The sequence below is a fragment of the Limnohabitans radicicola genome (assembly GCF_014837235.1).
Lineage (GTDB): Bacteria > Pseudomonadota > Gammaproteobacteria > Burkholderiales > Burkholderiaceae_C > Limnohabitans_A > Limnohabitans_A radicicola.
On the sequence record NZ_JACYFT010000001.1, the window covers coordinates 1,521,473 to 1,577,984 of the forward strand.

Below are 56,512 nucleotides of genomic sequence, written 5' to 3' on the forward strand. Positions count from 1 at the left end.
TTTGATCCTATCCACGCAGATTCATTTGTTGTGGCCATGCAACGACAGCATCGCATGGCCAAGCGAAAGCACATTTCCTGGGCCGAAATACAAGGTGAAAAACTGATCGCGGTGGCGCGCACCAGTGGCAATCGGCAGCTGATCGATGAGGTGCTGATTCAGGCAGGTCTGCAAGCTGACTATGCATTCGAAGTCAGTCACATCGGCACGCTGCTTGGGATGGTGGAGGCGGGCTTGGGATTGGCAGTGGTGCCAAGAATGGCACTGCCTTTGGGGCATGCCACCATGGTGGGTATCCCTTTGAAAAATCCAGTGATTTCACGCCATCTTGGGTTGCTCACAAGGCAGGGCGCTGCCATGCGTCCTGCCGCAGCCATTTTTCACGAATACCTCTCGGAAGACATCCAGCGGCGTGCGCCTGACGCCACCCTGATAGCCTGAATTGGGCGCAGGCCAGCTGGGCTGCCGTCGGCAGCGCTGGCCTGGTGGGTGCAACTTCAGTCGGCCGTGATCTTGCGCTCGCGGATCACGCGTCCCCAGGTCGCCGATTCCTTGGCCATGTATTTGGCAAATTCCTCACGTGTGCCGGGCTGGGGTGTCAGGCCGTGGCTGTTGAGTTGCTCGACCACATCCGGGCTTTTGAGTACCTTGACCAGCTCGGTGTTCCAGCGGTCCAGGATGGGCTGAGGCACTTTGGAGGAAGCCACAAACGCATACCAGTTGGTGGCAGAAAAGCCAGGAAAACCGGATTCGGCAATCGTCGGGATCTTGGGCAGTGCCGGCAGGCGCATGGAGCCGGTGCTCGCCAGTGGGATCAGCTTGCCGCTTTCGATGTGTGGCAGCGAGGTGGAAAGGGTCGAGTAATAAGCTGCGACGCGACCGCCAATCAGGTCCTGCATGGCCGGTGCGCCGCCCTTGTAGGGCACATGCACGGTGTCGATGTTGGCCATGTCGTTGAGCAGTTCCCCCGCCAGGTGCGATGCAGAACCCGCGCCGGTAGAGGCGAAGTCGATCTTGCCCGGGTTCTTTCTGGCATAAGCCACAAACTCGTTGAAGGTTTTGATGCCGGTGTGTGCCCCCACCACCAGCACATTCGGGAAGTTCACGCCCATGGTGATGGGTGAGAGGTCTTTGACGGGGTCGTAGGGCAGCTTCATCATGTGCGGCGCAATGGTGAGCGGGCCGACCGAGCCGAACAAAATCACGCTGCCGTCAGCAGGGCCTTGGGCTGCAAACTGGTGAGCGATGTTGCCGCCAGCCCCTGGTTTGTTGTCGATCACGACCGATGCGCCGATGTTCTCCCCCAGCTTCTTGGCAATGATGCGCGCACCCGTGTCGGCTGCGCCGCCTGCTGCAAAGCCGACCACCATGGTGATGGTCTTTTTGGGTGGAAAGGTTTGCGCCGAAGCGTTCAGGCCGATGCAGGCCAGCGCCATGCAGGCCATGGCCTGGAGTGTGTTGCGTTTTGTCATGGGGTTCTCCTCAAAGTTCAGTCACTGCCCAAGCCGATGGGGTTGGGCTGGCGTTTTTCGACGGCGTGGCGCAGCAAGGACGCTGTGCGGAAAATGCCGTGGGCAAATTTGTTGTAGGGCAAGGTGGCAAACAAGGCCATCACGGCGCCCAGGTGCACGGCCAACCAGGTGGGCATGGATGCATGGCTGCGCGCCAGCCACAGGCCCAGGCCACTGACGCTGATCAAAAAGAGCAGCGCGATGAAGCCCAGGTCCATCGGTTTTTGCGCGGCATCGCCTTGCTCGGGGTGGCGCTGCAGCTTGAGCTTGAACAGACCCGCTGTGCCCATGGTCAAGCTGATGCCGCCCACCACGCCCAGCAGCTTGGGCAGGCTGGGCAGGTCATAGGGTGCAGGCAGGTTCAGTGCGTAGTGGTAGAGCGTGGCCACGCTGGTGGCTGCAAAGCACAGCATGAAGCCGTAGAAGGTCAAGTGGTGCGCGCGTCGACGTGCCAGCGTGAATTCATCGTCGGCGTTGTTGCAGCCTTCGCCGTGACCGCCGTCGAGGTACTTCAGTCGCAGCACGTCGTGCGTGGCTTCGGCTGCTGCTGGCGCGGTGAGCGCTGTCCCACTGGTGGCCGGGGTGATGTCTTGCCAGAAGCGGCGCACGCCCAAGGCCAGCGCCAGGACCGCGAACAGGAACACCGGGGCAAACATACTCACCAGCAGGTTGTGCGGGAAGATGCTGTAGAAGTTGCCCGTTGAGCTCGCCTGCCCCTGCTGCGCGAGCCACAGGAACAGCGCCAGGCCCACAGCCAACGCCAGGCTGAGCGTGAGCCCGTTGCGCTGGTACAGCTGGCCCAAGGGGGCTGGCCAGGCGTACTGCGCGTAGGTTTGGCCTCGCACCTGCGCCATGACTTTGGGGATGTTCACCGCAAAGTCGTGGGGTGGTGCGTACTGGCAGGCGTGCAGGCAGGCGCCGCAGTTGTGGCACAGGTTGGCCATGAAGTGGATGTCGGCCTGCGCAAACGACAGCCGGCGCGTCATGGCCGGGAAGACTGCACAGAAGCCTTCGCAGTAGCGGCAGGCGTTGCAGATCTGCAGCTGGCGTGCAGTTTCGCTCTCGGCTTCAGTCGGCGCCCACTGCCCGTTGGCGAGGGCTTTGGCCTCTTGTGTGAGTTGTTGCAGTGAGGTCATTGCGCACCCCCGGACAGGGCGGCCCGAGCGGCTTGTGTGCCCGCGATCCGGCCAAAGGCGGTGCCGATCGACATGCCCACGCCTGCGGTGTAGCCTTTGCCGAGCACATTGCCCGCCATCATCTCGCCCGCCACAAACAGGTTGTCGCTGGGCACGCCGCCAAAACGCACGGCGGCGGTTTCGTCGGTTTCCAGACCCAGGTAGGTGAAGGTCACGCCGGGGCGCACGGCATAAGCATAAAACGGTGCGGTGTCGATGGTCCGCGCCCAATGGGTCTTGGCCGGGCTCACACCCTCGGTGTGGCAGTCGTCCAGGGTCGTGTGGTCAAAAGTGCCCGGGCGGCAAGCCGCGTTGTAGTCGTTCAGGGTTTGCATGAAGGTGTCCACATCCAGGCCGATTTTCTGGGCCAGCTCCGGCAGGGTCTGTGCCTGCACACCCTCGAACACGGGGGGCATGAAACGGCCAATCGCTTTGCTGTCGATGATCGAGTAAGCCGTTTGGCCGGGTTGCTGGGCCACCAGGCGACCCCAGATCGCGTAGCGTTTGGGCCAGAAGTCTTCGCCTTCGTCGTAAAAACGCCGGGCCTCGGTGTTGACCACCACGCCCAGCGAGACGCAGTCGATGCGGGTGCAGATACCGCCGTCATAGAGCGGTGCCCGGGCGTCGATCGCCACCATGTGGGCTTGCGTGGCGTCGCCGATCGGGTCAGCGCCCTGGGCCAGCATGTGCTTGAGTAGCACGCCCTGGTTGAAACGGGTGCCGCGGATCAAAAAGTTGTCAGCAGGCCACTCGCCGCGCTCGTTCTGGCCCCAGGCTTGGCGCAGCCACTCGCGGTTGGACTCGAAGCCCCCGGCGGCCAGCACACAGGTTTTGGCGGTGATGCGCTCGTTGCCGACCCAGGCGGCCACAAAGCGGCCGTTCTCGATTTCCAGCCGCTCCACAGGCGCGTTGTAACGGATTTGCACGCCGAGTTTTTCGGCGCTGCGGTAGTAGGCGTTGACCAGGGCCTTGCCCCCGCCCATGAAGAAGGCGTTGGTGCGCGCCACATGCAGCGCGCCCGACAGCGGCGGCTGGAAATGCACGCCATGTTTTCGCATCCAGTCGCGGCAGGTGCTGGAGGCGCGGATGGTCAGGCGGGCCAGTTTTTCGTTGGTGATGCCGCCCGTGACCTTGAGCAGGTCTTGCCAGAACTCTTCTTCGGGGTAGGCGTCCACCAGCACATCTTGCGGTGCGTCGTGCATGCAGCGCAGGTTGCGGGTGTGGCCCGAATTGCCACCGCGCCATTCGCGTGGGGCGGCTTCAAGCAGCGTCACGCTGGCACCTGCTTCGGCGGCCATCAGGGCCGCACACAAGGCGGCATTGCCGCCGCCAATCACCAGCACGTCCGTGCCCATCTCACATCCTTGTTTGTCAATTGACCGCGCAGTGTCGGTGAAACTTCAAATTTTGTGAAATGAAATATTTGGACGTTTTATTGCGATTGATGCATTAATCTTGGCGATGTCGCTTGCCAAAGTGCCGCAAGCTCAGCTGGAAAAAGCCTTCGGCTGCGGCCGACAGGCTGGTCTGCTTGCGGCGCAGCAGGGTCACCCGCCGCTTGACCACTGGGCCGATCAGGGGGATCTTGACCACGTTCGGCCGGTCGCCGTTTTCAAATGTGGAGGAAGGCAGCACAGCGCAACCCACGCCCGCGGCCACCAGGTTGATGGCGGTGGCGTGGTGCTGCACTTCGTAGTGGCCATGCAGGCGGATGCCGCGCTGGGCCAGCTGGTAGTCGAGGAACATGCGCGTGGCCATGAAGCTGCTGACCACGATCAGTTCGATGCCTTGCAGATCGGTCCAGCTCACCGTTCGCCTGTCCTGCAGGGCATGGGGCGTGGGGCAAAGCAGGGTCAGCGGGTCTTCAAAAAGCGCAACCTCTTCCAGTTCGGGGTGCGGCTCGCCATTGATGGCGATGCCCAGCTCGGCCTGCCCGTCCAGCACGGCGGCACGCACATCGTGCGAAGACGCGTCGAGCAGGCGCAGCGTGTTGCCGGGGCATTGCTGGGCATAAGCGCGGATGAGTTCAGGCAGGACGTGGGTGGTGAGCGAAGGCACACAGGCCAGGGTGAAGTGACCACCGCCGGTTTGCGCCTTGTCGCGCACACGGGTCAGCGTGCGGGTGGCGTCCAGCACCAGGTGCCGGGCCTGCGGCAAAAACTCGCGCCCTGTGGCTGTGAGTTCCACCTTGCGGGTGGTGCGGTCCAGCAGCCGTGTGTCCAACAGGCCTTCGAGCTTTTGGATGCGCCGCGTGAGCGCTGTTTGCGTCAGGTGCAGCTGCTGCGCGGCTTTGACGAAGCTGCCCAGCTCTGCCACGCAGACAAAGGCTTGCAGTCCGTCGAAGTCGATTTTCAAGCGCGGCTCCTGCGCTCAGGGCAGTGCGGAGGCGGACGAGATCACACCGCCGCCCAGGCACACCTCGCCGTCGTACAGCACAGCGCTCTGGCCCGGTGTGACGGCCCATTGCGCTTCTGGAAACTGCAGGCCGAAACCGGGCGCAGTGCTGCCGTCAGCGCCTGCCAGCAGCTGGCAGAGGGCGTCGGCCTGGCGGTAGCGGGTCTTGGCCGCGTAGTGGCCGGGTGTGGGTGGCACGCCCGCGCACCAGCTGGCGTCATCGGCCTGCAGGCTTTCGGACAGCAACCAGGGATGGTCATGCCCCTGCACCACCCACAAGGTGTTGTTCTCGATGTCCTTGCGCGCCACGAACCAGGGGGTGTGCTCACCCGCGCCTCGCAATCCGCGGGCGCGGAGTGCTTCCATCTCTGCCCCCTTGGCCTTGACCCCGCCAATGCCCAGGCCCTGGCGTTGCCCGAGCGTGTAAAAACTCAAGCCCACATGCTGGCCGATGGTGCGGCCTGTGGGGTCCTTGATCGGGCCGGGCTCCTTGCTGATGTAGCGGTTGAGGAACTCGCGGAAAGGCCGCTCGCCAATGAAGCAGATGCCGGTGGAGTCTTTCTTTTTGGCGTTGGGCAGACCGATTTCTTCGGCGATGCGGCGCACCTCGGTTTTGTGCAGCTCACCCACGGGGAACAGTGTTTTGGCCAGTTGAGCCTGGTTCAGGCGGTGCAAAAAGTAGCTCTGGTCCTTGGACGGGTCCAGGCCCTTGAGCAGCTCGTGGCGGCCGGTCGTTTCGTTCAGGCGCACACGGGCGTAATGTCCGGTGGCAATTTTCTCGGCACCCAGGCGCATGGCGTGGTCCAGAAAGGACTTGAACTTGATCTCGGCATTGCACAGGATGTCGGGGTTGGGGGTGCGCCCGGCTTGGTACTCGCGCACGAACTCCGAAAACACGCGGTCCTTGTAGTCGGCGGCGAAGTTGACGTGTTCGATCTCGATGCCGATGACGTCCGCCACGGCGGCTGCATCGACAAAATCGATGTTGGACGAGCAGTATTCGCTGTCGTCGTCATCTTCCCAATTCTTCATGAAGATGCCAATCACCTCATGGCCCTGTTGCTTGAGCAGGTGAGCGGTGACAGCGGAATCGACGCCGCCGGACAGGCCGACGACCACACGGGGTTTGGAAGACATGACGCGATTATCCCGCCAGTTGGAAAGTGCGAAAATCGAGACGCTCCCATCAACCGATATGTCTACGCCTCAATCCATGCGCCAAATCCTCAGGATGATCCTGAGCGACGCTGCGCGCGGGCTGTTTTTGGTCACCCACAGCAGTCTGGCCATGGTCGGCGTGACTGCGGCCGCCTGTGTGCTGGCTTTGTGGCTGCAGCCCCAATGGCTGAAGGCCACGGAGAACTGGGTTTTGGGCTGGCTGCGAGAGCAGCAGGTGCTGGTGTCCTGGCTGCCGGAGAACCGGCTGGACCGGGCCACAGCGATCGATTTGGGTGAGTTGCCGCCCAAGCAGGCGGCGGTGGCGGAATGGCTGGCGCGCAAATACCGTGTGGCGCCCGAGCCGGTGGCGGCGCTGGTGCTGGAGGCGCATGCCCTTTCCCGGTCTTCGAAATTGCCAGCCAACTTGATTCTGGCCGTCATGGCGGTCGAGTCGAGTTTTCACCCCTATATTCAGAGCCATGCTGGTGCCCAGGGCCTGATGCAGGTGATGACCGGCATCCACGCCAAACGCTATGAAGCCTATGGCGGCAACATGGCCGCCTTTGACCCTCGCACCAACATGCGCGTAGGTGTGGCGGTGCTGGTTGACGGCATCAAGCTCAAGGGAGGGTCAATTGAAGAAGGCTTGCGCTTTTACCTGGGGGGCGATGCCGTCTCTGACGATGGTGGGTATGTGGCCAAAGTGCTGGCCGAACAGGCCCGCCTGGACCAGGTGGCTGCTGGCGTGAAGGTGCCGGTGCAGTGATGGGAGCGGCATGAGTTTCGTTTCGCCAGAGTTTGGCCTGTTGTGTGTGCTGTTCTTTCCTTTGTATTGGGCACTGGCAGGGCAAACGAGCCAGCAAAAATCGCTGCTGATCGTTTCAGGTTACGCGCTTTACGCATCCTGGGTGCCCGAGTTCGCCTTGCTGCTGGCGGTCTACAGCACCGTGGTGTGGTGGCTGGGCGCGATGATGCAGTTCGAGTTCCGCCAGCGACGTGTGGTGCGCTGGCCCATGGTGCTGGGGCTGTGGCTGTGTGGCTCCTTTTTGGTGCTGCTCAAGTACTACGAGTTCGTGCGTGCCACCTGTCAAACCTTGCTGATGAAGCTGGGCATGGCCTCGGTCCTGCCTGCCGTGGATGTGGTGGCCCCGGTGGGGGTGTCGTTTTTCACTTTCCAGGCGGTCACTTATCTGGTCTGGGTGGGACGAGCGCCGCACAAAGCCCGCTCATGGAGCGATGTGATGCTGTTCCTGAGCTTCTGGCCCACCTTGTTTGCAGGCCCGATCCTGCGGGCTGAATCTTTTTTTGCCCAGGAAGACTCGGATCAGCCCGGTCAGCCGCGCCAGGTCAGCCGCGCGCTGTACTGGATCGGTCTGGGGTTGTTTCAGAAAATGGTGCTGGCTTCGTGGCTGGCCGAGAAAGTGGTGGACCCGGTCTTCAAGTGGCCCGAGCAGTTTGCCGGCGGGTCGGTGGCGGCGGCCATGTTGGGTTACAGCCTGCAAATTTTTCTGGATTTCGGCGGCTACACCCTCATTGTGTCCGGTCTGGCCCTGCTGCTGGGCTACACCTTGCCAGTCAACTTTCGCCAGCCCTACCTGGCGCTCAATGTGCAGGACTTCTGGACCCGTTGGCATGTGTCTCTGTCGAGCTTTATCCGCGACTACATCTACATCCCGCTGGGCGGCAACCGCGACGGCTGGGCGCGCACCCAGGTCAATGTGGTGCTGGGCATGCTCATCAGCGGGTTGTGGCACGGCGCGAGCTGGACGTTCGTGGTCTGGGGTTTGCTTCATGGCCTGGCTGTGGTGGCCTACAACCTGGGCAAGGCCTTGGGGCTCGATGCCTGGCCTCGCTGGCTGGCGATACCCTGCACTTTCCTGTTTGTGACCTTGGCCTGGGTGTTCTTCCGTGCGGAGTCGCTCGATCAAGCTTTGCTGGTGTTGTCGCGCCTCCTGGACGACATGCCTCAAGAGGGATTGGCGGCGGTGCCCTGGTGGCCCTTGGGCTTGCTGTGCACCGTTTTCTGGGGCCTGAGCTTCTGGGCCGAGCTTGTGGAGCAGTGGGTCGTGGCCACGCTGGACCGTGTGGGTCTGTGGGTGACCATGGCCACCATGGTGGTCTGGATGTTTGTGGTGATCGCGCTGGGCCCTGAGGGCGTGCCGGGCTTCATTTATTACCGTTTCTGATATGACTGCCCCCAGCATTTCCTGGCGTTTGACCGTGGGCCTTTGGCTCGGTGGAGCGTTGCTGTCCTGGTTGTGGTTGACCTCGTTCGACCGCTATTTGACGGCGCGTTACCACTGGAGTCTGGAGGCCGAACTCGAGTCGGTCCTGCCTGCCGGATGGGCGACACCGATCCTGAGCGCATCGCAGCGCTTGCGCGCGTGGACCGCTGTTGAGCGTGACGAGGAAGAAGCTGGGCAGCCTGATTCGCCTGTGGTGGCAGCGCCGCAGCGAAAGGGGGCGGTTACGGGCACGCCATGGCGCCCACCAGCCCCGCCAGGGATCGTGCCTTTGCAGGCGGCGGTCGGGTCAGGCTGGCCCACCTTGCGCCAGCAGCGGCTTAACCCGGGCCCACAACGGATCCTGTTTGCAGGCGACTCGATGATGCAGGGCGTGGCCCCGCTGGTCTCGCGCGAGTTGAGCAGGCGTTACCCCGACTGGTTCATGCTCGATCTGAGCCGCCAGAGCACCGGTTTGACCGTGCGACGCTATTTTGATTGGCCCACCCGCATCATCGAAGAAATGGATGCCAAAAAGCTCAGTCTGGTGGTGATCTTTCTGGGGCCCAACGATCCCTGGGACCTGGTGGTGGATGGGCGCCGCCATGTCTTTCCTTCGCCCGAATGGGCGCAGCAGTACGCCTTGCGCGTGGACGAGATCCTGTCGGCCGCCAAAGCGCGCGACGTGAAGGTGATCTGGCTCGGCCTGCCCGCCATGCGCGAAGGCCGTGTGCAGCAGGGTGCGGTGGTGCAAAACCAGATTTTCTACCACCGGGCCAAGGCCTGGGGTACGGACTACCTGGCGACCGAGCCCTTGATTGGCGCGTTGTCCGAGCCTTTCCAGAAGTTCATGCCCGACGATGCCGGGCAACCCGTGAACCTGCGGGCCGGGGACGGCATCCATTTCACGCCCGCAGGCTTGCACAGGATCAAGCAGGCCTTGCTGCAGCACCTTGAAGGGGAGATCCGGCCATGAAGATGCCTCTGTTGGTGTGGGGTGGTTTTTGCCTGGCCCTCATGGGCGCAGATGCGCTGGCGCAGGCTGCGCCTGGCCTGTCGGTGACGCGGCTGGCGGTGCAGGCCCGTGCCGGCGTGCCTGACTTGCAGTGCAGCCCGGCCCCGGCCAGGCCTGTGGCACCTGCGCCGGTTGATCCCGACCCTCAGGAGCCACCGGACGCCCAGGAAGTGGAGGCGCAATTGAGCGTTCTCCAACCAGAGCGTGAGGCTGAGCCTGCGGGCGCAGCCCGTGGTGCCTGGCCGCAGGCGAGACCCGGTCAGCCTCTGCGTGTGGCGATCTGGGGCGACAGCCATTTGGCCGCCGGATTTTTCACCTCGGAACTGGTTCGGTTGCTGCCCTGGTCTGCCGACCAGGTGGCCACGCAGTTCATCGGCGCCCACATGAACCGACCCGGTGTGCGCATGCCCTGGCTGCGCAAAGGCTGCATCGGCCCGAACTGGAAGCACGAGCCCGCTTATGCCGATGCGGGCGCTGCTGCAGCCCCCGGCCCGGCACTGGTGAGCCTGAGCAGCAGCCGCGAGGGCGCCAGCCTGGCCTGGGATGTGCGCAACGTCAGTGGCCAGGCAGACAAGCCGCAGCTGCGTCTGCTCTACCAGCAAACAAGCGATCCGGTGCAGATTGCCATCGCGGTGGACGACGGTCCGGAGCAAGTGCTGGCGTTGCAAGGTGCGCCCGGTCCGGCCGCGCTGGAGCTGGTTGCCGATGCCCCGATGTCGGTGGTGCGCCTGCGCCTGTTGGCGGGGGCCTTGCGCTGGCAAGGGATGCAGTGGCCTGTGCCCGAATCCACCCGATTGCAGCTGGATGTGTTCGGTTACCCCGGTGCCACGGTGGCTGCCTGGCAGCGTGCGCGACCGGATGCATTGGCATCTTGGTGGCGCGATGTGGGCTACGACCTCGTGATGCTGGAGTTCGGCACCAACGAGGGCAATGTTCAGCCTTTTGACGCGCAAGCCTATGCCCAGACCCTGCGCGCATCGGTCACGGCCTGGCGGGCCCAGTTTCCGCAGGCCGCCTGTGTGCTGATCGGGCCGGGGGACCGTGGCATTTTGGTGCGGCGATCACAGAAAGCCAAGCCTGCGGGGCGCAGCGCCAAAGGCCAACAAATCAAACCGCGCAAGGCTGCGAAGCCCAGCAAGGGCCAAGCGGCTGCTGCGGCCAAAACTGGCACCGATCTGCTGCGCTTCACGCGGGTGCATCTGGAGATCGCCCGATTGCAAAGTCAGGTGGCCGCCGAACAAGGGTGTCGGTTCTGGAGCATGCTCGACGCCATGGGCGGTGCCGGTGGGGCTTACCGCTGGGTGGGGCAAAACCCGCCCCTGATGGCCCGTGACCTGATCCACTTCACGGTGCCAGGCTACCAGCGTCTGGCGCAGCGCTTCGCGCAGGACATGGGCTGGCAGGTCGAGCGCCTGTGGCCCGACGTCCGCTGAGTTTCACAAACGGCTGAAGAACACCGCACTCATCGCCAGTCCCGCGGCGATGACCAGGCGCCGCACCCACAGCACAGGCAGGCGCTGCGCCAGTCGCGCGCCCAGCCAGCCGCCCAGGGTGGCCCAGGCCATCATCCAGAGCGCTTGCGGCCAGACGATCGCGCCTGCTGCGGCAAAAGCGATCACCGACAGCAGTGACAGCACCAGCGAGTTGAGGTTTTTCAAGGCGTTGACCGTGGACAGGCGCGATTCACCCGCCAGCGTGTAGAGGGCCATCAGCAAAATGCCCAGGCCACCATTGAAATAGCCGCCGTAAATTGCCACCAGCAGCAGCCCGGGCTGCCGCATGCCAGGGTGACCCTGGCCATGTCCCAGGGCCGAAATGCGTGGCCCCAGCGCAAACAGCCCAGTGGCCAAGAGCAGCAACCAGGGCACGATGCCCGAGAACACCCGTGCAGGCGTCATCAGCAAGAGGGCTGCGCCCACGAGCCCACCCAGCGCGGCCGTCAGCATTTCGCGCCGCAGCAGGGCCGGCGGCAGCTCGCGCAGCTGGGCCTTGAAGCCCAAGGTGCTGCCCAGGTAACCGGGGCTGACGGCCATGGCACTGGTGGCGTTGGCCGCCAGCGGTGGCACGCCCGCGAACACGAGTGCCGGGAAGGTGAGGAAGCTGCCCCCGCCCGCGATGGCGTTGAGCACACCTGCGCCGAGCGCCGCTGCGCCCGTGAGTGCCCAGGTGGCCGAGGTGTCGGCGATCATGCTGACCGCGGGGTGGGCAAAGGCGGCAGCGTCGCCACGGCGGCATCGGTGTAGATCAGGCCCAGCGGGTAGCGTTGTCCGGCCAGGTGGTCTTCGATGCAGCGCAGCACCAGCGGGCTGCGGTGGCGGTCGGCACTGGCGCGCACCTCTTCAGGCGTCATCCAGACGGTGCGCACGATGCCGTCGTCCAGGGACCGTTCGGGCTGGAAGTCGCCCAGATCGCCACAGAAGGCCAGCCGCAAGTAGGTGATGTCTTCGCCCGTGGCGGGCCTCTGGAAGCGCGACAGGTACACCCCGACCAGGGCGGTGGGGGTGAAGGGGTGGGCGGTTTCCTCAAGTGCTTCGCGTGCGCAGCCGTCGGCGGGCGACTCAAAGGGGTCCAGGTGCCCGGCAGGGTTGTTCAGGCGCAGGCCCTCCTGGGTGTGTTCTTCGACCAGCAGGTAGCGGCCATCGCGCTCGATGATGGCGGCCACGGTGACATTGGGTTTCCAGCGTGTGTCCATGGGGAGATTATCGGCATTGGCGCTGCCCATTTGTGATGGGTGCGTGACCTGATGGGTGGGGTGTGGAATGCCGGGCTGGGCTCATGGTTAACCCGTAGATCGTTCCGGTGCAGGCAGGGCTTGCCCTGTCTGGGATGACGCTGACATCGGTTAAGCTGAAACATTCCGTTCAGTGGACACAGCGAGGAGACATTCATGCAGACAGGCGAATCCGCATCCGCGCCGCAGCGCATTGGCGTGCCGCGAGAAATATTCCCCGGCGAAAAAAGGGTGGCCACGGTGCCCGATGTGGTGTCCAAGCTGGTCAAACTTGGTTTTGCCGTGGTGGTGGAACGGGGCGCTGGCGAGCTGGCCGATCTGTCCGATGACGCTTATGTCGAAGCTGGAGCGACCATCGCACCGAGCGCGGCCGAGCTGTGGAGCGCCAGCGATATTGTTTTCAAAGTGCGTGCCCCCACCGCCGACGAAGTGGCGTTGATGCACGAAGGCCAGACCTTGATTGGCTTTTTGTGGCCTGCCCAAAATCCCGATTTGATGCAACAGCTGGCGGCCAAGAAGGTCACCGCACTGTCGATTGACGCGCTGCCCCGCACATTGAGCCGCGCCCAGAAGATGGATGCGCTGACCTCGATGGCGGGCGTGAGCGGTTACCGCGCTGTGGTGGAAGCGGCCAATGCTTTTGGCCGTTTCTTCAACGGACAGATCACGGCCGCAGGCAAGGTGCCTCCGGCCAAGGTGTTCATTGCTGGTGCTGGCGTGGCGGGGCTCGCCGCAATTGGTGCTGCTGCCAGCCTGGGTGCCATCGTGCGTGCCAACGACACGCGCGCCGAAGTGGCCGATCAGGTGGTGTCGCTGGGCGGTGAATTTGTCAAAGTGGACTATGAGGAAGAAGGCTCGGGCGGCGGCGGTTATGCCAAGGTCATGAGCGAAGGCTTCCAGGCCGCGCAGCGCGAGATGTACGCGCAGCAGGCCAAGGAGTGCGACATCATCATCACCACCGCGCTCATTCCCGGCAAACCCGCGCCCCGGCTGATCACCGCCGAGATGGTGCAAAGCATGAAGCCCGGCAGCGTGATCGTGGACATGGCCGCCGAACAAGGCGGCAACTGCGAACTGACCGAGCCCGGCAAGGCCGTGGTCAAGCATGGCGTGACCATCGTCGGCTACACCGATCTGGCTTCACGCATGGCGCGCCAGTCGTCCACCCTGTATGGCACCAACCTGTTCCGTTTGACGGAAGAGCTGTGCAAGACCAAGGACGGCATCATCAACGTCAACATGCAAGACGATGCCATCCGGGGCCTGACGGTCATCAAGGACGGTGAAATCACCTGGCCCGCCCCGGCCTTGCCCGCCGCTGCGCCCAAACCTGCAGCCAAGCCCGTGGCTGCGGTCGAGAAGAAAAGCGGTCATGGCCACGGCAGCAGCGGTCCCATGCCGCTCAAAACCCTGTTGGGTGTCTTTGGCGCGGGGGCTTTGGCCTTCTGGGCCATTGGTGCGTATGCCCCTGCGGCCTTCCTGGGCCACTTCACCGTGTTCGTGCTGGCCTGCTTCATCGGCTACATGGTGGTGTGGAACGTGACGCCTGCGCTGCACACGCCGCTGATGAGTGTGACCAATGCGATCTCCAGCATCATTGTCATTGGTGCCCTGGTGCAGATCCTGCCGCCCGAGGCGGGCGCGAATGGGCGACCTGATCAGCTGATTCAGTGGCTGGCTTTTGCCGGCATTGTGCTGACGGCCGTCAACATGTTTGGTGGCTTTGCAGTCACCCGCCGCATGCTGGACATGTTCCGCAAGTGAACTGAGACCATAAAAACAAGGAATGACGAACATGCCCCAAAGTCTCATCTCCCCTAGCCTGGCCACGGTCGCCTACATCGGCGCAGCCATCCTCTTCATCCTCAGTCTGGGTGGTTTGTCCAACCCGGAAACTTCGCGCCGCGGCAACCTCTACGGGGTTGTCGGCATGGCGCTGGCGGTGATCGCCACCATCGTTGGCCCGCGTGTGGCGACTGCGGGCATCCCGTGGATCATCGGTGCGCTGGCCATTGGTGGCAGTGCAGGCCTGTACGCCGCCAAAACCGTCAAGATGACCCAAATGCCCGAACTGGTGGCGTTGATGCACAGCCTGGTGGGCCTGGCGGCATGTCTTGTGGGTTTTGCCAGTTATGTAGACACCTCGATCCAGTTCACGGGGGCCGAAAAAGTCATCCACGAAGTGGAGATTTACGTCGGCATTTTGATCGGTGCGGTCACTTTCTCCGGCTCGCTCGTTGCCTTTGGCAAGCTCAACGGCAAGATCGGCGGCAAGCCACTCTTGCTGCCCGCACGCCATTGGCTGAATCTGCTCGGCCTTTTGGTCGTGGTCTGGTTTGGCCGTGAGTTTGTGAACGCACACGATGTGCAAACCGGCATGACACCACTGATCGTGATGACCGTGATCGCGCTGCTGTTCGGCATCCACATGGTCATGGCCATTGGCGGCGCCGACATGCCGGTGGTGGTGTCCATGCTCAACAGCTATTCCGGCTGGGCCGCTGCGGCCACCGGTTTCATGCTCAGCAACGACCTGCTGATCGTGACCGGTGCCTTGGTGGGCTCGTCGGGGGCCATCTTGTCCTACATCATGTGCAATGCGATGAACCGCAACTTCATCAGCGTGATTGCGGGCGGTTTTGGGGGTGGGGCACCTGCCGCGCCCAAGGCAGACGGTGCTGCCGCCGAGCCCCAAGGCGAGGTGGTGCCTGTGAGTGCGGCCGAGACCGCCGAGCTGCTGCGTGAGGCCAAGAGCGTGATCATCGTGCCGGGTTATGGCATGGCCGTGGCCCAGGCGCAGCACACGGTCAACGAGATCACCAAAACCCTGCGCGAGCGGGGCGTGACGGTGCGCTTTGGCATCCACCCGGTGGCCGGGCGCATGCCGGGCCACATGAACGTGCTGCTGGCCGAAGCCAAGGTGCCCTATGACATCGTGCTGGAGATGGACGAGATCAACGACGATTTCCCGGACACCGATGTGGCCATGGTGATCGGTGCCAACGACATCGTGAACCCTGCCGCGCAAGACGACCCGAGCAGCCCGATTGCGGGCATGCCGGTGCTCGAAGTCTGGAAAGCCCGCACCAGCATTGTGATGAAACGCTCCATGGCCAGCGGTTACGCAGGTGTGGACAACCCGCTGTTCTACAAGGACAACAACCGCATGTTGTTCGGAGACGCCAAGAAGATGCTGGATGAAGTGCTGGTGGCACTCAAAGCCTGACCGCTACAGCATCCATCGCCCGTTGGCCATGCGCACTGGACGCGAGTCCGGGGCGTTTTTCTTGGGGCTTGCGTGAACAGGGCGCCGTTCTGTGAGGCCATGCCCTGCGGCACAAACAGGTGACAGGCGATGCCGTCAACCTCGGGAAATCCTGCATTTTTTTGCGTCAGTTATCAGTCAGTTATGCGGTAGACTGATCCGCATGGAAAACCATGCAATGACCCCCGATCGCGTTTGGCTCAACAGCTATCCTGCAGGCGTTCCTGCAGACATTGATCCCGGCCAGTACAGTTCCCTGGTGGGTTTGATGGAAGAGAGTTTTGCCCGTTACGCTGACCGCACGGCCTACAGCTTCATGGGCAAGGACATCACCTACCGCCGCACTGACGAAGAAAGCCAGGCGTTGGCGGCTTACCTGCAGTCATTGGGCTTGAGCAAGGGCGACCGCGTCGCCGTGATGATGCCCAATGTGCCCCAATACCCGGTGGCTGTCGCGGCCATCCTGCGCGCTGGCTATGTGGTGGTCAATGTCAATCCGCTCTACACCGCCCGCGAGCTGGAGCACCAGCTCAAGGACTCTGGAGCCCGTGCCATCGTCATCATCGAAAATTTCGCGGCCACCCTCGAAAAGTGCATCGCTCAAACACCCGTGCAGCATGTGGTGCTGGCCACCATGGGTGACCGTCTGGGTTGGCTCAAAGGCACGCTGGTCAATTACGTGGTGCGCAAGGTCAAGAAGCTGGTGCCGGAGTTCCAGCTGCCCGATGCGGTCTCGTTCAACCAGGCCTTGAGCCGGGGCCGCCATTTGCCACTGCGCCGCCCTGAAATCACCCCCGACGACATCGCCGTGCTGCAGTACACCGGCGGCACCACGGGCGTCTCCAAGGGTGCGGTGCTGCTGCACCGCAATGTGGTGGCCAACGTGCTGCAGTCCGAGGCGTGGAACGAGCCTGTGATGAAACGCGTGCCTGCGGGCGAGCAGCCTACCTCGGTTTGCGCGCTGCCGCTGTACCACATCTTCGCGTTCACGGTGAACATGATGCTGAGCATGCGCACGGGCGGCAAGACCATTTTGATTCCCAATCCTCGCGACCTGCCTGCGGTGCTGAAAGAATTGTCCAAGCACACCTTCCACAGCTTTCCGGCGGTGAACACCCTGTTCAATGGGTTGGCCAATCACCCTGATTTCAACACTGTCAATTGGTCCAACCTCAAGGTGTCCGTGGGCGGCGGCATGGCCGTCACGCCGAACGTGGCCAAGTTGTGGCTTGAAAAAACAGGTTGCCCCATCTGCGAAGGCTATGGTTTGTCGGAAACCAGCCCGTCGGCCAGCTGCAACCCCACCACCAGCACCGAATTCACCGGCACCATCGGTGTGCCGATTCCCGGCACCTGGATGAAGCTGCTCGACGACGATGGCCACGAAGTGACCACGCCTGGCCAGCACGGCGAGATCGCCATCAAGGGCCCGCAGGTCATGGCCGGTTACTGGCAGCGACCGGACGAAACCGCCAAGGTCATGACGGCCGATGGGTATTTCAAGTCGGGCGATGTGGGTGTGATGGACGAGCGAGGCTTTTTCAAGATCGTGGACCGCAAGAAGGACATGATTCTGGTCAGTGGCTTCAACGTCTACCCCAATGAGGTGGAGGAAGTGGCTTCGGCCTGCCCCGGCGTGCTCGAGTGCGCGGCCATCGGTGTGCCGGATGAAAAGACCGGTGAGGCCGTCAAGTTGGTGGTGGTCAAAAAAGATCCGGCGCTGACTGCCGAGCAGATTCAAGCCTACTGCCGTGAGAACATGACGGCCTACAAGCAGCCGCGCGTGGTGGAGTTCCGCGATGAATTGCCCAAGACCCCAGTAGGCAAAATCCTTCGACGTGAGCTGCGCAACCCGACGTGAACGTGGTCTGGTTGTACGCATGGTTTCAGGCGGCCCTTGCGGGCCGCTTTCTTCTGGAAAACATGGCCCCCATGTTCGTCACTTCGTGTACTCACTGCCCCCCGAGGGGGCTGTGCCCTCCTTGGGGCGGCCCGGCGGGGGCCACGACATGACCCCCATCGGCATCATGAGTGCCATGCACGAAGAGCTGGCTGCTGTGCTGCAAGCACTGCCCGATGAACAACGCGTGCAGGTGGCCGGGCGGGATTTCTGGCAAGGGCATTGGCATGGCCGCCCGGTGGTGGCGGTGCTTTCGCGCATTGGCAAGGTGGCGGCTGCCACCACGGCCACGGCCCTCATCGAGCGCTTTGGTGTCGGCCAGATCGTTTTCACGGGTGTGGCGGGCGGTCTGGGGTCAGGCGTGAAGGTGGGCGATGTGGTGTTGGCCCGCAGCTTGGTGCAGCACGACATGGACGCTTCGCCGCTGTTTCCACGGCATGAGGTGCCTTTGTATGGCCGCAGCCGCTTTGATACCGATCCCGGTTTGTCCGATGCGTTGCAGCGGGCGTCTCAAGAGGTGTTGGTCGATGTGGCCCCGCATGTCGGTTTTGAAGCCATTGCCGAGTTTGGCTTGCAGTCGCCTCGTCTGCATGAAGGTCTGATCGCCAGCGGCGACCGTTTTGTCTCCACCACCGCCGAATGCCGCAGCCTGCAGCAAACTTTGCCCGAGGCGCTGGCGGTCGAGATGGAGGGGGCAGCGGTGGCGCAGGTCTGTGCCGATTACGGCGTGCCTTTTGCGGCTCTGCGCACTATTTCTGACCGCGCCGACGACGACGCCCATGCCGATTTCAGCCGTTTCATTCGCCAGGTGGCCAGCCGCTACAGCGTGGCGATGTTGTCACAATGGCTGAAAACCCCTTGACGCCCGCATCTGTCGGGCTCGGGCTGTGGCGGGTGACGATGTTGCGCTTGCGTCTGAGGAACCCGCCGCAGCCCGAGTCCGACAGATAACCACCAACAGCCGGGCTTAAGCCTCAGCCTTATTTCAACCAGCCACGCCGACGGAAGTACCACATGGGCACCACGGCGCTGGCGGCCATCAGCACAATCGCCATCGGGTAGCCCCAAGTCTGGTTCAGCTCGGGCATGTACTGGAAGTTCATGCCGTAGATGCTGGCGATCAGCGTGGGCGGCAGCAAGGCCACACTGGCCACCGAAAAGATCTTGATGATCTTGTTCTGGTTGATGTTGATGAAACCAACAGTGGCGTCCATCAGGAAGTTGATCTTGTCGAACAGGAAGGCCGTGTGCGAATCGAGCGAGTCGATGTCGCGCAGGATCTGACGGGCTTCCTCGAACTGCTCGGCGTTCAGCATTTTCGAGCGCATCATGAAGCTCACGGCGCGGCGCGTGTCCATGACGTTGCGGCGGATACGGCCGTTCAGGTCTTCCTGGCGCGCAATGGCACCCAGCACTTCGCCGGCCATGGCGTCGGTCACATCACCCGACAGCACTTTTTTGCCAGCTGTTTCCAGTTTGTCGTAAATGCCCTCGAGCGTGTCGGCCGAATACTCGGCGTCGGCATCAAACAGCTTGAGCAACACTTCCTTGGCGTCTTCAATCAGGCCCGGTGCGCGGCGCGCGCGCATGCGCAAGAGTCGAAAGACCGGCACGTCTTCGTCGTGGATGGAAAACAGCACGCCCTGGCTTTTCAGGTCGGCGTTGTGCTGGTTCAGGATGAAGGCGCAACGCACGGTGCGAGGCTCTTCTTCGTCGGCGATCAAAAAGTCGGAGCGGATGTGCAACTCGCCATTGTCTTCTTCGTAGAAACGGGCGGATTCCTCGATGTCCTCGTCCATCGCGTCTTCCGGGATGGACAGGCCGAAGTACTGTTTGATCCAGCGTTTTTCTTCCAGTGTGGGCGACTCCAGGTCCACCCAGATCGGCTGAAAGCGTGACAGCTCTTCCAGGGATTCGATTTCTTCCTGGAACAGGCGGCCGTTGGCGAGGGTGAAGATGTTGAGCATGGCGTTCTCCGTAAGGCCAGATGCCAAAGGTTCAAAAGAGGGCGGCGTTGGGGTGTTGCGGCGGCTTTCGAACGACTGGCGGCATGCTCAAGGCGTCCGAAAGCTACCGACTCGGGTAGCTTTCCACGGTGGGATCTCCAATAAAAGAAGAATGGATTATCGCACCCGAAAGGGGCGATTCAAAGGCCGCCAAGTGACGGCCGTGTGACCTTGGTCTGAATGCCCAGGCCGGGCAAGGTGCTTATGAGTCAACCATCGAAAGATAGCACCCCGCCAACAGATTGCCAAGAGGATTTCCGGGCTTCTAGGGGGTTACCTTGAGGGGCCTTGCTTTTGCTGATCGGCAGGCGCATAGTGAATCCAACGGGCCTTGAAAAGGCCTGTTGGGCCCCGCCAAAAGGGCTTTCATCCCAAGCAACAGGAGGCTATGTCTATGAACCTGACGATCAGCGGTCACCACCTTGAAGTTACACCCGCCCTGCGCACGTATGTGACCGGCAAACTAGATCGCATCACCCGACATTTCGACCAGGTGGTCGATGTCAAAGTGCTGTTGACTGTGGAAAAGCAAAAGGAAAAGGAAAAAAGACAGCGCGCCGAGTGCAATATCCATGTGAAAGGCAATGACCTGTTTGCCGAGAGCGCCCATGAGGACCTGTATGCCGCCGTGGACGAATTGATGGACAAACTCGACCGCCAGGTGGTCAAACACAAGACCCGCATCACCGACCACCACCACGACGCGCCCAAGCGCATGATGTGAAAAACCCCACATTTGAAACCAGGGCTGCCAACGCGCAGCCCTTTTTGTTTGCATGAAAATTCAATAATGAATACCTAAGAATTGATTTATTAAATATTTCTATGGGGGAGCTGGCAAGAGGTGCATAATCCGCCTCGACCATGAATCGACTCTCGTCCATCCTGCCCGTCGCCCAAGTTCTTGTCGGGGTTGAGGCCACCAGCAAGAAGCGTGCTTTTGAAGAAGCCGGGCTTTTGTTCGAGAACCTGCACGGCTTGTCCCGCGCACTGGTCACCGACAGCCTGTTTGCCCGCGAACGTCTGGGCTCCACCGGCCTTGGTCATGGCGTGGCCATCCCGCATGGCCGCATCAAAGGCCTGAAAGCACCCATGGCCGCAGTTTTCCAGCTGGCGCAGCCTATTGGGTTTGATGCCCCGGACGAATTGCCGGTGAATTTGCTGATTTTCCTTTTGGTGCCCGAAGCGGCCACCCAAAAGCACCTCGAAATCCTGTCAGAAATCGCCGAGCTGCTGTCTGACAGCGCTTTGCGCGAAAACATCAAGTCCAGCGCTTCACAGCAAGTGCTGCACCAGCTGATCGCCCAGTGGCGTTCGGCCCAGGCCGCCTGAACCGTTCGCCGGACTTTGCGCCATGAAGCCCACCGTGGTCAGTGCCGATGTCCTGTTTGAAGACCACCGAGCCCAGCTCAAATGGCAGTGGGTGGCGGGTCTGGGGGCTTCGGAGCGCCGTTTTGACGAGGTGGCTGTGCGTGAAGCCACGTCGGGCGCCGATTTGGTCGGTTACCTGAACTACATCCACCCCTACCGGGTCCAGATCCTGGGGCCCCGCGAGGTGGCCTACCTCACCAACTCGACCCCGGAAGACTGCGCACGGCGCATTGCGCGCATCGTGACGCTGGAGCCCCCGGTGCTGGTGCTGTCCGATGGGCAGACAGCGCCCGATGCCCTGTTGTCCATGTGCGAGCGTGCCCAGATCCCGATGTTCTCCACCCAGGAGTCATCGGCGTTTGTGATCGACGTGCTGCGTGCTTACCTCTCCAAGCACTTTGCCGACCGCACCACCATGCATGGAGTGTTCATGGACATTCTGGGCCTGGGCGTGCTGATCACCGGCGAGTCGGGTTTGGGCAAGAGTGAGCTGGGGCTGGAGCTGATTTCTCGCGGCAACGGCTTGGTGGCTGACGACGCCGTTGACCTGTACCGCATCAATCAGACCACCATCGAGGGGCGTTGCCCCGACTTGCTGCAAAACCTGCTGGAAGTGCGCGGCATTGGTCTGCTGGACATCCGCGCCATCTTTGGCGAGACGGCAGTGCGCCGCAAGATGCGACTCAAGCTGATCGTGCATTTGGTGCGCCGCGAAACCCTGGAGCGAGATTACGAACGCTTGCCCACCGAGCCGCTGACCCAGGTGGTTCTGGGAGTGCCTGTGCGCAAGGCGGTCATCCAGGTGGTGGCTGGGCGCAACATCGCCGTGCTGGTGGAGGCTGCCGTGCGCAACACCATTTTGCAGATGCGCGGCATCGACACGTACCAGGATTTCATCGATCGCCAGCGCCGGGCGATGGAATAAGCCCGCTCAACGCTGGCGGTGCGGGCAGGGGTTTTGCGTGCAGTGGGCGTACAGGCTCAGCGCATGGTCCGCGATCACAAAACCTTTGGCCTGCGCCACCGCTTGCTGCCGCTGCTCGATTTCGGGGTCATAGAACTCCTCCACCCGCCCGCAGTCCAGGCACACCATGTGGTCGTGGTGTTGCCCTTCGTTGAGTTCATAGACGGCCTTGCCGCTTTCAAAATGGTTGCGGCTCAGGATGCCCGCCTGCTCGAATTGGGTCAGCACCCGGTAGACAGTGGCCAGGCCAATGTCGGCATTGTCATTGAGCAGCTGCCGGAACACGTCCTCCGCAGTCATGTGCCGCTGCCCCCCGCGCTGGAAAACGTCCAGAATTTTCATGCGCGGCACGGTGGCCTTGAGCCCGTTGCTTTTGAGTTCTTCGATCTGGATCATGGGTTTCGGGTTTCCTGAAAGGGGCCGCTGAATTTGAATCCTGCCGCTACAATGACCGGATCATATCGGTGTGCCTCCAAACATGACAGCTATACGGACTTTTCGCTTCTTTGGCGCTTGTGTGGCCATCGTTAGCCTGACGGCGGGCCTGGTGGGCTGCGGCGGCTTCCAAAACCCCTGGAGTCAGGACACCTTCAAGCCTTATGTGCCCGAGGTGGTGCAAGGCAACTTTGTGTCCAAAGAGCAGCGCCAGGCGCTGCGCATCGGCATGCCGCGCTCGCAAGTGCGCGATGTGCTCGGTACCCCGCTGGTGTCCAGCCTGTTCCATGCCGACCGTTGGGACTACGCTTTCAGCATCAAGCGCCAGGGTGTGCCTGAACAGAAATTTCACCTGACGGTCACATTCAAAAACGAAGCCCTGGCTGACATCGAAGGCGATGAGCTGCCCAGCGAGGCCGAATTCGTGCAGCGTCTGTCCAGCGGCCGCAAACCGGCCAGGGTGCCCACCCTGCAGGCCAGCGAAGAGCAGCTGAGCAAATTCCCGCCTGCTCGCCCAGTGGCTCAGCCACAAACCGCTCCGGCGCTGCCTGCCAGTTACCCGCCCCTCGAAGCCCCCGCCCGCTGATCTGGTGGGCGGCGGGGTTTTCTGACCTTTTTCCTTTTTCCAAATGACCGCAATTCCTGATTTGCCCATTGCCGTGGCCGGTGCCACGGGTCGCATGGGCCACATGCTGATCGAGGCCATCCTGGCCGCCGACGACACCCGCCTGGCTGGTGCGCTCGACATCGCCGGCAGCCCGGCGCTCGGGCAAGATGCCTCGGCTTGGCTCGGACAGACCTCGGGCGTGGCGGTGTCGTCGGATCTGCATGCAGGCCTCAAAAACGCCCGTTTCCTGATCGACTTCACCCGCCCCGAAGGCACACTGGCACACCTGAAGGTTTGCCGCGAGCTGGGCGTCAAGGCCGTGATCGGCACCACCGGCTTCTCCGATGCCCAAAAGGCCGAGATCGCCGACATCGCCAAGGACATCGCCATCGTCATGGCGCCCAACATGAGCGTGGGTGTGAACGTGACGTTGAAGCTGTTGCAGATGGCGGCGCAGGCCCTCTCTACCGGCTACGACATCGAAATCATCGAAGCCCACCATCGTCATAAAGTCGATGCGCCTTCGGGCACCGCCCTCAAGATGGGCGAAGTGATCGCCGAAGCCATTGGCCGCGACCTCAAAGAGTGCGCTGTCTACGAGCGCTACGGCCACACAGGTGAGCGCGACCCGTCCACCATCGGGTTTTCCACCATCCGGGGCGGCGACATTGTGGGCGACCACACGGTCTTGTTTGCCGGGATCGGCGAACGTATTGAAGTGACCCACAAATCCTCCAGCCGTGCGACCTATGCCCAGGGCAGCCTGCGCGCCGTGCGTTTCTTGGCCAAGCAACAGCGTGGCTTGTTCGACATGTTCGACGTGCTCGGCCTGCGCTGATCCTTTGTCAGAGTGCCGCTGGCCATGAACCTGAACGACTTCCTCACCCACAGCGATGCCGTCACCTTGACTTTGGCCGCGCTGCTGCTGGCTTTGTCGGTGGCCAGTTGGGTGGTGATGGTCTGGAAGTGGCGCCTGCTCTCACGCGCCAGTCTCGATGTGCGCCGCAGCATCGCCGCGTTCTGGCAGGCCCCGGCTTTTGATGTGGCCCGCCAACGGGTGGGCCAGTTTGACCGCGACGCCTGCGTGGCGCCCTTGCTCGACGCCACGCTCTTGCCCGTGGGCGGCACACTCGCCAGCGCTGCGGACCGCCATCAGCAACTCACCCGCGTCTTGCGCGATGCTCTGAATGCCGTCGTGCGGCGCTTGCAGTGGGGCCAGCTGCTGCTGGCCACGGCGGGCTCCACCTCACCTTTCATTGGCCTCTTGGGCACCGTGCTGGGCATCTTCAACGCCCTGACTGGCATGGCCGAAGCCGGGCAGCTGACCATTGACAAAGTGGCCGGACCTGTTGGCGAAGCTCTGGTCATGACCGCCGTGGGCCTGGCGGTGGCCATTCCGGCTGTGCTCGGCTACAACCTGCTGGGACGACGCATCGGTCAGATCGAGGCCGAACTCGAAGGCTTTGCCCACGACGTGCGGGGCCTGCTGACCGAAGAACGAAGCTGAGCCATGTCGTTCGGTCGCCTGGAGTCTTCCAAAAACCCTGCGCCCATGAGCGACATCAACGTCACTCCCATGGTGGACGTGATGCTGGTGCTGCTGGTGATCTTCATCCTCACCGCGCCGCTGCTGACCAGCGCCATCCGCCTGGACCTGCCCCAGGGAGAGGCCACCCAGTCCGGCCAGGCCCCGCAGTCGGTCACGCTCGTGGTCAATGCCCAAGGCGCGCTGTTCTTCAATGACCAGCCGGTGACCTCCGACGAACTGCGCACCCGCCTGCAAGAAACCGCCCAACGCAACCCCGAGACCGAAGTGCAGCTGCGCGCTGACCAGGCCATCACCTATGGCCGCGTGGTTGAGGTCATGGGTTTGGCCCAGCAGGCTGGGCTCTCTCGCATCGGCTTCGTTGCAGAAGCCCCGCGATCCACCCCCTCCCGTTGAATACGGCTTGCAAGTGCTGCAAGCGCTGAGGGTGGGCGGCTTGGGCAACGATGTTGAGCCTGCGTCTGAGGCGCCCGAGCCGCACACCCTCAGCGCTCCCCGAGACCCATCAATAAGCCGATTCAGCCCCTCCTGCCCCTCTACAATTGGGCCCATCATGCAAGACAAGTACACCCACCTCGACGTCGAAGCCGCCGCACAAGCCCGCTGGACGGCCCGCGACGCCTACCGCGTCACCGAAGACATCAGCAAAAAGAAGTTTTACGCCTGCTCCATGCTGCCCTACCCCAGCGGCAAGCTGCATATGGGCCACGTGCGCAACTACACCATCAACGACATGCTCACGCGCCAGTTGCGCATGCGCGGCTACAACGTGCTCATGCCCATGGGCTGGGACGCCTTTGGCCTGCCCGCCGAAAACGCGGCGCTCAAGAACAAGGTGCCGCCCGCCAAGTGGACCTACGAAAACATCGCCTACATGAAAAAGCAGATGCAGGCGATGGGTCTTGCCATCGACTGGTCGCGTGAAGTGGCCACCTGCGATCCGACGTATTACAAGTGGAACCAGTGGCTGTTCCTCAAGATGCTGGAAAAAGGCATCGCCTACCGCAAGACCCAGATCGTCAACTGGGACCCGGTGGACCAGACTGTGCTCGCCAACGAGCAGGTGATCGACGGCAAAGGCTGGCGCACGGGCGCGCCCGTTGAAAAGCGCGAAATCCCCGGCTACTACCTCAACATCACCTCGTACGCGCAAGAGCTGCTGGACCATGTTCAGATCGGTAACGAGAAGGCGACGCTGGACGGCTGGCCCGACAAGGTCCGCCTGATGCAGGAAAACTGGATCGGCAAGTCCGAGGGCGTGCGCTTTGCATTCACGCACGACATCAAGGATGCCGCTGGTCAGCTCATTGGCGACGGTAAGATGTATGTCTTCACCACCCGCGCCGACACCATCATGGGTGTGACGTTTTGCGCGGTGGCTGCAGAGCACCCTCTGGCGCTGCATGCTGCGGCCAACAACCCGGCCTTGGCTGCCTTCCTCGAAGAATGCAAAACCGGCGGTACCACCGAAGCCGAGCTGGCCACGCAAGAGAAAAAGGGCATGCCCACGGGCTTGTTCGTCACGCACCCATTGACGGGCGCGAAGGTCGAAGTGTGGGTGGGCAACTATGTGCTCATGAGCTACGGCGACGGCGCCGTGATGGGCGTGCCTGCGCACGACGAGCGCGATTTTGCGTTTGCCTTGAAATACGCTTTGCCGATCAAGCAGGTTGTCGGTGCACGTGCTCCGGCCTTGTCGTCGCCTGCGTCGGGCGCCTCAGACGCAAGCTCAACATCGTTGCCCAACGCAGGCAACGCCAAGGCCTCTGAGGTCTTCGATGCGACCGCATGGTCCGAGTGGTACGCCACCAAGGACGGTGTATGTGTCAACTCCGGCGAACTCGATGGCTTGAACCAGAAGGCCGCCGTCACCAGGGTGGCCGAACTGCTCGCTGCCAAAGGCCTGGGCGAGAAGAAAACCACCTGGCGTCTGCGCGACTGGGGGGTCAGCCGCCAGCGCTACTGGGGCACGCCGATCCCGATCATCCATTGCGACGAACACGGCGCGGTGCCGGTGCCGGAAAAAGACCTGCCGGTGGTGCTGCCGCAGGACTGCATTCCTGACGGCTCGGGCAACCCGCTGCACAAGCACGAAGGTTTCCACGCGGGCGTGACCTGCCCGGTGTGCGGCAAACCTGCCCGCCGCGAGACCGACACCATGGACACCTTTGTGGATTCGTCCTGGTATTTCATGCGCTATTGTGATCCGACCAACCCCGACAAGATGGTGGCCGAAGGTGCGGATTACTGGATGCCGATGGACCAATACATCGGCGGCATCGAGCATGCGATCCTGCACCTGCTGTACGCGCGTTTCTGGACCAAGGTCATGCGCGATCTGGGTTTGGTCAAGGTGGACGAGCCCTTCAGCAAGCTGCTGACGCAGGGCATGGTGCTCAACCACATCTATTCGCGCCGCACCGCCAAGGGTGGCAAAGACTACTTCTGGCCGCACGACGTCGAGCATGTGCTGGACGACACAGGCAAAGTGGTGGGCGCCAAGCTCAAGAACGAGGCCGAGAGCAGCGATGGCCGCTTACCCGTGGGCACCGCCATCGACTACGAAGGCGTGGGCACCATGTCCAAGTCCAAGAACAACGGCGTGGACCCGCAGGACCTGATTGAAAAATACGGCGCCGACACGGCCCGCCTGTACACCATGTTCACCGCGCCGCCCGAAGCCACGCTGGAGTGGAACGATGCGGCCGTGGAGGGCAGCTACCGCTTCCTGCGCCGCGTGTGGAACTTCGCGGCCAAGAACGAAGCCCTGCTCAAGAAGGGCATTGCCGTGGATCGCAGCCAGGATGTGGCTTTCGGCAAGGCCGCCAAGGCGCTGCGCCTGGACATCCACACCGTGCTCAAGCAGGCCAACTACGACTACGAGCGCATGCAGTACAACACCGTCGTCTCGGCGGTGATGAAGATGCTCAACACGCTCGAAGATGTGCAGCTGGCTGACAGCGCCGAGGACGCCGCTGCGCTGGCCGAGTGTTTCTCGATCCTGCTGCGCGTGCTGTATCCGGCTTGTCCGCACATCACCGACCAGCTCTGGAACGAACTGGGCTACGCCGCGTGCTGCGGCGACCTGCTCGACGTGGCCTGGGCCGGCGTGGACGAGTCTGCGTTGCAGCGCGACGAGATCGAGCTCATGCTGCAGATCAACGGCAAGCTGCGCGGCTCAATCCTGGTGCCTGCCAGTGCCGACAAGTCACAGATCGAAGCGGCTGCACTGGCCAGTGAAGCTTTCGTCAAGCAGGCCGAAGGCGCTGCGCCCAAGAAGGTCATCGTGGTGCCCGGTCGCTTGGTCAACGTGGTGCTCTGACGTGATGCGTCGTCGCCTGTTCTCGCTGGGAGCGATGGCTGCGGTCCTGACGGGCTGCGGCTTCAAGCTGCGCCAGACGGGCGACTACCCGTTCAAAAGCCTGTACGCCAACTTCCAGCTCAACTCACCGCTGGGCTCCGAGTTGCGCCGCAACCTGCTGGGCACGGGTAAGATCGAGTTGTTGACCGACCCTGCCCAGATGTCCAAGGCCGATGTGATCCTCGACATCCTGAGCGAGGTGCGCCAGCCCGTGGTGGTGGGCCTGAACGCCTCCGGCCAGGTGCGCGAGATGCAGCTGCGCTTGCGTGTGAATTTCCGGCTGCGTACCCCCTCGGGCGATGAACTCATCGAGCCGGTCGAGATGTACCAGCAGCGCGACCTGAGCTTCACCGAAGTGGCGGCCCTGTCCAAGGAAATCGAGCAAGCCATGTTGTTCCGTGACATGCAGCTCGACATCGTGCAGCAGATCATGCGCCGATTGGCTGCCGTCAAACCGCGCAAGCCGCTGGCTGCTCCTGCGGCCGCAGCGTCCCAACCCTGACGCACCATGCAACTGGCCCTTCCCCAGCTTGGCGCCCACCTGCAAAAGGGCCTGCGCAGCCTCTACACCCTGCACGGGGATGAACCCCTGTTGATGCAGGAGGCGGCCGATGCCATCCGTGCAGCTGCCCGCGCCCAGGGCTACACCGAACGCACGGTGCACACGGTGCAGGGCGCGCATTTTGACTGGAGCGAGGTGCTGGCTGCAGGCGGCTCCCTGAGCCTGTTTGCCGACAAGCAAATCGTTGAAGTGCGCATCCCTTCGGGCAAACCCGGCAAGGAGGGCAGCCCGGCCATCCAGCAATTGGCCGAATCGGCCCAGGGCAACGATTCAACCTTGACCCTGTTCATGCTGCCCAGGCTCGACGCCGCGACCCGCAAGGGGGCCTGGTTTGGCGCGCTCGACAACATGGGCGTGACCATCCCGGTCGACAACATCGAGCGTCAGGCCCTGCCCACCTGGATCGCCCAGCGCCTGCAGCAGCAAGGCCAGAGCGTGGTGGCGGGAGAAGAAGGTCAGCGCACGCTGCAGTTCTTTGCCGACCGGGTCGAAGGTAATTTGCTCGCGGCCCACCAGGAGGTGCAAAAGCTCGGCCTGCTGTACCCGCCGGGCGAGCTCGGCTGGGACCAGATCGAGGCGGCGGTGCTCAATGTGGCCCGTTACGACGTCTTCAAGCTGTCCGAGGCCGTGCTCTCGGGCCAGGTGGCCAGGGTGCAGCGCATGCTCGATGGTTTGCAGGCCGAGGGCGAGGCCGCCGTGCTGGTGCACTACACGCTGGCCGAAGACATCCGCGCCTTGAAGCGTGTGAAAGATGCCATGGCCGCAGGCAAACCCTTGCCCATGGCCCTGAAAGAGCAACGCATCTGGGGCCCGCGTGAGCGCCTGTTTGAGCGCGTGCTGCCCTGCCTGAGCGAAGCGCGGCTCAACAACCTGCTGCAGTCGGCGCACCAGGTGGACGGCATCGTCAAAGGCCTCAAAGTGCCCGAATGGCCCACCGATGGCTGGCAGGCGCTGCAACGCCTGGCGCTGCGTTTTTCGCGCATGTGCATGGCGCGCTGAACGCCCACCCCGGGCATCTGCGAAAATCGGGGCATGAACGCCTCCAACACCACCGAGACCCTGCAGGCCCTGGGCCTGCAAGCCAAACAGGCGTCCGCCCTGATGGCCAAGGCCTCTGCCGCTGTCAAGAACAACGCTCTGCGCCGCTTGGCTGCACTTTTGCGCGAGAACACCGACGCCTTGCAAGTCGACAACGCCAAAGACCTGGCCCGTGCCCAGGCCAATGGCTTGGCCGAACCCATGGTCGACCGCTTGCGCCTGACCCCCAAGGTGCTGGAGACCTGCGCCCAAGGCTGCGAGCAGTTGGCGGCCATGCCCGATGTGATTGGCGAGATCCTGGGCATGAAGCAGATGCCCAGCGGCATCCGTGTGGGCCAGATGCGGGTGCCGATTGGCGTGTTTGGCATGATTTTCGAGAGCCGCCCGAACGTGACCATCGAGGCGGCCAGCCTGTCGATCAAGAGCGGCAACGCCTGCATCCTGCGCGGCGGTTCGGAAGCCATCGAGTCCAACAAGGCGCTGGCGCTGCTGGTGCAGCAGGCCCTGACCGAGAGCGGCCTGCCCGTCAACGCGGTGCAGCTGGTGCAGACCACCGACCGTGCGGCCGTGGGCCAGCTGATCGCCATGCCCGAGTTTGTGGACGTCATCATCCCGCGCGGCGGTAAGGGCTTGATCGAGCGCATCAGCGCCGAAGCCAAGGTGCCCGTCATCAAACACCTGGACGGCAACTGCCACACCTATGTGGACGAGCCCTGCGACATCGACATGGCGGTCCGCGTGGCCGACAACGCCAAGACGCAAAAGTACAGCCCTTGCAATGCCAGCGAAAGCCTGTTGGTGGCAAAGGGCGTGGCGGCTGAGTTCCTGCCCAAGATCGGCGCCATCTATGCCGCCAAAGGCGTCGAGATGCGTTGCTGCCCGAAGGCCAAGGCCATCCTCAGCCAAGTCGCCGGGGCCCATTTGAAAGACGCCACCGAGCAGGACTGGTCCGAGGAATACCTGGCACCCATCATCAGCGTCAAGGTGGTCGAAGGGGTGGACGAGGCGATTGCCCACATCAACCACTACAGCAGCCACCACACCGAAGCCATCTTGACCCGCGACCACATGCACGCCCAGCGCTTTTTGCGCGAGGTGGACTCGTCCAGCGTCATGGTCAATGCCAGCACGCGTTTTGCCGATGGCTTTGAATATGGTTTGGGGGCCGAGATCGGCATCAGCACCGACAAGTTCCACGCCCGGGGTCCGGTGGGCATCGAAGGCCTGACCTCGCTCAAGTACGTGGTGCTGGGCGAAGGTGAAATTCGCCACTGAGCGGCGGTCTCCTGTCCGGTTGGCGCTTGCCTTGCGCCAAACCGCCCCCATATGATCCCTTTGTTTTTGTTCTGAAGGTCGCCCATGGTCCCGCATCTCGTCACCGCTCTGAACGGCCCCATCAATGAGCTGGAGCAGCGCATTCTCGATTCGATGCCCGCCATCGAGCGCTGGTTCCGTCTGGAATGGATGGAGCACACCCCGCCGTTCTACAGCTCGGTCGACATCCGCAATGCGGGCTTCAAGCTCGCCCCGGTGGACACCAACCTCTACCCAGGCGGCTGGAACAACCTGACCCACGAAATGTTGCCCCTGGCGGTGCAGGCGGCGCAGGCGGCCATCGAGAAGATCTGCCCCGAGGCCAAGAACCTGCTGATCATTCCCGAGAACCACACGCGCAACACCTTCTACCTGACCAACGTGCTGCAGCTGCAGCGCATCTTCCACATGGCGGGCCTGAACGTGCGCATCGGCTCGATCAACCCCGAGATCAAGGAAAGCACCGACATCCTGCTGCCCAATGGCGAGACCATCCGGCTCGAACCCGTGGTGCGCACCAAGCGCCGCCTGGGCCTCAAGGATTTCGACCCCTGCACCATCCTGCTCAACAACGACCTGTCTGCGGGCGCGCCGGGCATTCTGGAAGAGCTGCACGAGCAGTTTTTGTTGCCACCCCTGCACGCGGGCTGGAGCGTGCGCCGCAAGACGCGCCACTTCCAAAGCTACGAAGAGGTGGCCAAGCGCTTTGGCAAGTTGCTGGGCATCGACCCCTGGTTGATCAACCCCATGTTCAACCAGTGCGGCGATGTGAATTTCGCCGAAGGCACGGGCATCGAGTGCCTGCGCAGCAACGTGGACGCGCTGCTGACCAAGATCCGGCGCAAGTACAAGGAATACGGCATCAACGAAAAGCCGTTTGTGGTCGTCAAGGCCGACAACGGGACGTATGGCATGGGCATCATGACCGTGCGCGATGTGGCCGACCTGGACCAGCTCAACCGCAAGACCCGCAACAAGATGAGCGTCATCAAGGACGGCCAGACCGTCAACGACGTGATCATCCAGGAGGGCGTGCTGACCAACGAGCGCATGAATGACGCCGTGGCCGAGCCCGTGGTCTACATGATGGACCGCTATGTGGTCGGCGGCTTCTACCGCGTCCACGCCGAGCGCGGTGTGGACGAAAACCTCAACGCCCCGGGCGCGAGCTTTGTGCCATTGGCTTTTGCAGAGAGTGCGCACTTACCTCAGCCTGGCATCAAGCCCGGTGCGAGCGTGCCCAACCGCTTTTACATGTACGGCGTGGTGGGCCGCCTGGCCATGTTGGCCGCCAGTTACGAGCTGGAAGCGACCGACCCCGAGGCCGAGGTCTACGATTAAGTCTTTCAGGTTCAGTTGTTGCGCTGCAACATTTTTCAGGGCAATCGGTGACAGCGATGCCTGACAAGCGCACAATTTGAGACTTGTCTTTTGATGGCCCGGCCTGGTCCGGGCTTTTTAGTGTGTCTTCTACAAAATCCTCACTCGCCGCCCTGACCCTGGGGGCCATTGGCGTGGTTTACGGCGATATCGGCACCAGTGTGCTGTACGCGATGAAAGAGGTTTTCGGCTCGGGTCACGTCCCCTTCACGCCAGAAAACGTCTACGGCATCCTTTCCATCTTCTTCTGGACCCTGACGACCATCGTCTCGCTCAAGTACGTGTTGCTGGTGCTGCGGGCCGACAACCACGGTGAGGGCGGCCTGGTGGCCATGCTGGCGTTGGCGTCCCAGGCGGTGAAGGACAAACCGGAATTGCGCAAATTGCTGCTGGCGGTCGGTATTTTCGGGACGTGCCTGTTTTACGGCGATGGCGTCATCACCCCGGCGATCTCGGTCTTGTCGGCCGTGGAAGGCCTGGAAGTCATTTCCCCCAATTTCAAGAAATCGGTCATCCCGCTCACGCTGGTGATCCTGTTCCTGCTGTTCTGGGTGCAAAAGCGTGGCACGGCAGGCATTGGCCAATTTTTTGGCCCCATTACCTTGATCTGGTTTGCCGCCATTGCTGTGCTGGGTGTCTCGCACATCGTCGAACGCCCAGAAATTTTGCTGGCCATCAGCCCGCACTATGCGCTGGGCTTCATCTGGGACCAGCCGGGCATCACCTTCATCATCCTGGGCGCGGTGGTGCTCTGCGTCACGGGCGGCGAAGCGCTTTATGCCGACATGGGCCACTTTGGCAAAAAGCCCATCCGTCTGGCCTGGTTCAGCGTGGTCATGCCCAGCCTGACGCTCAACTACTTTGGCCAGGGCGCATTGCTGCTCGCACATCCTGAGGCCAAGGAGAACCCCTTCTTCATGATGGCTCCGGACTGGGCCCTGTTGCCCCTGGTGGGCCTGGCCACCATGGCCACGGTGATTGCTTCGCAGGCACTGATTTCGGGCGCCTTCAGCGTGACCAAGCAGGTCATCCAGCTGGGCTACCTGCCGCGCCTGCAGGTGCTGCACACCAGCGAGACCGACACGGGCCAAATCTACATGCCTTTTGTGAACTGGGGCCTGTTTGCCGCCATCGTGATGGCGGTGGTCATGTTCAAGTCATCCAGCAACCTGGCTGCAGCTTATGGCATTGCCGTGTGCACCGACATGCTGATCACCACGGTGCTCACCTTCTTCGTGATCCGATACGCCTGGAAGATGCCGCTGCTGCTGTGCATAGGCGCGACCGGCTTTTTCTTCGTGGTCGATCTGGCTTTCTGGGCGTCCAACCTGCTCAAGCTGTTTGACGGCGGCTGGTTCCCCTTGCTAATTGGCGCAGCCGTGTTCACGCTCATGCTGACCTGGCACGATGGCCGACGCCTGCTCAATGAATCGTTGCGCTCCGATGCGCTGCGACTGACGGACTTTTTGGAAGCCGTCTTCATCGCCCCCCCCACGCGCGTCGAAGGCACTGCGGTGTTCTTGACGGCCGAGACAGGTGCGGTGCCCAACGCGCTGCTGCACAACCTCAAGCACAACAAGGTGCTGCATGAGCGCAATCTGTTTGTCACTGTGCGCAGCCACGAAGTGCCGCGCATGGATGCCGACAAGCGCCTGGACGTGACCTCGCTGGGGCATGACTGCTGGCAAGTCATCGTCAACTACGGCTTCAAGGACAACCCCGATCTGCCCTCGGCCTTGGCCACCATCGAGGGCGACGGCTACAAGCTGGACCCCATGCTGACCAGCTACTTCCTGTCACGCGACATCGTGATCCCCACCATTGGCGGGGGCATGGCCCAGTGGCGTGAAAAACTCTTTGCCCAAATGCACCACAATGCCAGCGCTGCGGCCGAGTTTCTGAACCTGCCCACCAACGCGGTGGTCGAGCTGGGCTCCAAGATCGAAATTTGATCGGGGTCAGAGCCCAATCAACGCAACGAACCCATCGCCTCGCCCATCACGATGGGGCGGGTGGGTGTCCAGTCCTTGTTGAACTGCATCACCCCTTTGGGGAACAGCATCACCACGGTGGAGCCGAGCAAAAAGCGGCCCATCTCTTCGCCTTGGGCCAGGGCGATGTTGCCCATCTCGTAGGCCCACTCGCGCACCGTACCCGGACGCGGTGGGTTGACCACCCCGTGCCACACGGTGGCCATGCTGCCCACAATGGTGGCGCCCACCAGCACCATCACAAATGGGCCGTGCGCGCCTTCAAACACACAGACCACCCGCTCGTTGCGGGCAAACAAACCCGGCACGCCGCGTGCCGTGGTCGGGTTCACTGAAAACAGGTCGCCCGGCACGTAAATCATGCGCGTCAGCCGTCCCGCGCAAGGCATGTGGATACGGTGGTAGTCGCGTGGGCTGAGGTACAGCGTGGCAAATTCGCCGTCCTGGAACTGCGCAGCCAGTGCGGCGTCGCCGCCCACCAGCGCCTGGGTGCTGTAACTGTGCCCCTTGGCCTGAAACACCTGATCACCTGCGATCGGACCGCACTGGCTGATGGCGCCGTCCACCGGGCTGACGAAAGTCGCTGTCGCCAGGGGGCGCGCATCGCCGCGCAAAGGGCGGGTGAAGAACTCGTTGAAGCTCTTGTAGCTGGCCGTGTCCGGGTTGGCGGCTTCGCTCATGTTCACGTTGTAGCGACGCACAAAACGGTCAATGATGCCGGTGGTCACGCCACCCCACTGGCTGCCCGCCACCCAGCCCGCGAACGCGGTCAGGGCTTGTTTGGGGATCAAGTACTGCGGCAAAACCGCCAGGCGGTCAGAAAAGGAGCTGGACATGAGGGGGCCGCCAAAGCGGTTCAGGACAATGCCCTGATTTTATCGGTGGTACCGTGTCAGCCCCGGTGCGCCAGCAGATAGCGCATGTTTGTCAGGCAGCTGTCGTGTCCGTGTCGTGGCCCTGACGTGGCGTGGACGGTGGGGCGGCAACAAAATGCAAATCCAGTTGTCCAGGAGGAAAAAGATGTTGATTCAGAAATTGCGCCTGCAAAAAGGCTGGTCCCAGCAGCAACTGGCTGACCTGAGTGGTCTGAGCGTGCGCACCATCCAGCGCATCGAGCAGGGCCAGCCGGCCAGTCCAGAGTCTCTCAAATCCCTGGCAGCGGTTTTTGAAATTCCGTTCACTGACCTGAAGGAGCCTGCCATGTCCGCCACCGAAATCACCCCCTTGCCCCACCCACCTGAAAATGAGAGCGCCGAAGAAATCCTGGCATTACGGCATGTGCGCAAGCTCAAGGGTTTCTATATCCATCTGGCGCAGTACCTCATCATCATGTTGGCCTTGCTTGTCATCAACCTGCTCACTCGCCCTCAGTACCTCTGGGTGGTTTGGCCTGCTCTGGGTTGGGGCATTGGGGTTTTGTTGCATGCCCTGCGTGTATTTGAACGATGGAGTCCTCTCGGGGCCCAATGGGAGAAAGCGCAGGTTGAAAAGCGATTGGGCCGGAAACTCTGAAGAGGTTGTCATCCACGGGCTGAAAGCCGATGCTCACACAGGCACAATCCTGGCATGAACACCCCTTTGCTTTCGGTCGATCACCTGGTCAAGCGCTACGGCCAGACCACGGTGGTCAATGACCTGTCTTTCCATATCAACCCGGGCGAATGCCTGGGCGTCATCGGCCCCAATGGTGCGGGCAAAACCACCACGCTGCGCATGTGCCTGGGCTTGTCTGAGCCGGGCAGCGGCAGCATCGCCTACTTTGGCGGTCAACAGATGCCGCAAGACGCCCTGGCCATCAAGGCGCGGCTGGGCGTGGTGGCGCAGATGGACACGCTGGACCCCGACTTCACTGCTGAAGAAAACCTCTTGGTCTTTGGCCGCTACTTTGGCCTGCCAGACGCCACCATCCGTGAGCGCATTCCGAAGCTGCTGGAGTTCGCGGCCCTCAGCCACAAGGCCAAGGCCAAACCGGGCGAGCTGTCGGGCGGCATGAAGCGGCGCTTGAGCCTGGCCCGCGCACTGATCAATGAGCCGCGCCTCTTGATGCTGGACGAGCCCACCACGGGCCTGGACCCGCAAGCGCGGCACCTGATGTGGGAGCGCCTGCAAGTGCTATTACAAGAAGGCAAGTCCATCTTGCTCACCACCCACTTCATGGACGAGGCCGAGCGTTTGTGCTCACGCCTGTTGGTGCTGGACCAAGGCCGCAAGATCGCCGAAGGCACACCGCGAGATTTGATTGCCCAACACCTGGAGCCCGAAGTGGTGGAGGTATTTGGCCAAGGTGCTGTGGCGCTGGCGCAAGAAGCCAGCCTCAAGGCGCTGGCGCAGCGCGTTGAAGTCAGTGGCGAAACCGTGTTTTTCTACACACACGACAGCCGTTCCTTGTTGAACGCTTTGCAGGCTTGGCCCGCGCTGCGCACGCTGCACCGCCCTTCCAACCTGGAAGACCTGTTCTTGAAATTGACCGGACGCCAGATCCGCGAGGAGGGCTGATCCATGAGCCAAATTCAAAACAATCTTTGGGCCGCGCCGCGCCTGTCCATGCGCTGGTGGCCTGTGTTTCAGCGCAACTGGCTGGTCTGGAAAAAACTCGCCATCCCCAGCCTGGTGGGCAACATCGCCGAACCGCTGATGTGGCTGGTAGCCTTTGGTTACGGCCTGGGCTCGTTGGTCGGTCAGATCGAGCTGGGCGGCGAAAAGGTGCCTTACATCCTCTTCTTGGCCAGTGGCAGCATCTGCATGAGCGCCATGAACGCGGCGACCTTTGAGGCGCTGTACTCGGCGTTTTCGCGCATGCACGTGCAAAAAACCTGGGACGGCATCATGAACGCCCCGGTGCGCCTCGATGACGTAGTGCTCGCTGAAATGCTCTGGGCCGCCTTCAAGTCGCTGTTCACCGTCACCGCCATCCTGGGCGTGATGCTGGCTCTGGGCATCAGCCACAGCTGGAAGCTTTTGGTGGCGTGGCCCGTGCTGCTGGGTGTGGGCATCACCTTCAGCTGCATGGCGCTGATCTTCAACGCGCTGGCCAAAGGCTACGACTTCTTCACCTATTACTTCACCCTGTTCCTCACGCCCATGATGTTTCTCTCGGGCATCTTCTTTCCGCGTGACCAGCTGCCGCCCATCGTGCGCGCGATCGCCGATTGGCTGCCGCTGTCGGCTGCGGTGGAGCTGGTGCGCCCGCTCTTCATGGACCGCTGGCCCGAACACGCCCTGCGCCATGGGCTGGTGCTGGTGGTCTTCTCTGTGGCGTCGTTCTGGGTGGCGCTGGCCTTGACGAGGAAGCGGTTCAGGAGTTGATGCGGAAGGCACTGTCCTCAAGTTTGACAGCGCTGGCAGTTACTGAAGATAAAGGTCCATGAGATTGATTCGTTCCCGCTGCGGATTGCGCGTTGGCTTGTTTCAATTCACCAGCTTGCTTTGCAGTAGTGCAACGACCCTGCTCAACTCAGGCGCTTGAAGCTGGTTTTTTTGAATGAAGGATCGCCATTGCTTGATCTTTTGTGCGTCTTCACCAAAGGCAGAAGACAAACCCACCGGGGCTGATGCTGGCAAGGTCGTTTGACGACGCTGAAATGTTGCTGCAACGGCGGCTTTCAGCAGCGCTGAGTCAAAGTCCTGGGTGCTGAGCATGACCCACAAGTCGAAGTAGTCCTTGAGCCGGGTGTTGGCCATGCCCAGTGACACGATGGCCTCGAACTTTTCGGCCACCACGGTGTAACGCGGGTAGGTCCTGATGCGTGGTGCGGGCAACCCTTCGAGCATCACCGGGTAGTCTTCCAACTCTGGCGCAGGCGTGACCGCATCGCCGTAGCCAATGTCGATTTGCACCGGGCAGCGTGCGCCATCCAGATGGCCAATCAGTGTGACCCGCAAGCCCGAGTAGTTGGCCTCCTTGCGTATTTCGGCCACGCGGATGCTGTTGGCATCAAACACCACCCCGTCATCGCATGTGATGCCGCAAATTTCCTGAAAGGTTTGGTGCACCAAGGGTTCTTCAGCAAGGCCAAAGCCCAGCAAGTCGATGTCGCGGGTGGGGCGGTGGGGCACATCGAACCACACATCAAAAAGCAGCGCGCCCTTGAGCAGAAACTGATCTTTGCTGGGGGAGGTGCTCAGCCGGTAGAGCAGCCGCTCCAGACCGTAGCGCGTGAGCACCAGCGAAAAATCCAGCTTGTCGGCCTTGGCCTTGTTGAGCAGCCGAGCCCTGACCGATGCTGCCGTGTTGTTCATGCGCTCAGCCCTTCCAGATAGGGACGCATCACGTTGTGCACGCGGCAGATTTGCCCAAAGTGCCATAGCTCGTCCATCGTGACCCGCTTGGCGTGCCACGCTTCTTTCAGCGCTTCCAGTGCCACATCCAAACCAATCTTGTTGCGGTACTTGAAACAGTCGGCAATGGTTTTGGCCACGCTCGTGACACGGACTGGGATGCCTTCAATGTGGTGAACCTCAACGCCTTCGGTCAGGGCTGCACCACTGAATCGGACAGTGCGTACCGGCGGGTAGTCGGGTTGGGGCGCGCGGGCTTTGTTTCCCACGGCGATCCAGATTTCAAAAGGCGCCTGTGTGGTCAGTCCGTGAAAGGCCAGGGCGGACAGCAGGCACACCTGAACCTGCGGGTATTTGCTGGCGATTTCGGCCAAGCTCGCAAATTCAGTGGCTTGGCGTTGTGGCAGCGCGTACAAGCCGCGTGCCACTTTTTGGAGCAAACCTTTTCGGGCGAGTTGCGCCAGATATTGGCGCGAACGACCATGCGCTAGCGCGTCGCTGGGGCGCAGCAGCGCTTTGCTGGTGGAGTCTGAGGTGGGCATGATCATGCCAAGCATTATTTCATAATGTCGGTAGTTTTCAATAAACACCGACGATATGGGATAATTTGGATGGCGAACTCATCCGCGATGCATGGCACTGCATCGACAGTGTGGGGTTTCTTTTTGTCAACGCTGTCGACAAAATTTCGCGGGCGTTAACCCTCTGCCAACCCTTGCACCCATCCGATTTGCCTCGGCAAACAACGCGTTTCCAGATCGTAGTGCTCCACCGCAAACGCTCGCGCAGCAGCCCCCAGCCGCGCGCGCTCTGCCGGGTTTTCGCACAGCGCAAGCACCTGTTGCACCAGCGCTGCCGGGTCAAAAAAGTCGACCAGTTGCCCCGTCTCGCCGTGGCGGATGGCTTCGCGTACCGGGGCGGTGTCGCTGGCCACGATGGCGCAGCCTGCGCTCATGGCTTCGAGCAGGCTCCAGCTGAGCACAAAGGGGTAGGTCAGATACACATGCACGGTGGACACCTGCAGCACGCGCAGGTAGTCGGCATAGGGCACCTTGCCGACAAAGTGCACGCGTGACAGGTCCAGCTCGCCCTTGACTTCGTTCAGGAATATCTCGCGCCAGGTTTGGGCTTGGCCGCTCGGGCCTGCGGGCGGCGCGGCGCCGTAGCTGACCTCGTTGCCACCGATGATGACCACGCGGGCCTTGGGCCGCGCTTTTTGCAGCGCAGGCAGTGCCCGCATGAACTGGTGGTAACCCCGGTAGGGCTCCAGGTTGCGGTTGACGAAGGTGATGACTTCGTCGTCCTGGTCCAGTTGCAGCACGCCATTCGCGGTTTGCAAGCGGATGTGCGCCTTGGGGTCAGGGCAGACCAGATCGGTGCGGATGCCGTCGTGGATGACCGTGATGCGCGAGGCAAAGGGTTCAGGAAAGGTTGAGGCCTGCCAGTGCGTGGGCGCGATGCCCGCCTGCGCACGTGGAAAGTGCAGCTCGTAGTTGGCGTTTTTCATTTGCAGGCGGCAACCCACATCGGGGTCTGCGCCGGGGAACTCGGGGTCAAAGCCCACGTCGGCCCCCTGGGCCTGGTAGAAAAACTCGCAATAGATGCCGATGCGCGCCGTGGGCCAGACCTGCGACAAAAACAGGCTCTCACCCCAGGCGGGGTGGGCCACGATCACGTCGGGTGTGAAGCCGTCCTGCTGGAGCTGACGGGCGGCGCGGTAGGCCGCTTCGGCCCGGATGGTCTTGATTTCGAGGTCGCTCACCCAACGGTGGGTGCCTTGCCCAGGGCGGCCCTGGGGCTGGTAGCGCGCCAGCTGCACGCCGGGCAGGCTTGGGCAGGCGTTGATGTGCAGCGCCACCACACGGTGGCCGTGCCGCGCCAGGGCGGGGGCCAGATGCTTGAACTGGCCGGGAAAATTCTGGTGGACGAAAAGGATGTTCATGGTGCTCGAATCCGGGTTGAATCATCGCATGCCTGGCGGCCTGCGGGCGCGGTGTCAGGATGGCGTTTTTCGGCCCCGTTAAGATGGCTGTTGAATCCCCTTATTCCGATCTTTATCCCGTTTTGAAGGAACGAACATGAGCATCCAGACCGTAGGCATCATTGGCGCAGGCACCATGGGCAATGGCATCGCACAGGCGTGCGCTGTTTCGGGCATCCAAGTGGTGATGGTCGACATCTCGGACGCGGCCGTGGCCAAGGGTGTGGCCACCGTGGCGGGCAGCCTGGACCGCCTGGTCAAGAAGGAAAAGATCAGCGAAGCCGACAAGGCCGCTGCGCTGGGCCGCATCAAGGGCAGCTCCAGCTATGACGACCTTCAGGGGGCCCAGCTGGTCATCGAAGCCGCCACCGAAAACCATGAACTCAAGGTCAAGATCCTCAAGCAGCTCGACGGCATGCTGGCTCCCAACGTGCTGATCGCGTCCAATACCTCGTCGATCTCGATCACGCAACTGGCCGCCGCCACGCAGCGTGCTGACCGTTTCATCGGCATGCACTTCTTCAACCCCGTGCCGATGATGGCGCTGGTCGAAATCATCCGTGGTCTGCAGACCAGCGACGCCACCCACGACGCGGTGCACGAGCTGGCGCTGGCGCTGGGCAAGACGCCCATCACCGTCAAGAACGCCCCCGGCTTTGTGGTCAACCGCATCCTGGTGCCCATGATTAACGAAGCCTTCTTCGTGCTGGGCGAAGGTCTGGCCGAAGCCGAAGCCATTGACGCGGGCATGAAGCTCGGCTGCAACCAGCCGATTGGCCCGCTGGCGCTGGCCGACATGATCGGGCTGGACGTGTGCCTGGCCGTGATGGAGGTCTACCTCAAGGAGTTCGGCGACAGCAAATACCGCCCTAGCCCCTTGCTCAAAGAAATGGTCGCCGCAGGCCGCTTGGGCCGCAAGACCGGGCAGGGCGTTTACAAGTACTGAACTGTCGCGTCGGTGAATGTGGTGTGGGCGGTTGACGGCCTACCATGCCATGCATGAATACCACGCACCACCCCGAAGGCCAGATCGACTGCACCGTGCAAGGTGCAGTCCTGCAGATTTGCATCAACCGCCCGGCCAAGCGCAACGGCTTCACGCCCAAGATGTACCGCGAGCTGGGCGAGGCCTACACCCGGCTTGACGACGACCCCGCCCTGCGCGTGGGTGTGCTGTGCGCAGCGGGTGACCATTTCACGGCCGGGCTGGACTTGCCCACCATCGCACCGCTCATGAAGCGCGGCGAAAAAGCCGTGCCCTTGGGTCTGGTGGACCCGCTCAACCTGGGCATGGAAGGCTACCGGCGACGCACCAAACCCATGGTGGTGGCGGTGCAGGGCATCACCTACACGCTGGGCATTGAGCTCATGCTGGCCGCCGACATCGTGGTCGCGGCCGACGACTGCCGGTTCTCGCAGCTGGAGGTGCAGCGCGGCATCATGGCCACGGGCGGTGCCACGCTGCGCATGGCCGAGCGCGCGGGCATGGGCAACGCGCTTTTGCATTTGCTGACGGCCGACGTGTTTGACAGTGCAGAAGCCTTGCGCCTGCACTTTGTGCAAAAGGTGGTGCCCGCAGCAGGTTTGTTGGCCGAGGCCATGCGCATTGCCGAGATGATTGCCGCGCAAGCACCGCTGGCCGTGGTGGCCACACGCCAGAACGTGCTCAAGGGTGTGGAGCAAGGTCCCCTGGTGGCCATGCACGACTTCATTGCCGTTCAGAAAACGCTGTCCAACAGCGAAGACGCTGCCGAAGGCGTGCGCTCCTTTGTCGAAAAGCGTCCGGCCCGCTTCACCGGCCAGTGATCCTCAAAAGATGACGAGCTCAGCGTGATCCTGCTGTGTCTTGATGCGCATCAAGACCGGGACCGCCTGGGCAGTGCAAGCTTGGGCTCAGACACATCGTGGATGATGTGCCCATCACAAGACCCCCAGGAGACTTCATGAGGCTGGCCCTGCTGTCAGACCTGCACGCCAATCGGCAAGCGCTCAGCGCCTGTCTGGCCCACGCCCGGACGCAGGGCGTGGACTGCCATGCCTTTCTGGGTGATCTGGTGGGCTATGGTGCCGACCCGGTCTGGGTGATGGAGCAGGTGATGGCTTTGCAGGCGCAAGGGGCGCTGGTGATCCAGGGCAACCACGACGCCATGGCGGTCACGCCCCCACAAGGCGAGGTGTCGATGGGTTCAAGCACCGCCGACTGGACCCACCGCCAGCTGGGGGCTGACCACCGCCGATTTCTGGCCGACTTGCCATTGACCGCATCGCTGGAGCACCTCTTGCTGGTGCACGCCAGCGCCGACAAGCCTGAGACCTGGCGCTATGTGGACAGCGAGCGTGCAGCCTCGGTTTGCCTGGATGCGGCCCGCAGCCGGGGCACGGTGGCAGGGGTGGTTCAAAACCACATCCTGGTGGGCCATGTGCACCACCAGACTTTGTATTACCAGGGCGCTGGCCGCGACCTGATGCCCTTTAAACCCACCGTGGGTGTGGGTGTGCCTGTGCCGCGCCTGCGGGCTTGCGTGGCCACCGTGGGCTCGGTCGGGCAGCCGCGCGACGGCGATCCACGGGCCATGTACGCCGTGTACGACCTGGCCGCCGGGCGCTTGACTTTTCACCGGGTGGCCTATGACCACGCAGCGGCGGCGGCAGCCATCCGGCAGGCGGGTTTGCCTGAGTTTTTTGCCCAACGCTTGGAGACTGGACGTTGAAACTGCTGGACCCTGGCGCGCTGATCGACGGCTTTGAAATCGAGGAATGCCTGCACGCAGGCGGCATGGCGCACATCTACAAGGTGCGATACGCACCGGGTGCCGATGGCACACGCCGCGAGGCCGAGTTCCCGATGGCGATGAAAATCCCGCGCATGACGGCGGGTGACGGGGCTGAGAACATCGTGAGCTTCGAGGTCGAGCACCAGATCATGCCTGCGCTGACGGGCCCGCATGTGCCGCGCTTTGTGGCGGCGGGTGACCTGTCGCGCACCCCGTACCTGGTGATGGAGTACGTGCAGGGCCAGACCCTGGACCATTGGCTTGACAGGCCTGAGCCTTTGAGCCCGCAGGAGATGGCGCGTCTGGGCGCAGCGGTCGCCAAGGCCGCGCACAGCCTGCATCGGCAAAACGTGTGTCACCTGGACCTCAAGCCTGCCAACGTGCTGATCCGACCCGATGGCTCGGCACTGCTGCTGGACTTCGGTTTGTCGTGCCACGCCCACTACCCCGACCTGCTGGCCGAAGCCCTGCGCAAGGCGGTGGGCTCACCGATCTGGATCGCGCCCGAACAGGTGGTGGGGGTGCGTGGCGACCCGCGCAGTGATGTGTTTGCCATCGGCGTGATGCTGTACCAGCTGGCCACGGGCGAGACGCCGTTTGGCGAACCTGCCACGGCCGCAGGCATGCGACAGCGCTTGTGGATGGACCCGGTGCCGCCGCGCCAGCGCCGTCCCGATCTGCCCGAGTGGCTGCAGGAGGTCATCCTGCGATGCCTGGAGCCTGTGGCCGCGCAGCGTTACCCGTCGGCGGCGCATTTGGCGTTTGACCTGACGCACCCCGACGACGTTCGCGTCACCGACCGGGGCCGCCGCACCGAAGGCACTGGTTTTTGGGTTCACTTCAAGCGCTGGTTGCGTGCGGCAGGCATGCAGTACCAGCCCAGTCCGCTGCCTTCGCAGCAAATCGAGCAGGTGCCCATCGTCATGGTGGCAGTGCCCTATAAGGACGTGAGCGATGCCACGCTGTACTCCCTGCGCGAAGCGGTGGCGCGTTCGCTGGGCATCCGCCCCGGGGCGCGGTTGGCGTGCGTCACCGTCATCTCGCCCGGCGACACCAACGCCACCGACAACGCGCTAAGTGAGACGACCGTGCACCGCTGGCACCTCACGCGTTTGCAGCAGTGGGCGCAGCCACTCGACCTGGCGGACCACCAGACGTCTTTTCATGTGCTCGAAGCAGGCGATGTGGCCGATGCCATCGTCAAGTACGCCGGAGGCAACGCGGTCAGCATGATCATCATGGGGGCGGCCACGCATGGCCTGCAGATGCAGCGCTTGGTGGCCACGGTGCCGATCAAGGTGGCGATGGAAGCGCCTTGCACGGTGATCCTGGTCAAGCAAAGCCTGCCTTTTGAGCTGTTGGGCAGGTGATGCGCCTGGCTGCGCCACAATCGGTGCATGACCCAAGATCCCTCTGCGCGCCACCCTTATGCTGAACTCACCCCCGACAAGGTGATGGATGCCTTGTCAGGACTGGGTTTGTGGCCCGATGGTCGGCTGCTGGCGCTGAGCTCTTACGAAAACCGTGTGTACCGCGTGCACCTGGACGAGCCCGAGCAAGGGCACAGCGCGGTGGTGGTCAAGTTCTATCGCCCGGGACGTTGGAGTCGCGAGCAGATTCAGGAAGAACACGACTTTGCCGCTGAGCTGGTGGCGGGTGAGGTGCCTGTGGTGGCGCCATTGCAGATACAGGGGCGCACCCTGCACCATGCCGATGGCTTTGATTTTTCGCTCAGCCCCTTGCGTGGCGGGCGAGCACCCGAGCTGGATGACTTCGAGGTGCTCGAATGGATCGGCCGTTTTTTGGCCCGCATCCACACCGTGGGGTCTGCGCAAGCTTTCACGCACCGTCCAGCGCTGGATGTACAGACCTTTGCCAAAGAGCCCGCCGAGTGGCTGCAGACGCACCAGATGATTCCGCTGGAGGTCGAACGCGAGTGGTACACCGTCTATCAGCAGGCACTGGGCCTGATCGAGCAGGCGTTTGCAGATGACGCTTCTGAGCGTCGCATTTTGCGCTTGCATGGCGACTGCCACCCGGGCAACATTTTGTGGACACCCGCCGAGTTGCCTGGCGGAGGCCCGCACTTTGTGGACCTGGACGACGCCCGCATGGGCCCGGCCGTGCAGGACCTGTGGATGCTGCTGTCGGGCGACCGGGGGCAGCGCACGCAGCAGCTGTCGGCGCTGCTCGACGGCTACGAGCAGGTGCGCGATTTTGACCGTGCAGAGCTGCGCCTGATCGAGCCACTGCGCACCTTGCGTTTGATCCACTACAGCGCCTGGTTGGCGCGGCGCTGGGAGGACCCGATCTTCCCAATCAACTTTCCGTGGTTTGGCACACCCGACTATTGGCGCGGTCAGGTGCTCATGCTGCAAGACCAGATCGACGCGATGCAGGAGTCGGCTCTGGTGGTCTGAGCCTTGGATGGCGCCCTGTGCCAGAGTGTCTTGTGCTTGACAGTTTGTGCATGGATCAACCTGTACGCTGGGCGTCTCAAATGCAGGAGCCCCCATGAACGACCGTGCCCAATTTACCCGCATGCAGGACAGCACCCAGCAGGACTGGCAGCTGATCGCAGGCGAGTTCATGCAGTTCACCAAGACGCTGCCCGATCGGGTGATGGCGCATTTGAAGCTGCTGGACGGTGACTACGGCGGCTTTCCGGTGGACCGCTACACCCACTGCCTGCAGACCGCCACCCGGGCCCTGCGCGATGGGCGTGACGACGAATACGTGGTGTGCGCCTTGCTGCACGACATCGGTGACACGCTCGGCAGCTTCAACCATCCGGACATCGCCGCCGCCATCCTCAAGCCCTTCGTGTCTGAAGCCAATCTTTGGATGGTGCAGAACCACGGGATTTTTCAGGGCTACAACTTCTTCCACCACATCGGCATGGACCGCAACATGCGTGACATGTTTAAAGGCCATCCCCACTACGCCCGCACCGAAGAGTTCATCGCGCTCTACGACGACCCGGCGTTTGATGCCCATTACGACACCCTGCCCATCGAAAGCTTTGAGCCGATGTTGCGCAAGGTGATGGCCCAGCCTGTGAATTCGGTCTACAAGGACGCTTTGAAAGCCTGACTTTCAAAGCAGCAAAGCAAAAGGGGCGGCACCCAAAGGTGCGGCCCCTTTTGTTGGAGGTGCGCGCGGATCAGCTCAGCAGCGCATTCACCCGCTTCACATAAGCCGCCGGGTCTTCGGGCAAGCCGCCTTCGGCCAGCAGGGCCTGGTCAAACAGGATGTGGGCCAGGTCATGGAAGTGCACCGAGCCGTCGAGCTTCTTGACCAGCGCGTGCTCGGGGTTGACCTCCAGCACGGGCTTGACTTCAGGGGCTTGTTGCCCGGCCTGCTTGAGCATGCGGGCCAGTTGCATGCTCATGCCGCCATCGGTCACCACCAGGCAAGCGGGGCTGTCCACCAGGCGGCTGGTCACGCGCACGTCTTCGGCTTTGTCTTTCAGCGCTTCTTTCAGCTTGGCCAGCACGGGCTTGAAGCTTTCGGCGGCGGTTTCGGCCGCTTTCTTTTCTTCTTCGTCCTGCAGCTTGCCCAGGTCAAACGCACCCTTGGCCACGCTTTGCAGCGGCGTGCCGTCGAACTCGTGCACAAAGTTCAGCGCCCATTCGTCCACGCGGTCGGTCATCAGCAGCACTTCGATGCCTTTTTTCTTGAAGACCTCGAGTTGCGGGCTGTTCTTGGCGGCCGCCAGGGTGTCGGCGGTGATGTAGTAAATCGCGTCCTGGCCTTCCTTCATGCGGGTCTTGTAGTCGGCCAGGCTCACACTGACGGTGTCGCTGGTGGTCGACGCGAAGCGCAGCAGCTTGGTCAGGCGGTCCTTGTTGCCGAAGTCTTCACCCAGGCCTTCTTTCAGCACTGCACCGAACTCGGCGTAGAACTGGGTGTATTGGCCGAGTTTGGCTTTGTCTTCTTCACTCAGGACATCCGTCACACCGTCCGTGCTATCAGGGGCCTTGTCGTGCTTGGCCAGGTCTTCCAGCATCGACAGCACGCGTTTCGTGCAGCCTTCGCGGATGGCCTTGACGTCGCGGCTTTCCTGCAGCAGCTCGCGGCTCACGTTCAGGGGCAGGTCGGCCGAGTCCACCACACCTTTGACAAAGCGCAGGTAGCTGGGCATCAGCGCCTCGGCATCGTCCATGATGAACACGCGTTTGACGTACAGCTTGATGCCCGCCTTCTTGTCGCGGTTCCACAGGTCGTGCGGTGCCTTGCTCGGGATGTACAGCAGTTGCGTGTATTCGGTGCTGCCCTCCACGCGGTTGTGTGTCCAGGTCAGCGGCGCTTCAAAGTCGCGGCTGATCTGTTTGTAGAAGTCGGCGTATTGCTCGTCGGTGACGTCTTTCTTGGGGCGGGTCCACAGGGCGCTGGCCTGGTTGATGGTGTCCCATTCGCCGGTCTTGACCATGCCGCCGGGTTTGCGCCCACCGTTTTCATCGTTCGGGTCGATCAGCTCGCCATCTTTCCACTCTTCCTTTTCCATCAGGATGGGCAGGCTGATGTGGTCGGAGTATTTGCCGACGATTTCCTTGAGCTTCCAGGTGTTGGCGTATTGCAGTGCGTCTTCGCGCAGGTGCAGGATCACGCTGGTGCCCCGCTCGGCGCGGGTGATGGCTTCGACTTCAAAGTCTCCCGTGCCGCCGCTGATCCAGCGCACGCCGTCTTCGGGTTTGGCCCCTGCGCGACGGCTTTCGACGGTGATCTTGTCGGCCACGATGAAGCCCGAATAAAAGCCCACACCGAACTGGCCGATTAGCTGTGCGTCGGCTTTCTGGTCGCCGCTGAGCTTGCTCATGAAGTCTTTGGTGCCGCTCTTGGCAATCGTCCCCAGGTGGTCGATGGCTTCTTGCGCTGTCATGCCGATGCCGTTGTCGCTGATGGTCAGCGTCTTGGCCGTCTGGTCAAAGGTCAGCCGCACCTGCAACTCGGGCGCGTCTTCGTACAGGGCGTTGTTGTTGAGGGCTTCAAAGCGCAGCTTGTCGCAGGCGTCCGAGGCGTTGGAGATCAGCTCGCGCAGGAAGATTTCCTTGTTGGAATACAGCGAGTGGGTGACCAGGTGCAGCAGTTGTGCGACTTCGGCCTGAAAGGCATGGGTTTGCTTGCTCATATCGATTCAAAAGGTCAAAAACAAAAGATCAAAAAACCAAAACGCCCCGCAGTTGGGGGCGTCTGGCAGGGTTTCAAGAGGGGGTCAGAACGACTCGTTGGGCCCCAGATACCGCCAAGTGCCCGCAGGCATCTGGCCCAGCTGCACACGGCCCATGCGGATGCGCTTGAGGCCGACGACTTTGAGGCCCACTTGTTCGCACATGCGGCGGATTTGGCGCTTCTTGCCTTCGGTCAGCACAAAGCGCAGCTGCTCGGGGTTTTGCCACTCCACTTTGGCAGGCTTGAGCGGCTTGCCGTCCAGGCTCAGGCCGTGGCGCAGGCGCTCCAGTTGGGCTGCCGGGAACACAGCCTGCACATTGCTGGTCACGCGATCGTTCTCGTCGATGCTGCTCAGCTGTGTGGCCTTGCCGCCGTAGGTGGCGGACGCTGCTGACGCGGCGGCGGTGTTCTCGTGCCCGGTGTAGGCCACGCGCACCAGGTATTCCTTCTCCATCTCGGAGTCTTCGCCAATCAGCTGGCGTGCCACGCGGCCGTCCTGTGTCAGCACCAAAAGACCGGTGGAGTCGATGTCCAGGCGCCCGGCCGGGGCCAGGCCGCGAAGTTGCGGCGGTGTGAAGCGCAGCTTGGACGGGTCGCCCATCCAGTGGCTGCGCGGGTTGATGAGGGTGATGGCCGGTTCGTGCCCGTCTTCGGCCTGGCCGCTCACATAGCCCATGGGTTTGTGCAGCAAGATGGTGACCCGCCGCTCTTGCTGCTGCTCGGCCGCTTTGTCCACGGTGATGCGGTCCGACAGGGTGACTTGCTGGCCCATGCTGGCGGGCTGGCCGTTGACCTTGACCCAGCCTTGCTCGATCCAGGCGTCTGCCTCGCGGCGCGAGCACATGCGCAGCTCGGCCATGCGTTTGTTCAGCCGCTGGGTGCCTGTGGCCGAGGCGTCGGCGCCTTTGCCCTCAGGACGGGGTGCGCGTTTGAAAGCCGGAGTGGGGTTCATAGGGGGTGGTGCTGGAAAAACTTCAAGGATTGTCGCCGCTTTGCTTGAACACGGTCTGGCGCAAGCCGTCCAGGTTCAGGATGCGCAGGCCACCGTATTCGACGCGGATGAGCTGCTGGGCTTCGAGCACGCGCAATGCCTCGTTCACCCGCTGGCGCGACAGCCCCGCCAGATAGGCCAGCTCTTGCTGCGTGATGCGAAGCACCTCGCCCACACCGGAAAACAGCACGGGGTTGAACAGTGCCGCCAGATTGCGGGCGACCTTGATCTCGGGGTTGTTCAGGCGATCCACCTCACGGGCCGCAATGAACTGACCCAGGCGTTCGTTGAGCTGGCTCATGATGAAGCGGTTGAAGCCGATCGAGTGGTCCAGCAGCCAGTGGAAGGTGTCGACCGGCAAGCCCGCCACCACGCTGGCGCGCAGGGCCTGGATGTTGTAGCGGTAGCTCTCGCGCTTGAGTGCCGTGCCTTCGCCAAACCAGCCGCCCGGCGGCACGCCGGTGAAGGTCATGGTGTGACCTTGTTCGTTGTCGCTGCTCATCTTGAGCAGACCCGAGATGACGCCAAACCAATAGGTGACCGGACGCCCCACGCGGCACACATAGTCGCCCGCCTGCGGATCGCTCACCACCAGCTGGGGCACGATCTGCGCCCGTTCATCGGCTTGCAACAGGGCCAGCCAGGGAATTTGGGTCAATTCGCTGGGGGTAGGAGGTCTGCGACGTTGGTAAACGCTGGGTGGGGTGCTCATGGGCGGTGTGGCCGCGTCAGTCGGCTGTCAGTTGCGCTAGGGGTCTACCCTGAATTGTCGTCGAAACGACAACTTGACGTCAAACTGAGGCATAGCATCCGTTCAAGTTCAGCTGCAGTCACTTTTTCTGCAGTGCTTTTGGAGACAGGCTACGTGATGCAAACAACGTTTCCCCGATTGATGCTCAAGCATGCTGCGGAGCGCCCAGCGGCGCCCGCCTTGCGTGAAAAGGAATATGGCATTTGGCAAACCACCCCTTGGGCGGATTTGGCCAAACTGGTCGAGGCCATTGCCTGCGGCTTGCACCAGGCGGGCTTGCAGCGCGGTGAGCACATGGTCATTGTGGGCTCCAACCGACCCCGTCTGTCGGCCACCATGCTGGCCGCACAGTCGCTGGGCGCCATTCCCGTGAACCTGTACCAGGACGCGGCAGCGCCCGAGTGCGTATTCCCCATCAACAATGCCGAAGTGCGTTTTTGCGTGGTGGAAGACCAGGAGCAAGTCGACAAGATGCTGGAAGTGCGTGAGCAATGCCCGCAGCTGGCACACATTTTTTATGACGACCCGCGCGGCCTGCGCAACTACGTGGAAGATGGCCTGGGTTCGGTCGACGAGCTGATCGCTGCGGGCCAGGTGTTCATGGTGCAGCATCCCCAGTTTTTCCACCTCGAAGTGGAAAAGGGCAGCAGCGACGATGTCGCCGCGATGTTTTTCACCTCGGGCACCACGGGCAATCCCAAAGGCGTGGTGCACACGCACGGCACCTTGATCGACCGTGCGCAAGCCGGTGCCGAGTTCGACAAACTGACCAGCGCGGAAGACGTGCTGGCGTACATGCCGCCCGCCTGGATCGGTCAGAACATCTTCAGCTACGCCCAGTGGCTGGTGTGTGGTTATGTGGTCAACTGCCCTGAGTCGGGTGCCACGGTGACCATCGATTTGAAAGAAATCGGCCCCACCTATTACTTTGCGCCTCCCCGCGTGTTCGAGGGCATGCTCACCAGCGTCATGATCCGTATGGAAGATGCAGGTGCTTTCAAGCGCAAAATGTTCCATGCCTTCATGAACGTGGCCAAGAAAGTCGGCCCCGCACTCATGGATGGCCAATCCGTGGGTCTGGTGGATCGCCTGAAATATGCCTTGGGCAATTTCATGGTGTACGGCCCGCTGCGCAACAACCTGGGTTTCAGCCGAGTGCGCGTGGCCTACACCGCGGGCGAGGCCATTGGCCCGGACTTGTTCACTTTCTACCGCTCGATCGGCGTGAACATCAAGCAGTTGTACGGCTCGACCGAGACTGCCGTGTTTGTCTGCCTGCAACCCGACAACGAAGCGCGTGCCGACACCGTGGGCGTGCCGTGCAAAGGGGTGGAGATCAAGGTGGCCGACAACGGCGAGATCCTGGTCAAGTCGCCAGGCTTGCTCAAAGGCTATTACAAGAACCCCGAAGCCACGGCCGAAGTGTTGACGGCCGATGGCTGGTACCACACCAGCGATGCAGGCTTCATCGACAACCATGGGCACTTGAAGATCATTGACCGTGTGAAAGACGTGGGTCGCCTCAAAGGCGGCGCCAACGATGGCGCCATGTTCGCGCCCAAGTACGTCGAGAACAAACTCAAGTTTTTCCCCTTCATCAAGGAGGTTGTGGCGTACGGTGACCAGCGCGAAAAAGCCTGCGTGATGATCAACATCGACTTCGACGCCGTGGGCAACTGGGCCGAGCGCCGCAACCTGCCTTATGCCGGTTACACCGATCTGGCCCAAAAGCCTGAGGTGTACCAGCTGATCAAGGACTGCGTCGAAAAGGTCAATGCCGATCTGGCCGAGGACGCCTTGCTGGCGGGCAGCCAGGTCAGCCGCTTCCTGGTGCTGCACAAAGAACTGGACGCCGACGACGGCGAGTTGACCCGCACCAACAAGGTTCGCCGCGGCTTCATCGCCGAGAAGTACCAGCCACTGGTTGACGGCCTGTATGACGGCAAGACCGAGCAGTTCATTGAGACCGTGGTCAAGTTTGAAGACGGTCGCACCGGCAGCGTGAGCGCCACGCTCAAGATTTCGGATGCGAAGACATTCACCCCTGTGAAGGCAGCAGCATGAGTAAAGTGATTGGTGACGTCATCCTCGACGTCCAGAACATCAGCCTCCGGTTCGGTGGCGTGAAAGCCTTGACCGACATTTCCTTCAACGTGAAGGAACACGAGATCCGCTCGATCATCGGCCCCAACGGTGCAGGCAAAAGCTCGATGCTCAACTGCATCAACGGCGTGTACACGCCGCAAGAAGGCTCGATCACTTTCCGTGGTCAGACCTTTGACCACATGAACAGCCGTCAGGTGGCCGAGATGGGCATTGCCCGCACGTTCCAGAACCTGGCTTTGTTCAAGGGCATGAGCGTGATCGACAACATCATGACCGGTCGCAACCTCAAGATCAAAAGCAATATCCTGATGCAGGCTTTGCGCGTGGGCCCAGCAGCCCGCGAAGAAGAGGCGCACCGCGAAAAAGTCGAGCACATCATCGATTTCCTTGAAATCCAGGCGTTCCGCAAAACCCCCGTGGGCCAGTTGCCCTACGGCCTGCAAAAGCGCGTGGACCTCGGCCGTGCCCTGGCCATGGAGCCCCAAGTGCTCTTGCTCGACGAGCCCATGGCCGGTATGAACCTGGAAGAAAAACAGGACATGTGCCGCTTCATCCTCGACGTGAACGACGAGTTTGGCACCACCATCGTGCTGATCGAGCACGACATGGGCGTGGTGATGGACATTTCGGACCGTGTGGTCGTGCTCGACTATGGCAAGAAGATCGGTGACGGCGAACCCGAAGAAGTGCGCAACAACGAAGACGTGATCCGGGCTTACCTCGGCACCTCTCACTGAGCGGAGACATCATGGGATTTTTTCTTGAAACATTGATTGGCGGTCTGATGGCCGGCATGCTGTATTCGCTGGTGGCTTTGGGCTTTGTGCTCATTTACAAGGCTTCGGGGGTGTTCAATTTCGCGCAGGGTGCGATGGTGCTGTTTGCAGCGCTGGCCATGGCCCGCTTTGCCGAGTGGGTGCCCCTGTATGCCGGCATCACCAGCCCACTGGCGGCCAACCTGATCGCTTTTGTGCTGGCCGCAGGCGTCATGTTCCTCGTGGCCTGGGTGGTTGAATACCTGGTGTTGCGCCACCTGGTCAACCAGGAGGGCACCACGCTGCTGATGGCCACATTGGGCATCACTTATTTTCTGGACGGTCTGGGTCAGACCATCTTTGGCAGCGACATCTACAAGATCGACGTGGGCATGCCCAAGGACCCGCTGATGGCGTTCCAGAGTGTGTTCGAAGGCGGTCTGCTCATCAGCCAGGAAGACCTGGTGGCGGCCGTGATCGCGGCGGCGCTGGTGGCAGCACTGAGTGTGTTTTTCCAGAAAACCAGTACAGGTCGTGCGCTCCGTGCGGTGGCCGATGACCACCAGGCGGCGCAGTCGATTGGCATTCCGCTCAACCGGATCTGGGTCATCGTTTGGTGCGTGGCGGGTGTGGTGGCTTTGGTGGCCGGCATGATTTGGGGCTCCAAGCTGGGTGTGCAGTTCTCGCTGTCCACGGTGGCGTTGCGTGCCTTGCCCGTGGTGATTTTGGGGGGCCTGACCTCGGTGCCGGGCGCCATCATCGGGGGTCTGATCATCGGTGTGGGTGAGAAGCTGTCCGAAGTGTTCCTCGGCCCATATGTGGGTGGTGGCATCGAAATCTGGTTTGCCTATGTGCTGGCGCTGGGCTTCTTGCTGATCCGCCCACAAGGTCTGTTCGGCGAAAAAATCATCGACCGCGTGTAAGGGAAAAATATGTTCTACAGAGAAAACGGTCAATTCAAAACGTCGTACAACGCGGACCAGCAGATCTTCCCGATCGCGCAGGACCGCTGGGGTGTGCTGCTGCTGGTGGCGCTGGCCTTCATTGCCGTCCCGTTTGTGGCCGACGAATACATGTACCGCGCCATCCTGATCCCCTTCCTGATTCTGTCGCTGGCGGCTTTGGGGGTGAACATCCTGGTCGGTTACTGCGGTCAGATTTCGCTGGGTTCTGGCGCCTTCATGGCGGTGGGGGCCTATGCGGCCTACAACTTCTTTGTGCGCGTGGAGGGCTTGCCCCTGATCGTGTCGCTGCTCATGGGTGGGGTATTTGCCACGCTGGTGGGTATTTTCTTCGGCATTCCGAGCTTGCGCGTCAAGGGCCTGTACCTGGCCGTGGCCACCTTGGCGGCGCAGTTCTTTTGCGACTGGGCGTTCCTGCGCATCAAGTGGTTCACCAACGATTCGGCTTCGGGCACCGCTTCGGTGTCGGACCTGAGTGTGTTCGGTTTGCCTGTGCAAACACCTCTTCAGAAATACCTGTTCTGCTTGAGTTTCCTGGTGGTGTTCGGCCTGCTGGCCAAGAACCTGGTGCGCAGCGCCATCGGCCGCGAGTGGATGGCTATCCGCGACATGGACGTGGCCGCCTCGGTGATCGGCATCCGTCCCATGTACGCCAAGCTCAGCGCTTTTGCGGTCAGCTCGTTCATCGTCGGTGTGGCGGGTGCCTTGTGGGCCTTTGTGCACCTGGGCTCCTGGGAGCCTGCGGCGTTCTCGGTGGACCGTTCATTCCAGCTGCTGTTCATGGTCATTCTGGGGGGCATGGGCTCCATCATGGGCAGCTTCTTTGGTGCGGCCTTTATCGTGATCTTGCCGATCGCCATCAATCTGGTGTTGCCATTGCTGGGCAGCATGGTGGGCATTGAGGTCAGCACGGCGGCTTTGACGCATGCCGAGCAGATCATTTTCGGTGCACTGATCGTCTGGTTCCTGATTGTGGAGCCGCACGGTCTGGCCAAACTCTGGTCCGTGGCCAAACAAAAGCTGCGTCTCTGGCCTTTCCCTCACTGATTTCCAGTCGTTCCTTTTTCCCTTCGCTTCAACTTTTCTAACAGGAGACAAATCCATGAAGTTTCGTCAACTCGTTTTGGCCGCTGCTGTGGCTGCCGCTGGTGTGACCAGCGCACTGGTGCCTTCGCTCGCATCCGCGCAAGCCAAGGAACAGTTCTTCCCCGTGCTGCCTTACCGCACAGGTGCTTATGCGCCCAACGGTGTGCCATGGGCCAACGGCTATGCCGACTACCTCAAACTGATCAATGCCCGCGATGGCGGTATCAACGGTGTGAAGATCACTTTCGAAGAGTGCGACACCGCCTACGCCACCGACCGTGGTGTGGAGTGCTACGAACGCCTGAAGGGCAAAGCCCAGGGCGGCATTTTCCAGCCGCTGTCGACCGGCATCACTTTCGCCCTGACTGAAAAAGCGCCCACCGACAAGAACCCGCTGATCACTGGCGGCTACGGCCGCTCCGAGTCCAGCGATGGTCAAGTGTTCAAGTGGAACTTCCCGCTGCAAGGCACTTACTGGTCGGGTGCTGACATCATCATGCAGCACATCACCAAGAAGGAAGGTGGCAACATCAAGGGCAAGAAGATTGCGCTGGTGTACCACGACAGCCCTTACGGCAAAGAACCCATCCCGCTGCTGCAGGAGCGCGCCAAGATGCAAGGCTTTGACCTGCAGTTGCTGCCTGTGACTGCGCCAGGCGTGGAGCAAAAAGCCACCTGGCTGCAAGTGCGTCAGGCCCGTCCTGACTACGTGCTGCTCTGGGGCTGGGGCGTGATGAACTCTGCTGCCCTGAAAGAAGCTGTGGCCACCGGCTATCCCCGCGAAAAAATGTATGGTGTGTGGTGGTCGGCAGCCGAGCCTGATGTCAAGGACGTGGGCGAAGCCGCCAAGGGCTACACCGGTCTGGTGGCCACTGGCGAAGGCGGCAAGGTCATTGCCGACATCAAAACCCATGTGCACGGCAAAAAGCAAGGCACAGGTCCTGCCGAAGAAGTGGGCACCACTTTGTACAACCGTGGTCTGGTCAGCGCTGCTTTGGCCGTCGAGGCTGTGCGTCAAGCCCAGTCGCGTTACGGCAAGGGCAAGGTCATGACGGGTGAACAGATCCGTTGGGGCCTGGAGAACCTGACCTTGGACCAAAAAGCGCTGGACAAGCTGGGCCTGGGCACCGTCATGCAGCCTCTGAGCACATCTTGCCTGGACCATGAAGGCTCGCGCTCTGCCCGTTTGCATACCTGGGACGGCAAGAAGTGGAACTACGTGTCTGACTGGATCGAGGCCGATACCTCCATCATCAAGCCTCTGGTCAAGCAATACGCCGACAAGTACGCCGCAGAGAAAAAGCTGACACGCCGCACGCCTGCGGACTGCCAGTCCTGATGGCATCCACCCCACCGCGCCAGCGGTGGGGCAGTGGCTGCTCTGTGTGCAGCCACCAAATGGAAGTCCCGCGTGCGAGGTTTCCGTTTGGGTGAACCCTTGAAAGTTGAATAGGCAAAGACCATGAGCGACAAAAACATTGTTCTGAACGTCAACGGCATCGAAGTCATTTACAACCACGTCATCCTGGTGCTCAAGGGCGTGTCCCTGCAGGTGCCCGAACAAGGCATTGTGGCTTTGCTGGGCGGCAACGGTGCGGGCAAGACGACCACGCTGCGTGCCATCTCCAACCTGCTCAAGGGCGAGCGCGGTGAGGTGACCAAAGGGTCCATCGAGTTCCGTGGCGAACGCATCGAGAACCTCTCGCCTGC

At 62.0% G+C, this 56,512-nt stretch carries 53 protein-coding genes (2 of these 53 cut by a window edge); 37 read left to right on the plus strand and 16 right to left on the minus strand.

Features of this window, described 5'->3' with window-relative positions; genetic code table 11:
- Positions 1–441 carry the 3' portion of a LysR family transcriptional regulator gene (locus IC609_RS07515; protein WP_191818779.1) on the plus strand. 483 nt of this gene lie to the left of the window's left edge, so the window shows 441 of its 924 coding nt (coding positions 484–924); its start codon lies beyond the left edge, outside the window; it ends in the stop codon at positions 439–441.
- Positions 442–497: 56 nt separating this feature from the next.
- On the opposite strand, the gene IC609_RS07520 is transcribed toward IC609_RS07515, so the two are convergent.
- The 5 genes from IC609_RS07520 to mnmA form a co-directional block, all read right to left on the minus strand.
- Positions 498–1,472 (minus strand): Bug family tripartite tricarboxylate transporter substrate binding protein, encoded by a 975-nt coding sequence (locus tag IC609_RS07520; protein ID WP_191818780.1) that lies wholly within the window; start codon positions 1,470–1,472, stop codon positions 498–500.
- A gap of 17 nt (positions 1,473–1,489) precedes the next feature.
- Positions 1,490–2,647, minus strand: coding sequence for a tricarballylate utilization 4Fe-4S protein TcuB (gene tcuB / locus IC609_RS07525; RefSeq protein ID WP_191818781.1), 1,158 nt, complete (start codon positions 2,645–2,647; stop codon positions 1,490–1,492).
- Positions 2,644–4,041 (minus strand): FAD-dependent tricarballylate dehydrogenase TcuA, encoded by a 1,398-nt coding sequence (gene tcuA / locus IC609_RS07530; protein ID WP_191818782.1) that lies wholly within the window; start codon positions 4,039–4,041, stop codon positions 2,644–2,646. The genes tcuB and tcuA overlap by 4 nt, the downstream gene beginning before the upstream one ends.
- 94 nt (positions 4,042–4,135) lie before the next feature.
- Positions 4,136–5,041 carry a LysR family transcriptional regulator gene (locus IC609_RS07535; RefSeq protein WP_191818783.1) on the minus strand — a complete coding sequence of 302 codons (906 nt, stop codon included), beginning with the start codon at positions 5,039–5,041 and terminating at the stop codon, positions 4,136–4,138.
- A gap of 15 nt (positions 5,042–5,056) precedes the next feature.
- Entirely contained in the window at positions 5,057–6,217 is a 1,161-nt protein-coding gene (gene mnmA, locus IC609_RS07540) for a tRNA 2-thiouridine(34) synthase MnmA (RefSeq protein ID WP_191818784.1), read from the minus strand.
- A 76-nt stretch (positions 6,218–6,293) separates the two neighbouring features.
- Here mnmA and IC609_RS07545 point away from each other — a divergent pair, with 76 nt between their 5' ends.
- Genes IC609_RS07545 through IC609_RS07560 form a run of 4 tightly spaced genes read left to right on the plus strand, consistent with a single transcriptional unit; the run spans position 6,294 to position 10,908 of the window.
- Positions 6,294–7,004 carry a lytic transglycosylase domain-containing protein gene (locus tag IC609_RS07545; protein ID WP_225224019.1) on the plus strand — a complete coding sequence of 237 codons (711 nt, stop codon included), beginning with the start codon at positions 6,294–6,296 and terminating at the stop codon, positions 7,002–7,004.
- Positions 7,005–7,014: 10 nt separating this feature from the next.
- Positions 7,015–8,424 (plus strand): MBOAT family O-acyltransferase, encoded by a 1,410-nt coding sequence (locus tag IC609_RS07550; protein WP_191818786.1) that lies wholly within the window; start codon positions 7,015–7,017, stop codon positions 8,422–8,424.
- A 1-nt stretch (position 8,425) separates the two neighbouring features.
- On the plus strand, positions 8,426–9,436 hold the full coding sequence (locus IC609_RS07555) for an SGNH/GDSL hydrolase family protein (protein WP_191818787.1): 1,011 nt from the start codon (positions 8,426–8,428) through the stop codon (positions 9,434–9,436).
- A complete protein-coding gene (locus tag IC609_RS07560) occupies positions 9,433–10,908 on the plus strand; it encodes a GDSL-type esterase/lipase family protein (RefSeq protein ID WP_191818788.1) in 1,476 nt (491 codons plus the stop codon). Before IC609_RS07555 ends, IC609_RS07560 begins: the two co-directional genes overlap by 4 nt.
- 3 nt (positions 10,909–10,911) lie before the next feature.
- Here the strand turns inward: IC609_RS07560 and IC609_RS07565 are convergent, their stop codons facing one another.
- Together IC609_RS07565 and IC609_RS07570 are read right to left on the minus strand one after the other, a co-directional pair.
- Positions 10,912–11,664, minus strand: a complete 753-nt coding sequence (locus IC609_RS07565; protein WP_191818789.1) for a sulfite exporter TauE/SafE family protein — start codon at positions 11,662–11,664, stop codon at positions 10,912–10,914.
- On the minus strand, positions 11,661–12,167 hold the full coding sequence (locus IC609_RS07570; RefSeq protein ID WP_191818790.1) for an NUDIX hydrolase: 507 nt from the start codon (positions 12,165–12,167) through the stop codon (positions 11,661–11,663). The genes IC609_RS07565 and IC609_RS07570 overlap by 4 nt, the downstream gene beginning before the upstream one ends.
- A gap of 195 nt (positions 12,168–12,362) precedes the next feature.
- Here IC609_RS07570 and IC609_RS07575 point away from each other — a divergent pair, with 195 nt between their 5' ends.
- The 4 genes from IC609_RS07575 to IC609_RS07590 all read left to right on the plus strand — a co-directional run bounded on the left by IC609_RS07575 (position 12,363) and on the right by IC609_RS07590 (position 18,233).
- Positions 12,363–13,970 carry a Re/Si-specific NAD(P)(+) transhydrogenase subunit alpha gene (locus IC609_RS07575; RefSeq protein ID WP_191818791.1) on the plus strand — a complete coding sequence of 536 codons (1,608 nt, stop codon included), beginning with the start codon at positions 12,363–12,365 and terminating at the stop codon, positions 13,968–13,970.
- A 46-nt stretch (positions 13,971–14,016) separates the two neighbouring features.
- Positions 14,017–15,432: a Re/Si-specific NAD(P)(+) transhydrogenase subunit beta gene (gene pntB / locus IC609_RS07580; protein ID WP_191818952.1), complete on the plus strand. Its 1,416-nt coding sequence runs from the start codon at positions 14,017–14,019 to the stop codon at positions 15,430–15,432.
- Between the two features lie 217 nt (positions 15,433–15,649).
- A complete protein-coding gene (locus IC609_RS07585) occupies positions 15,650–17,332 on the plus strand; it encodes a long-chain-fatty-acid--CoA ligase (RefSeq protein ID WP_191818953.1) in 1,683 nt (560 codons plus the stop codon).
- Between the two features lie 148 nt (positions 17,333–17,480).
- Positions 17,481–18,233, plus strand: coding sequence for a 5'-methylthioadenosine/adenosylhomocysteine nucleosidase (locus IC609_RS07590; RefSeq protein ID WP_191818792.1), 753 nt, complete (start codon positions 17,481–17,483; stop codon positions 18,231–18,233).
- 118 nt (positions 18,234–18,351) lie between these two features.
- On the opposite strand, the gene corA is transcribed toward IC609_RS07590, so the two are convergent.
- Positions 18,352–19,338, minus strand: a complete 987-nt coding sequence (corA, locus tag IC609_RS07595) for a magnesium/cobalt transporter CorA (protein WP_191818793.1) — start codon at positions 19,336–19,338, stop codon at positions 18,352–18,354.
- 433 nt (positions 19,339–19,771) lie between these two features.
- On the opposite strand from corA, the gene hpf reads away from it, so the two are divergent.
- From hpf to hprK, 3 genes are all read left to right on the plus strand, one after another.
- Positions 19,772–20,101, plus strand: a complete 330-nt coding sequence (gene hpf, locus IC609_RS07600) for a ribosome hibernation-promoting factor, HPF/YfiA family (RefSeq protein WP_191818794.1) — start codon at positions 19,772–19,774, stop codon at positions 20,099–20,101.
- Positions 20,102–20,241: 140 nt separating this feature from the next.
- Positions 20,242–20,709, plus strand: coding sequence for a PTS sugar transporter subunit IIA (locus tag IC609_RS07605; protein WP_191818795.1), 468 nt, complete (start codon positions 20,242–20,244; stop codon positions 20,707–20,709).
- Between the two features lie 22 nt (positions 20,710–20,731).
- Positions 20,732–21,673 (plus strand): HPr(Ser) kinase/phosphatase, encoded by a 942-nt coding sequence (gene hprK, locus IC609_RS07610; protein ID WP_191818796.1) that lies wholly within the window; start codon positions 20,732–20,734, stop codon positions 21,671–21,673.
- A 6-nt stretch (positions 21,674–21,679) separates the two neighbouring features.
- On the opposite strand, the gene fur is transcribed toward hprK, so the two are convergent.
- A complete protein-coding gene (gene fur / locus IC609_RS07615) occupies positions 21,680–22,108 on the minus strand; it encodes a ferric iron uptake transcriptional regulator (protein WP_191818797.1) in 429 nt (142 codons plus the stop codon).
- An 82-nt stretch (positions 22,109–22,190) separates the two neighbouring features.
- Between fur and IC609_RS07620 the strand changes: the two genes are divergently transcribed.
- The 10 genes from IC609_RS07620 (at position 22,191) to IC609_RS07665 (ending at position 33,907) form a co-directional block, all read left to right on the plus strand.
- Positions 22,191–22,733, plus strand: coding sequence for an outer membrane protein assembly factor BamE (locus IC609_RS07620; protein ID WP_191818798.1), 543 nt, complete (start codon positions 22,191–22,193; stop codon positions 22,731–22,733).
- Between the two features lie 43 nt (positions 22,734–22,776).
- Entirely contained in the window at positions 22,777–23,592 is an 816-nt protein-coding gene (gene dapB / locus IC609_RS07625) for a 4-hydroxy-tetrahydrodipicolinate reductase (protein ID WP_191818799.1), read from the plus strand.
- 24 nt (positions 23,593–23,616) lie between these two features.
- Positions 23,617–24,261, plus strand: coding sequence for a MotA/TolQ/ExbB proton channel family protein (locus IC609_RS07630; RefSeq protein WP_191818800.1), 645 nt, complete (start codon positions 23,617–23,619; stop codon positions 24,259–24,261).
- Positions 24,262–24,264: 3 nt separating this feature from the next.
- A complete protein-coding gene (locus IC609_RS07635) occupies positions 24,265–24,696 on the plus strand; it encodes an ExbD/TolR family protein (protein WP_191818801.1) in 432 nt (143 codons plus the stop codon).
- Between the two features lie 157 nt (positions 24,697–24,853).
- Positions 24,854–27,622 (plus strand): leucine--tRNA ligase, encoded by a 2,769-nt coding sequence (leuS, locus tag IC609_RS07640; protein ID WP_191818802.1) that lies wholly within the window; start codon positions 24,854–24,856, stop codon positions 27,620–27,622.
- A gap of 4 nt (positions 27,623–27,626) precedes the next feature.
- Positions 27,627–28,163: an LPS-assembly lipoprotein LptE gene (locus tag IC609_RS07645; RefSeq protein WP_191818954.1), complete on the plus strand. Its 537-nt coding sequence runs from the start codon at positions 27,627–27,629 to the stop codon at positions 28,161–28,163.
- A gap of 6 nt (positions 28,164–28,169) precedes the next feature.
- Positions 28,170–29,222, plus strand: a complete 1,053-nt coding sequence (holA, locus tag IC609_RS07650; protein WP_191818803.1) for a DNA polymerase III subunit delta — start codon at positions 28,170–28,172, stop codon at positions 29,220–29,222.
- A gap of 33 nt (positions 29,223–29,255) precedes the next feature.
- Positions 29,256–30,536 carry a glutamate-5-semialdehyde dehydrogenase gene (locus IC609_RS07655; protein ID WP_191818804.1) on the plus strand — a complete coding sequence of 427 codons (1,281 nt, stop codon included), beginning with the start codon at positions 29,256–29,258 and terminating at the stop codon, positions 30,534–30,536.
- An 84-nt stretch (positions 30,537–30,620) separates the two neighbouring features.
- Complete coding sequence (gene gshA, locus IC609_RS07660; protein WP_191818805.1) at positions 30,621–31,916, plus strand: glutamate--cysteine ligase; 1,296 nt, start codon at positions 30,621–30,623, stop codon at positions 31,914–31,916.
- 122 nt (positions 31,917–32,038) lie between these two features.
- Positions 32,039–33,907, plus strand: a complete 1,869-nt coding sequence (locus IC609_RS07665) for a potassium transporter Kup (protein ID WP_191818806.1) — start codon at positions 32,039–32,041, stop codon at positions 33,905–33,907.
- A gap of 17 nt (positions 33,908–33,924) precedes the next feature.
- Here the strand turns inward: IC609_RS07665 and asd are convergent, their stop codons facing one another.
- Entirely contained in the window at positions 33,925–34,782 is an 858-nt protein-coding gene (gene asd / locus IC609_RS07670) for an archaetidylserine decarboxylase (protein ID WP_191818807.1), read from the minus strand.
- A gap of 184 nt (positions 34,783–34,966) precedes the next feature.
- Between asd and IC609_RS07675 the strand changes: the two genes are divergently transcribed.
- From IC609_RS07675 to IC609_RS07685, 3 genes are read left to right on the plus strand one after another with little or no spacing between them, the layout of a single operon-like run.
- Positions 34,967–35,458, plus strand: coding sequence for a 2TM domain-containing protein (locus IC609_RS07675; RefSeq protein ID WP_191818808.1), 492 nt, complete (start codon positions 34,967–34,969; stop codon positions 35,456–35,458).
- A 54-nt stretch (positions 35,459–35,512) separates the two neighbouring features.
- A complete protein-coding gene (locus IC609_RS07680) occupies positions 35,513–36,442 on the plus strand; it encodes an ATP-binding cassette domain-containing protein (RefSeq protein WP_191818809.1) in 930 nt (309 codons plus the stop codon).
- A 3-nt stretch (positions 36,443–36,445) separates the two neighbouring features.
- Positions 36,446–37,252, plus strand: coding sequence for an ABC transporter permease (locus IC609_RS07685; protein WP_191818810.1), 807 nt, complete (start codon positions 36,446–36,448; stop codon positions 37,250–37,252).
- Between the two features lie 102 nt (positions 37,253–37,354).
- Here IC609_RS07685 and IC609_RS07690 read toward each other — a convergent pair whose 3' ends face one another.
- From IC609_RS07690 to IC609_RS07700, 3 genes are all read right to left on the minus strand, one after another.
- Positions 37,355–38,185: a nucleotidyl transferase AbiEii/AbiGii toxin family protein gene (locus tag IC609_RS07690; RefSeq protein WP_191818811.1), complete on the minus strand. Its 831-nt coding sequence runs from the start codon at positions 38,183–38,185 to the stop codon at positions 37,355–37,357.
- Entirely contained in the window at positions 38,182–38,766 is a 585-nt protein-coding gene (locus tag IC609_RS07695) for a type IV toxin-antitoxin system AbiEi family antitoxin domain-containing protein (protein WP_408611013.1), read from the minus strand. Before IC609_RS07695 ends, IC609_RS07690 begins: the two co-directional genes overlap by 4 nt.
- A 155-nt stretch (positions 38,767–38,921) precedes the next feature.
- Positions 38,922–40,166, minus strand: coding sequence for a glycosyltransferase family 4 protein (locus IC609_RS07700; protein WP_191818813.1), 1,245 nt, complete (start codon positions 40,164–40,166; stop codon positions 38,922–38,924).
- A 136-nt stretch (positions 40,167–40,302) separates the two neighbouring features.
- Here IC609_RS07700 and IC609_RS07705 point away from each other — a divergent pair, with 136 nt between their 5' ends.
- From IC609_RS07705 to IC609_RS07730, 6 genes are all read left to right on the plus strand, one after another.
- Positions 40,303–41,151: a 3-hydroxybutyryl-CoA dehydrogenase gene (locus tag IC609_RS07705; protein WP_191818814.1), complete on the plus strand. Its 849-nt coding sequence runs from the start codon at positions 40,303–40,305 to the stop codon at positions 41,149–41,151.
- A 53-nt stretch (positions 41,152–41,204) separates the two neighbouring features.
- Positions 41,205–42,011 (plus strand): crotonase/enoyl-CoA hydratase family protein, encoded by an 807-nt coding sequence (locus IC609_RS07710; RefSeq protein WP_191818815.1) that lies wholly within the window; start codon positions 41,205–41,207, stop codon positions 42,009–42,011.
- Positions 42,012–42,148: 137 nt separating this feature from the next.
- Positions 42,149–42,916, plus strand: a complete 768-nt coding sequence (locus IC609_RS07715) for a metallophosphoesterase family protein (RefSeq protein WP_191818816.1) — start codon at positions 42,149–42,151, stop codon at positions 42,914–42,916.
- Positions 42,913–44,349, plus strand: a complete 1,437-nt coding sequence (locus IC609_RS07720; RefSeq protein WP_191818817.1) for a bifunctional serine/threonine-protein kinase/universal stress protein — start codon at positions 42,913–42,915, stop codon at positions 44,347–44,349. The genes IC609_RS07715 and IC609_RS07720 overlap by 4 nt, the downstream gene beginning before the upstream one ends.
- Before the next feature lie 27 nt (positions 44,350–44,376).
- Positions 44,377–45,399 (plus strand): serine/threonine protein kinase, encoded by a 1,023-nt coding sequence (locus IC609_RS07725; RefSeq protein WP_191818818.1) that lies wholly within the window; start codon positions 44,377–44,379, stop codon positions 45,397–45,399.
- 94 nt (positions 45,400–45,493) lie between these two features.
- On the plus strand, positions 45,494–46,072 hold the full coding sequence (locus tag IC609_RS07730; protein ID WP_191818819.1) for an HD domain-containing protein: 579 nt from the start codon (positions 45,494–45,496) through the stop codon (positions 46,070–46,072).
- 70 nt (positions 46,073–46,142) lie between these two features.
- Here the strand turns inward: IC609_RS07730 and htpG are convergent, their stop codons facing one another.
- From htpG to IC609_RS07745, 3 genes are all read right to left on the minus strand, one after another.
- The gene (gene htpG / locus IC609_RS07735) at positions 46,143–48,110 is read right to left on the minus strand and encodes a molecular chaperone HtpG (RefSeq protein WP_191818820.1); all 1,968 of its coding nucleotides are present in this window, start codon (positions 48,108–48,110) and stop codon (positions 46,143–46,145) included.
- An 84-nt stretch (positions 48,111–48,194) separates the two neighbouring features.
- Positions 48,195–49,103, minus strand: a complete 909-nt coding sequence (locus IC609_RS07740; RefSeq protein WP_191818821.1) for a pseudouridine synthase — start codon at positions 49,101–49,103, stop codon at positions 48,195–48,197.
- 22 nt (positions 49,104–49,125) lie between these two features.
- Positions 49,126–49,854, minus strand: a complete 729-nt coding sequence (locus tag IC609_RS07745; RefSeq protein WP_191818822.1) for a Crp/Fnr family transcriptional regulator — start codon at positions 49,852–49,854, stop codon at positions 49,126–49,128.
- A gap of 156 nt (positions 49,855–50,010) precedes the next feature.
- Here IC609_RS07745 and IC609_RS07750 point away from each other — a divergent pair, with 156 nt between their 5' ends.
- From IC609_RS07750 to IC609_RS07775, 6 genes are all read left to right on the plus strand, one after another.
- Positions 50,011–51,957, plus strand: coding sequence for an AMP-dependent synthetase/ligase (locus tag IC609_RS07750; RefSeq protein WP_191818823.1), 1,947 nt, complete (start codon positions 50,011–50,013; stop codon positions 51,955–51,957).
- The gene (locus IC609_RS07755) at positions 51,954–52,736 is read left to right on the plus strand and encodes an ABC transporter ATP-binding protein (RefSeq protein ID WP_191818824.1); all 783 of its coding nucleotides are present in this window, start codon (positions 51,954–51,956) and stop codon (positions 52,734–52,736) included. Before IC609_RS07750 ends, IC609_RS07755 begins: the two co-directional genes overlap by 4 nt.
- An 11-nt stretch (positions 52,737–52,747) precedes the next feature.
- Entirely contained in the window at positions 52,748–53,677 is a 930-nt protein-coding gene (locus IC609_RS07760; protein ID WP_191818825.1) for a branched-chain amino acid ABC transporter permease, read from the plus strand.
- A gap of 9 nt (positions 53,678–53,686) precedes the next feature.
- Positions 53,687–54,763: a branched-chain amino acid ABC transporter permease gene (locus tag IC609_RS07765; protein WP_191818826.1), complete on the plus strand. Its 1,077-nt coding sequence runs from the start codon at positions 53,687–53,689 to the stop codon at positions 54,761–54,763.
- A gap of 55 nt (positions 54,764–54,818) precedes the next feature.
- The gene (locus IC609_RS07770; protein WP_191818827.1) at positions 54,819–56,141 is read left to right on the plus strand and encodes an ABC transporter substrate-binding protein; all 1,323 of its coding nucleotides are present in this window, start codon (positions 54,819–54,821) and stop codon (positions 56,139–56,141) included.
- Positions 56,142–56,264: 123 nt separating this feature from the next.
- Positions 56,265–56,512: the beginning of an ABC transporter ATP-binding protein gene (locus IC609_RS07775; protein ID WP_191818828.1), read on the plus strand. It continues 562 nt past the right edge of the window; 248 of the gene's 810 nt are visible here — the first part of the coding sequence; its start codon is at positions 56,265–56,267; the stop codon falls past the right edge of the window.

Excerpts from the sequence above, each read along its gene's own strand:
- IC609_RS07520 (WP_191818780.1), bottom strand. The coding sequence starts at position 1,472 with ATGACAAAACGCAACACACTCCAGGCCATGGCCTGCATGGCGCTGGCC.
- tcuB (WP_191818781.1), bottom strand. The coding sequence starts at position 2,647 with ATGACCTCACTGCAACAACTCACACAAGAGGCCAAAGCCCTCGCCAAC.
- tcuA (WP_191818782.1), bottom strand. The coding sequence starts at position 4,041 with ATGGGCACGGACGTGCTGGTGATTGGCGGCGGCAATGCCGCCTTGTGT.
- mnmA (WP_191818784.1), bottom strand. The coding sequence starts at position 6,217 with ATGTCTTCCAAACCCCGTGTGGTCGTCGGCCTGTCCGGCGGCGTCGAT.
- IC609_RS07545 (WP_225224019.1), top strand. The coding sequence starts at position 6,294 with ATGCGCCAAATCCTCAGGATGATCCTGAGCGACGCTGCGCGCGGGCTG.
- IC609_RS07550 (WP_191818786.1), top strand. The coding sequence starts at position 7,015 with ATGAGTTTCGTTTCGCCAGAGTTTGGCCTGTTGTGTGTGCTGTTCTTT.
- IC609_RS07555 (WP_191818787.1), top strand. The coding sequence starts at position 8,426 with ATGACTGCCCCCAGCATTTCCTGGCGTTTGACCGTGGGCCTTTGGCTC.
- IC609_RS07560 (WP_191818788.1), top strand. The coding sequence starts at position 9,433 with ATGAAGATGCCTCTGTTGGTGTGGGGTGGTTTTTGCCTGGCCCTCATG.
- IC609_RS07565 (WP_191818789.1), bottom strand. The coding sequence starts at position 11,664 with ATGATCGCCGACACCTCGGCCACCTGGGCACTCACGGGCGCAGCGGCG.
- IC609_RS07570 (WP_191818790.1), bottom strand. The coding sequence starts at position 12,167 with ATGGACACACGCTGGAAACCCAATGTCACCGTGGCCGCCATCATCGAG.
- IC609_RS07575 (WP_191818791.1), top strand. The coding sequence starts at position 12,363 with ATGCAGACAGGCGAATCCGCATCCGCGCCGCAGCGCATTGGCGTGCCG.
- IC609_RS07585 (WP_191818953.1), top strand. The coding sequence starts at position 15,650 with ATGACCCCCGATCGCGTTTGGCTCAACAGCTATCCTGCAGGCGTTCCT.
- IC609_RS07590 (WP_191818792.1), top strand. The coding sequence starts at position 17,481 with ATGACCCCCATCGGCATCATGAGTGCCATGCACGAAGAGCTGGCTGCT.
- corA (WP_191818793.1), bottom strand. The coding sequence starts at position 19,338 with ATGCTCAACATCTTCACCCTCGCCAACGGCCGCCTGTTCCAGGAAGAA.
- hpf (WP_191818794.1), top strand. The coding sequence starts at position 19,772 with ATGAACCTGACGATCAGCGGTCACCACCTTGAAGTTACACCCGCCCTG.
- IC609_RS07605 (WP_191818795.1), top strand. The coding sequence starts at position 20,242 with ATGAATCGACTCTCGTCCATCCTGCCCGTCGCCCAAGTTCTTGTCGGG.
- hprK (WP_191818796.1), top strand. The coding sequence starts at position 20,732 with ATGAAGCCCACCGTGGTCAGTGCCGATGTCCTGTTTGAAGACCACCGA.
- fur (WP_191818797.1), bottom strand. The coding sequence starts at position 22,108 with ATGATCCAGATCGAAGAACTCAAAAGCAACGGGCTCAAGGCCACCGTG.
- IC609_RS07620 (WP_191818798.1), top strand. The coding sequence starts at position 22,191 with ATGACAGCTATACGGACTTTTCGCTTCTTTGGCGCTTGTGTGGCCATC.
- dapB (WP_191818799.1), top strand. The coding sequence starts at position 22,777 with ATGACCGCAATTCCTGATTTGCCCATTGCCGTGGCCGGTGCCACGGGT.
- IC609_RS07630 (WP_191818800.1), top strand. The coding sequence starts at position 23,617 with ATGAACCTGAACGACTTCCTCACCCACAGCGATGCCGTCACCTTGACT.
- IC609_RS07635 (WP_191818801.1), top strand. The coding sequence starts at position 24,265 with ATGTCGTTCGGTCGCCTGGAGTCTTCCAAAAACCCTGCGCCCATGAGC.
- leuS (WP_191818802.1), top strand. The coding sequence starts at position 24,854 with ATGCAAGACAAGTACACCCACCTCGACGTCGAAGCCGCCGCACAAGCC.
- IC609_RS07645 (WP_191818954.1), top strand. The coding sequence starts at position 27,627 with ATGCGTCGTCGCCTGTTCTCGCTGGGAGCGATGGCTGCGGTCCTGACG.
- holA (WP_191818803.1), top strand. The coding sequence starts at position 28,170 with ATGCAACTGGCCCTTCCCCAGCTTGGCGCCCACCTGCAAAAGGGCCTG.
- IC609_RS07655 (WP_191818804.1), top strand. The coding sequence starts at position 29,256 with ATGAACGCCTCCAACACCACCGAGACCCTGCAGGCCCTGGGCCTGCAA.
- gshA (WP_191818805.1), top strand. The coding sequence starts at position 30,621 with ATGGTCCCGCATCTCGTCACCGCTCTGAACGGCCCCATCAATGAGCTG.
- asd (WP_191818807.1), bottom strand. The coding sequence starts at position 34,782 with ATGTCCAGCTCCTTTTCTGACCGCCTGGCGGTTTTGCCGCAGTACTTG.
- IC609_RS07675 (WP_191818808.1), top strand. The coding sequence starts at position 34,967 with ATGTTGATTCAGAAATTGCGCCTGCAAAAAGGCTGGTCCCAGCAGCAA.
- IC609_RS07680 (WP_191818809.1), top strand. The coding sequence starts at position 35,513 with ATGAACACCCCTTTGCTTTCGGTCGATCACCTGGTCAAGCGCTACGGC.
- IC609_RS07685 (WP_191818810.1), top strand. The coding sequence starts at position 36,446 with ATGAGCCAAATTCAAAACAATCTTTGGGCCGCGCCGCGCCTGTCCATG.
- IC609_RS07690 (WP_191818811.1), bottom strand. The coding sequence starts at position 38,185 with ATGAACAACACGGCAGCATCGGTCAGGGCTCGGCTGCTCAACAAGGCC.
- IC609_RS07695 (WP_408611013.1), bottom strand. The coding sequence starts at position 38,766 with ATGCCCACCTCAGACTCCACCAGCAAAGCGCTGCTGCGCCCCAGCGAC.
- IC609_RS07700 (WP_191818813.1), bottom strand. The coding sequence starts at position 40,166 with ATGAACATCCTTTTCGTCCACCAGAATTTTCCCGGCCAGTTCAAGCAT.
- IC609_RS07705 (WP_191818814.1), top strand. The coding sequence starts at position 40,303 with ATGAGCATCCAGACCGTAGGCATCATTGGCGCAGGCACCATGGGCAAT.
- IC609_RS07710 (WP_191818815.1), top strand. The coding sequence starts at position 41,205 with ATGAATACCACGCACCACCCCGAAGGCCAGATCGACTGCACCGTGCAA.
- IC609_RS07715 (WP_191818816.1), top strand. The coding sequence starts at position 42,149 with ATGAGGCTGGCCCTGCTGTCAGACCTGCACGCCAATCGGCAAGCGCTC.
- IC609_RS07725 (WP_191818818.1), top strand. The coding sequence starts at position 44,377 with ATGACCCAAGATCCCTCTGCGCGCCACCCTTATGCTGAACTCACCCCC.
- IC609_RS07730 (WP_191818819.1), top strand. The coding sequence starts at position 45,494 with ATGAACGACCGTGCCCAATTTACCCGCATGCAGGACAGCACCCAGCAG.
- htpG (WP_191818820.1), bottom strand. The coding sequence starts at position 48,110 with ATGAGCAAGCAAACCCATGCCTTTCAGGCCGAAGTCGCACAACTGCTG.
- IC609_RS07740 (WP_191818821.1), bottom strand. The coding sequence starts at position 49,103 with ATGAACCCCACTCCGGCTTTCAAACGCGCACCCCGTCCTGAGGGCAAA.
- IC609_RS07745 (WP_191818822.1), bottom strand. The coding sequence starts at position 49,854 with ATGAGCACCCCACCCAGCGTTTACCAACGTCGCAGACCTCCTACCCCC.
- IC609_RS07750 (WP_191818823.1), top strand. The coding sequence starts at position 50,011 with ATGCAAACAACGTTTCCCCGATTGATGCTCAAGCATGCTGCGGAGCGC.
- IC609_RS07755 (WP_191818824.1), top strand. The coding sequence starts at position 51,954 with ATGAGTAAAGTGATTGGTGACGTCATCCTCGACGTCCAGAACATCAGC.
- IC609_RS07760 (WP_191818825.1), top strand. The coding sequence starts at position 52,748 with ATGGGATTTTTTCTTGAAACATTGATTGGCGGTCTGATGGCCGGCATG.
- IC609_RS07765 (WP_191818826.1), top strand. The coding sequence starts at position 53,687 with ATGTTCTACAGAGAAAACGGTCAATTCAAAACGTCGTACAACGCGGAC.
- IC609_RS07770 (WP_191818827.1), top strand. The coding sequence starts at position 54,819 with ATGAAGTTTCGTCAACTCGTTTTGGCCGCTGCTGTGGCTGCCGCTGGT.